Annotated in this window: 63 protein-coding genes, 1 tRNA gene and 1 riboswitch (2 of these 65 cut by a window edge); of the genes, 57 read left to right on the forward strand and 7 right to left on the reverse strand. The window is 40.3% G+C overall.

The genetic code is table 11. The features are described from left to right. The 42 genes from mmdA to Ga0466249_RS04410 all read left to right on the forward strand — a co-directional run. Positions 1–115: the end of a methylmalonyl-CoA decarboxylase subunit alpha gene (gene mmdA / locus Ga0466249_RS04205; RefSeq protein WP_215828175.1), read on the forward strand. 1415 nt of this gene lie to the left of the window's left edge; 115 of the gene's 1530 nt are visible here — the last part of the coding sequence; its start codon lies off the left edge, out of view; its stop codon occupies positions 113–115. Positions 116–238: 123 nt separating this feature from the next. Next, complete coding sequence (locus Ga0466249_RS04210) at positions 239–400, forward strand: hypothetical protein (RefSeq protein WP_215828176.1); 162 nt, start codon at positions 239–241, stop codon at positions 398–400. A 32-nt stretch (positions 401–432) separates the two neighbouring features. Beyond that, entirely contained in the window at positions 433–1563 is a 1131-nt protein-coding gene (locus tag Ga0466249_RS04215; protein ID WP_215828177.1) for a sodium ion-translocating decarboxylase subunit beta, read from the forward strand. 131 nt (positions 1564–1694) lie between these two features. Then, the gene (locus Ga0466249_RS04220; protein ID WP_215828178.1) at positions 1695–2297 is read left to right on the forward strand and encodes an LbetaH domain-containing protein; all 603 of its coding nucleotides are present in this window, start codon (positions 1695–1697) and stop codon (positions 2295–2297) included. A 35-nt stretch (positions 2298–2332) separates the two neighbouring features. Beyond that, positions 2333–2488, forward strand: coding sequence for a hypothetical protein (locus Ga0466249_RS04225; RefSeq protein ID WP_215828179.1), 156 nt, complete (start codon positions 2333–2335; stop codon positions 2486–2488). A 45-nt stretch (positions 2489–2533) separates the two neighbouring features. Beyond that, positions 2534–2863, forward strand: a complete 330-nt coding sequence (locus tag Ga0466249_RS04230) for an OadG family transporter subunit (RefSeq protein ID WP_215828180.1) — start codon at positions 2534–2536, stop codon at positions 2861–2863. A gap of 50 nt (positions 2864–2913) precedes the next feature. Then, positions 2914–3312 carry a biotin/lipoyl-containing protein gene (locus Ga0466249_RS04235; RefSeq protein ID WP_215828181.1) on the forward strand — a complete coding sequence of 133 codons (399 nt, stop codon included), beginning with the start codon at positions 2914–2916 and terminating at the stop codon, positions 3310–3312. Positions 3313–3748: 436 nt separating this feature from the next. After that, positions 3749–5164 carry a GntP family permease gene (locus tag Ga0466249_RS04240; protein ID WP_215828182.1) on the forward strand — a complete coding sequence of 472 codons (1416 nt, stop codon included), beginning with the start codon at positions 3749–3751 and terminating at the stop codon, positions 5162–5164. 221 nt (positions 5165–5385) lie between these two features. Continuing rightward, positions 5386–6858, forward strand: a complete 1473-nt coding sequence (locus Ga0466249_RS04245; protein WP_215828183.1) for an SLC13 family permease — start codon at positions 5386–5388, stop codon at positions 6856–6858. Between the two features lie 448 nt (positions 6859–7306). After that, positions 7307–8779, forward strand: a complete 1473-nt coding sequence (locus Ga0466249_RS04250) for an SLC13 family permease (RefSeq protein WP_215828184.1) — start codon at positions 7307–7309, stop codon at positions 8777–8779. A 285-nt stretch (positions 8780–9064) separates the two neighbouring features. Further along, positions 9065–9337, forward strand: coding sequence for a DUF4321 domain-containing protein (locus Ga0466249_RS04255; RefSeq protein ID WP_312889707.1), 273 nt, complete (start codon positions 9065–9067; stop codon positions 9335–9337). Between the two features lie 15 nt (positions 9338–9352). Continuing rightward, positions 9353–9964, forward strand: coding sequence for a Maf family protein (locus tag Ga0466249_RS04260; RefSeq protein WP_215828185.1), 612 nt, complete (start codon positions 9353–9355; stop codon positions 9962–9964). Continuing rightward, positions 9961–10656 (forward strand): RadC family protein, encoded by a 696-nt coding sequence (gene radC / locus Ga0466249_RS04265; protein WP_215828186.1) that lies wholly within the window; start codon positions 9961–9963, stop codon positions 10654–10656. The genes Ga0466249_RS04260 and radC overlap by 4 nt, the downstream gene beginning before the upstream one ends. 26 nt (positions 10657–10682) lie before the next feature. Then, positions 10683–11717: a rod shape-determining protein gene (locus tag Ga0466249_RS04270; RefSeq protein ID WP_215828187.1), complete on the forward strand. Its 1035-nt coding sequence runs from the start codon at positions 10683–10685 to the stop codon at positions 11715–11717. Positions 11718–11732: 15 nt separating this feature from the next. Further along, entirely contained in the window at positions 11733–12659 is a 927-nt protein-coding gene (mreC, locus tag Ga0466249_RS04275; RefSeq protein WP_215828188.1) for a rod shape-determining protein MreC, read from the forward strand. After that, entirely contained in the window at positions 12656–13150 is a 495-nt protein-coding gene (gene mreD, locus Ga0466249_RS04280) for a rod shape-determining protein MreD (protein ID WP_215828189.1), read from the forward strand. The genes mreC and mreD overlap by 4 nt, the downstream gene beginning before the upstream one ends. A gap of 47 nt (positions 13151–13197) precedes the next feature. Beyond that, a complete protein-coding gene (gene mrdA / locus Ga0466249_RS04285; protein WP_215828190.1) occupies positions 13198–14991 on the forward strand; it encodes a penicillin-binding protein 2 in 1794 nt (597 codons plus the stop codon). A 187-nt stretch (positions 14992–15178) separates the two neighbouring features. Beyond that, positions 15179–15838 (forward strand): septum site-determining protein MinC, encoded by a 660-nt coding sequence (gene minC / locus Ga0466249_RS04290; protein ID WP_215828191.1) that lies wholly within the window; start codon positions 15179–15181, stop codon positions 15836–15838. A gap of 15 nt (positions 15839–15853) precedes the next feature. Beyond that, the gene (gene minD, locus Ga0466249_RS04295; RefSeq protein ID WP_215828192.1) at positions 15854–16645 is read left to right on the forward strand and encodes a septum site-determining protein MinD; all 792 of its coding nucleotides are present in this window, start codon (positions 15854–15856) and stop codon (positions 16643–16645) included. Positions 16646–16657: 12 nt separating this feature from the next. Then, positions 16658–16936 carry a cell division topological specificity factor MinE gene (gene minE, locus Ga0466249_RS04300; protein WP_215828193.1) on the forward strand — a complete coding sequence of 93 codons (279 nt, stop codon included), beginning with the start codon at positions 16658–16660 and terminating at the stop codon, positions 16934–16936. A gap of 111 nt (positions 16937–17047) precedes the next feature. Continuing rightward, positions 17048–18154, forward strand: coding sequence for a rod shape-determining protein RodA (rodA, locus tag Ga0466249_RS04305; RefSeq protein WP_215828194.1), 1107 nt, complete (start codon positions 17048–17050; stop codon positions 18152–18154). Between the two features lie 102 nt (positions 18155–18256). After that, complete coding sequence (locus tag Ga0466249_RS04310; protein ID WP_215828195.1) at positions 18257–18985, forward strand: murein hydrolase activator EnvC family protein; 729 nt, start codon at positions 18257–18259, stop codon at positions 18983–18985. 17 nt (positions 18986–19002) lie between these two features. Then, a complete protein-coding gene (locus tag Ga0466249_RS04315) occupies positions 19003–19881 on the forward strand; it encodes a M50 family metallopeptidase (RefSeq protein ID WP_215828196.1) in 879 nt (292 codons plus the stop codon). A gap of 87 nt (positions 19882–19968) precedes the next feature. After that, on the forward strand, positions 19969–21822 hold the full coding sequence (locus Ga0466249_RS04320; RefSeq protein WP_215828197.1) for a TIGR03960 family B12-binding radical SAM protein: 1854 nt from the start codon (positions 19969–19971) through the stop codon (positions 21820–21822). After that, positions 21819–22514 (forward strand): TIGR03936 family radical SAM-associated protein, encoded by a 696-nt coding sequence (locus tag Ga0466249_RS27475; RefSeq protein WP_215828198.1) that lies wholly within the window; start codon positions 21819–21821, stop codon positions 22512–22514. The genes Ga0466249_RS04320 and Ga0466249_RS27475 overlap by 4 nt, the downstream gene beginning before the upstream one ends. A gap of 15 nt (positions 22515–22529) precedes the next feature. Further along, entirely contained in the window at positions 22530–23939 is a 1410-nt protein-coding gene (locus Ga0466249_RS04330) for an Rne/Rng family ribonuclease (protein ID WP_215828199.1), read from the forward strand. A gap of 153 nt (positions 23940–24092) precedes the next feature. After that, on the forward strand, positions 24093–24404 hold the full coding sequence (gene rplU, locus Ga0466249_RS04335) for a 50S ribosomal protein L21 (protein WP_215828200.1): 312 nt from the start codon (positions 24093–24095) through the stop codon (positions 24402–24404). Continuing rightward, entirely contained in the window at positions 24404–24721 is a 318-nt protein-coding gene (locus tag Ga0466249_RS04340; protein WP_215828201.1) for a ribosomal-processing cysteine protease Prp, read from the forward strand. Before rplU ends, Ga0466249_RS04340 begins: the two co-directional genes overlap by 1 nt. Positions 24722–24727: 6 nt before the next feature. Continuing rightward, a complete protein-coding gene (rpmA, locus tag Ga0466249_RS04345; RefSeq protein ID WP_215828202.1) occupies positions 24728–25018 on the forward strand; it encodes a 50S ribosomal protein L27 in 291 nt (96 codons plus the stop codon). Positions 25019–25136: 118 nt separating this feature from the next. After that, positions 25137–25364: a Spo0B domain-containing protein gene (locus Ga0466249_RS04350; protein WP_215828203.1), complete on the forward strand. Its 228-nt coding sequence runs from the start codon at positions 25137–25139 to the stop codon at positions 25362–25364. 93 nt (positions 25365–25457) lie between these two features. Next, entirely contained in the window at positions 25458–26729 is a 1272-nt protein-coding gene (obgE, locus tag Ga0466249_RS04355) for a GTPase ObgE (protein ID WP_215828204.1), read from the forward strand. A 10-nt stretch (positions 26730–26739) separates the two neighbouring features. Beyond that, positions 26740–27045: a YhbY family RNA-binding protein gene (locus tag Ga0466249_RS04360; protein WP_215828205.1), complete on the forward strand. Its 306-nt coding sequence runs from the start codon at positions 26740–26742 to the stop codon at positions 27043–27045. Positions 27046–27075: 30 nt separating this feature from the next. After that, positions 27076–28203, forward strand: a complete 1128-nt coding sequence (proB, locus tag Ga0466249_RS04365; protein ID WP_215828206.1) for a glutamate 5-kinase — start codon at positions 27076–27078, stop codon at positions 28201–28203. Positions 28204–28213: 10 nt separating this feature from the next. Next, positions 28214–29467, forward strand: a complete 1254-nt coding sequence (locus Ga0466249_RS04370) for a glutamate-5-semialdehyde dehydrogenase (protein ID WP_215828207.1) — start codon at positions 28214–28216, stop codon at positions 29465–29467. A gap of 110 nt (positions 29468–29577) precedes the next feature. Continuing rightward, positions 29578–31062 carry a glycosyl hydrolase family 18 protein gene (locus Ga0466249_RS04375; protein ID WP_215828208.1) on the forward strand — a complete coding sequence of 495 codons (1485 nt, stop codon included), beginning with the start codon at positions 29578–29580 and terminating at the stop codon, positions 31060–31062. Positions 31063–31174: 112 nt separating this feature from the next. After that, positions 31175–31318 (forward strand): hypothetical protein, encoded by a 144-nt coding sequence (locus tag Ga0466249_RS04380; RefSeq protein ID WP_215828209.1) that lies wholly within the window; start codon positions 31175–31177, stop codon positions 31316–31318. Between the two features lie 37 nt (positions 31319–31355). Beyond that, the gene (nadD, locus tag Ga0466249_RS04385) at positions 31356–31973 is read left to right on the forward strand and encodes a nicotinate-nucleotide adenylyltransferase (protein ID WP_215828210.1); all 618 of its coding nucleotides are present in this window, start codon (positions 31356–31358) and stop codon (positions 31971–31973) included. A 108-nt stretch (positions 31974–32081) separates the two neighbouring features. Further along, on the forward strand, positions 32082–32333 hold the full coding sequence (locus tag Ga0466249_RS04390; protein ID WP_215828211.1) for an RNA recognition motif domain-containing protein: 252 nt from the start codon (positions 32082–32084) through the stop codon (positions 32331–32333). 89 nt (positions 32334–32422) lie between these two features. Then, positions 32423–32995 carry a bis(5'-nucleosyl)-tetraphosphatase (symmetrical) YqeK gene (yqeK, locus tag Ga0466249_RS04395; protein ID WP_312889708.1) on the forward strand — a complete coding sequence of 191 codons (573 nt, stop codon included), beginning with the start codon at positions 32423–32425 and terminating at the stop codon, positions 32993–32995. 30 nt (positions 32996–33025) lie between these two features. After that, complete coding sequence (locus Ga0466249_RS04400) at positions 33026–34003, forward strand: LCP family protein (RefSeq protein WP_215828212.1); 978 nt, start codon at positions 33026–33028, stop codon at positions 34001–34003. 100 nt (positions 34004–34103) lie between these two features. Beyond that, a complete protein-coding gene (rsfS, locus tag Ga0466249_RS04405) occupies positions 34104–34454 on the forward strand; it encodes a ribosome silencing factor (RefSeq protein WP_215828213.1) in 351 nt (116 codons plus the stop codon). Beyond that, complete coding sequence (locus Ga0466249_RS04410) at positions 34426–35304, forward strand: CvfB family protein (RefSeq protein WP_215828214.1); 879 nt, start codon at positions 34426–34428, stop codon at positions 35302–35304. The genes rsfS and Ga0466249_RS04410 overlap by 29 nt, the downstream gene beginning before the upstream one ends. Before the next feature lie 99 nt (positions 35305–35403). On the opposite strand, the gene Ga0466249_RS04415 is transcribed toward Ga0466249_RS04410, so the two are convergent. Further along, a complete protein-coding gene (locus tag Ga0466249_RS04415) occupies positions 35404–35946 on the reverse strand; it encodes a folate family ECF transporter S component (protein ID WP_215828215.1) in 543 nt (180 codons plus the stop codon). 63 nt (positions 35947–36009) lie between these two features. Beyond that, positions 36010–36113, reverse strand: a riboswitch (THF riboswitch). A gap of 775 nt (positions 36114–36888) precedes the next feature. Here Ga0466249_RS04415 and Ga0466249_RS04420 point away from each other — a divergent pair. Both Ga0466249_RS04420 and Ga0466249_RS04425 read left to right on the forward strand, forming a co-directional pair. Beyond that, a complete protein-coding gene (locus Ga0466249_RS04420; protein WP_215828216.1) occupies positions 36889–37518 on the forward strand; it encodes an outer membrane beta-barrel protein in 630 nt (209 codons plus the stop codon). Between the two features lie 65 nt (positions 37519–37583). Then, entirely contained in the window at positions 37584–38081 is a 498-nt protein-coding gene (locus Ga0466249_RS04425; RefSeq protein WP_215828217.1) for a hypothetical protein, read from the forward strand. A gap of 635 nt (positions 38082–38716) precedes the next feature. Here Ga0466249_RS04425 and Ga0466249_RS04430 read toward each other — a convergent pair. Then, positions 38717–38878, reverse strand: a complete 162-nt coding sequence (locus Ga0466249_RS04430; protein WP_215828218.1) for a hypothetical protein — start codon at positions 38876–38878, stop codon at positions 38717–38719. Positions 38879–39050: 172 nt separating this feature from the next. After that, a complete protein-coding gene (locus Ga0466249_RS04435; protein ID WP_215828219.1) occupies positions 39051–39866 on the reverse strand; it encodes a methyl-accepting chemotaxis protein in 816 nt (271 codons plus the stop codon). Between the two features lie 821 nt (positions 39867–40687). On the opposite strand from Ga0466249_RS04435, the gene Ga0466249_RS04440 reads away from it, so the two are divergent. Then, entirely contained in the window at positions 40688–40966 is a 279-nt protein-coding gene (locus Ga0466249_RS04440; protein WP_215828220.1) for a hypothetical protein, read from the forward strand. A 218-nt stretch (positions 40967–41184) separates the two neighbouring features. On the opposite strand, the gene Ga0466249_RS04445 is transcribed toward Ga0466249_RS04440, so the two are convergent. Then, complete coding sequence (locus tag Ga0466249_RS04445; RefSeq protein ID WP_215828312.1) at positions 41185–42135, reverse strand: tripartite tricarboxylate transporter substrate binding protein; 951 nt, start codon at positions 42133–42135, stop codon at positions 41185–41187. A 334-nt stretch (positions 42136–42469) separates the two neighbouring features. On the opposite strand from Ga0466249_RS04445, the gene Ga0466249_RS04450 reads away from it, so the two are divergent. After that, positions 42470–42859, forward strand: coding sequence for a VOC family protein (locus Ga0466249_RS04450; protein WP_215828221.1), 390 nt, complete (start codon positions 42470–42472; stop codon positions 42857–42859). Positions 42860–43058: 199 nt separating this feature from the next. Here the strand turns inward: Ga0466249_RS04450 and Ga0466249_RS04455 are convergent. Continuing rightward, positions 43059–43134 (reverse strand) — tRNA-Ala (locus Ga0466249_RS04455). Between the two features lie 154 nt (positions 43135–43288). After that, on the reverse strand, positions 43289–44131 hold the full coding sequence (locus Ga0466249_RS04460) for a methyl-accepting chemotaxis protein (protein WP_215828222.1): 843 nt from the start codon (positions 44129–44131) through the stop codon (positions 43289–43291). A gap of 208 nt (positions 44132–44339) precedes the next feature. Between Ga0466249_RS04460 and Ga0466249_RS04465 the strand changes: the two genes are divergently transcribed. The 4 genes from Ga0466249_RS04465 (at position 44340) to Ga0466249_RS04480 (ending at position 49419) form a co-directional block, all read left to right on the forward strand. Next, positions 44340–45782, forward strand: coding sequence for a nicotinate phosphoribosyltransferase (locus tag Ga0466249_RS04465; protein WP_215828223.1), 1443 nt, complete (start codon positions 44340–44342; stop codon positions 45780–45782). 193 nt (positions 45783–45975) lie between these two features. Continuing rightward, a complete protein-coding gene (locus Ga0466249_RS04470) occupies positions 45976–47403 on the forward strand; it encodes an amino acid permease (RefSeq protein ID WP_246588436.1) in 1428 nt (475 codons plus the stop codon). A 76-nt stretch (positions 47404–47479) separates the two neighbouring features. After that, positions 47480–48712, forward strand: a complete 1233-nt coding sequence (locus Ga0466249_RS04475) for a 6-phosphofructokinase (RefSeq protein WP_215828224.1) — start codon at positions 47480–47482, stop codon at positions 48710–48712. A gap of 332 nt (positions 48713–49044) precedes the next feature. Beyond that, on the forward strand, positions 49045–49419 hold the full coding sequence (locus Ga0466249_RS04480; protein WP_215828225.1) for a desulfoferrodoxin: 375 nt from the start codon (positions 49045–49047) through the stop codon (positions 49417–49419). A gap of 250 nt (positions 49420–49669) precedes the next feature. Here the strand turns inward: Ga0466249_RS04480 and Ga0466249_RS04485 are convergent, their stop codons facing one another. Further along, a complete protein-coding gene (locus Ga0466249_RS04485) occupies positions 49670–50104 on the reverse strand; it encodes a DUF4366 domain-containing protein (protein WP_215828226.1) in 435 nt (144 codons plus the stop codon). 268 nt (positions 50105–50372) lie between these two features. On the opposite strand from Ga0466249_RS04485, the gene Ga0466249_RS04490 reads away from it, so the two are divergent. From Ga0466249_RS04490 to Ga0466249_RS04520, 7 genes are all read left to right on the forward strand, one after another. Then, a complete protein-coding gene (locus Ga0466249_RS04490; protein ID WP_215828227.1) occupies positions 50373–51710 on the forward strand; it encodes a putative DNA modification/repair radical SAM protein in 1338 nt (445 codons plus the stop codon). Further along, positions 51689–52531 (forward strand): TIGR03915 family putative DNA repair protein, encoded by an 843-nt coding sequence (locus tag Ga0466249_RS04495; RefSeq protein WP_215828228.1) that lies wholly within the window; start codon positions 51689–51691, stop codon positions 52529–52531. Before Ga0466249_RS04490 ends, Ga0466249_RS04495 begins: the two co-directional genes overlap by 22 nt. A gap of 144 nt (positions 52532–52675) precedes the next feature. Then, on the forward strand, positions 52676–52975 hold the full coding sequence (locus tag Ga0466249_RS04500; RefSeq protein ID WP_215828229.1) for a hypothetical protein: 300 nt from the start codon (positions 52676–52678) through the stop codon (positions 52973–52975). A gap of 284 nt (positions 52976–53259) precedes the next feature. Beyond that, on the forward strand, positions 53260–54918 hold the full coding sequence (locus Ga0466249_RS04505; protein WP_215828230.1) for a tetratricopeptide repeat protein: 1659 nt from the start codon (positions 53260–53262) through the stop codon (positions 54916–54918). 259 nt (positions 54919–55177) lie between these two features. Next, positions 55178–55897, forward strand: a complete 720-nt coding sequence (locus Ga0466249_RS04510; protein WP_215828231.1) for a DUF421 domain-containing protein — start codon at positions 55178–55180, stop codon at positions 55895–55897. A 194-nt stretch (positions 55898–56091) separates the two neighbouring features. Next, complete coding sequence (locus Ga0466249_RS04515; protein WP_246588437.1) at positions 56092–56493, forward strand: thioesterase family protein; 402 nt, start codon at positions 56092–56094, stop codon at positions 56491–56493. Between the two features lie 21 nt (positions 56494–56514). Continuing rightward, positions 56515–57093 carry the 5' portion of an aldo/keto reductase gene (locus Ga0466249_RS04520; RefSeq protein WP_215828233.1) on the forward strand. Its footprint extends 447 nt past the window's final position, so only the first 579 of its 1026 coding nucleotides appear in the window; the start codon lies at positions 56515–56517; its stop codon lies off the right edge, out of view.

The following is a 57093-nucleotide window of genomic DNA, read 5'->3' on the forward strand; positions in this document are numbered from 1 at the left end:
GGATATTGTTATCGAACCTAGCCAAACGCGGCCACAGGTTGTTAATGCCTTAAATATGCTGGCAACAAAGAGAGAATCTCGTCCTGCCAAAAAGCATGGCAATATTCCTTTATAAAAACCAGCTATCCATTTCCTGATAATAGCGAGCTTGACGAGACAACTTATGTTTGCCAGAGCCAAGCTCGTTGTTATATAATATACTGTATACCATTATTTTGAATAGAAAGGGGAATACTATATGATAATACCTGATACAGTAGAAGGATCGATTTTGCTTAGCGTCATCGATTTCATTCTCAGCTTTGTTATTATTTGGGGTATCGGACTTGTGCTTTACGCTTTTCCGCTCTTGAACAAATTAGGCGCAGTTGATGAGGACAAGCTAAAAGGCGGTCACTAAAATTTCTAGAAATATAGGAGGTATGTAGCTACATGTTTGAAGAAATAGGCTCATTATTAGTGGATATGCTTAATCAAACAGGTGTCGTGCATTTGTGGTACGGCAACGTGATTATGATGGCTGTTGGTGCAGTCATGATTTATTTAGCAATAGTTAAAAAATATGAACCCTTACTGTTAGTTGGTATCGGGTTTGCTTGTATCGTTTCCAATGCTCCTGGTGCTGGTCTGGCTGATCCTGGTGGATTGTTCTGGTATGCCTATCAAGGCGTAGCCCTCGTTATTCTCCCACCGCTCATTTTCCTTGGTGTTGGAGCCATGACGGACTTTGGTCCGATGATTTCCAATCCGAGCTTGGTTATTTTAGGTGCTGCAGCTCATTTAGGGATCTTTGTTGCTTTAATTGGCGCCAAAATGCTTGGCTTTACACTCGGTGAAGCCGGTGCAATCGGCATTATCGGCGGCGCAGACGGCCCAATGGCTATCTTTGTTACCATGAAGCTTGCTCCGCATTTGCTGCCGCAGATTTCTGTTGCTGCTTATTCGTATATGGCACTTATGCCTCTAATTCAACCACCGATTATGAAAGCTTTTACAACGAAGAAAGAACGTCAAATTATTATGGAACAGGTTCGTCCTGTGAGTCGCTTAGAGAAAATTGTTTTCCCGATGGTTATTGCAGTAATTGTGGACTTACTTCTTCCTGGTGTAGCACCGCTTATTACCATGCTGATGCTGGGCAATCTGTTCCGTGAATGCGGCGTTGTTGACCGTCTGGCTACAACGGCAGCCAATGACTTGATGAACATTATCGTCATTACTTTGACTGTTGCTATTGGTTCAACGATGAATGCCGATACCTTCCTGACGGTTAAGACGCTGGAAATTATCGTACTTGGTTTGATTGCTTTTGGTTTTGGTACCTTTTCCGGTATTATTGGCGGACGTGTTCTGTGCTGGGCGAGTGGCGGCAAGGTTAATCCGCTGGTGGGTTCCGCAGGTATCGCTTCCGTTCCAATCGCCGCCCGTGTTGCCCATGTTGTGGCACTCAAAGAAAATCCTTACAACTTCCTGATTATGCATGCAATGGGACCGAATCTTGCTGGTGTATTTGGTACAGCCATTTCCGGTGGTATTATGCTGGCACTGATTGGTGTAAAATAGTCATTTAAAGTGCATTTAATTGCTTGTACTACAGGGCGAGTGTGGCCTTGTAGTATAAGCTACCTTCTACTTGCGATAGTGTACAAAAGATTCTTTCATATGCTGAAACCAGTTGGATTGGAGAGACTATCATGATTGGAAAGTCGATTAGAACCCCTTGGTTTGCGGGAGCCGATGCTCCTGAAGTATCAGAAAAATCGTTTATTTCGACTACTGCAACGTTGATTGGAAAAGTGGTCATAAAGGATTATGTTCTTGTTAGTCCTGGAGCAAGTTTACGTGCTGATGAAGGCGGCGAGATCCATGTATGTCATAATGCCAATGTGCAAGATAATGTGATTATGCATGGATTAAAAGATAAGCGGGTAGAAATAGACGGAGAGGCTTATTCCATTTTTATCGGAGCCAATTCTTCTTGTGCTCACGCATCAATTATTCATGGACCTGCATCTGTTGGTGAAAATACTTTTATTGGGTTTACAGCTGTTGTTCATTCGTCGCAAATTGGTAATGACTGTTTTATTGGTCATGGAGCAAAGGTGATTGGGGTTACTATTCCAGATGGCAAATTTGTACCTCATGGGGCCATTATTACCACAGCTGCGGAGGTGGCGAAGTTAACGGAAGTTCCAGCTGACTTAAAAGGATTTAATGAAGAAGTTGTTGAAGTTAATACAGACCTTGCTAAGTGTTATCTTGAGGCGTACGGTCATATGTCACCAACTTTTCCATGAATTTTTAAAACCGGTACTTGATGGAGGTGATTGCATTGAATATGACCGCCTTTATCTCAGGCTTAATTGTTACATTGGGATACTATTTTTATACGACTCGCAAGGCGCGCAGAAAGTTTGACGAGGAGCAGTCGCGTAATCAAATAGTAAACGGCAGCCAGACTGTACAGAATCCAAGTAGCAAAGAGTAAAGTACTGAAAGAATCATTATGATATTTTGAAAGGGGGAATAACTCATGATGATGTGGTTTATTGTATTTTTAATTGCAGTTATTATCTTGTGCTACGTAGCCAAAGTTGCTCAAGAAGCAAAAGATGCAAAAGAAGAAAAAAATAAGCCGAGAGAGGCACAAGCAGCTGTTCAAACCAGTTCTGTTAGTGTGCCACAGCCTGTTGCTCATACGGCAACTCAAGACGATGACGAATTGATTGCTGTGATTAGTGCCGCTATTGCAGCTATTTCAGGATCTACGAGTGTTCAAATTCTTAGCATTCGTAATGGCGGAAAAAGTTGGACTATGACAGGTCGTCAAGAAGTTATGGGTTTATTTACAAATCAAATGTAAGAGGTTAATACTTAGCAAATTTGTTTCAAACATATTGAGGAGGATGTACAATGAAAAACTACTCTATTACTGTTAACGGAAAAACTTATGAAGTGGCTGTTGAAGAAAAAGGTGGTACTGCAGCTCCTAAAGCTGCTGCTCACACAACCGCAGCACCTGCACCAGCTCCAAAGGCAGCTCCGGCGGCACCAGCAGCAGCACCAGCTCCAAAGGCAGCTCCAGCTACTGGTGGTCCTGGTACCAAAGTTGCCGCTCCTATGCCTGGCAAAATCATTTCGCTAAAAGTGAGTGTGGGTGATAGTGTAAAAAATGGTCAGGAATTACTTGTCATGGAAGCCATGAAAATGCATAATCCAGTTTTGGCTAATGCCGATGGCGCTGTCAAAGAAATTCTTGTTAAAGCAGGCGATCCTGTTCAGGCAGGTACTGTACTTGTAGTCATTGGTTAATTTGTGATTTCCAGCCAGAAAGCCTTGTTATGGGCTTTCTGGCAATTTATAAAGATAAGCAAAGGGTTTTAGCTGCTTGTACCTTATCTTTCAACATTTATGCAGTATCGATCATCCATCATGTAGATTACATCAAAGTGTCAGAATATTGCCCTGATTCACTGATCTTTAAAATGCTGTTAGTCAGTTAAGACCACTATATCGTGTAAGCTTTTTTCTGGAGATGTGTCTGAATAAAGACTGTTGAGCCTTGTTTGAATTGTAGGCAATTCGTTTGTGCCCATCAATTTGTATAATGCTTGATCCATTCTGAATAAATTTGAATCATGAAAACAGAGCAGGAGAGGGAATAGCTTTCTTTCTGCAAAACAGAAAGGTTGTGACTATTAAAAATACGAAAAACTGAATAGGTTTTTCTCGAATATGGTGATTATTAATGGAACTCTTGATGATTGCATTAAGTCTTATTTTGTTAATTACACTTGCCTATCGTGGTTTCTCGGTTATTTTAATTGCTCCACTACTTGCTATGTTTGCAGCAGCTGTGAGTGATATGTCGACAATGCCTGTTTATGGTGAGTTGTTTATGACAAAAGCTGCTGAATTTATCAAATTGTATTACCCGATTTTTTTACTTGGTGCAGTTTTTGCCAGACTCATGGAACAAAGTGGTATGGTTGCATCACTTGCCAGTCTTGTGGCCAATAAACTTGGTAAAGAGCGGGCCATCTTAGCTGTTTTGATTGGCGGAGGTATCATGACATATGGTGGTATTAATGTTTTTGTTGGTGTCTTTGTCATGTATCCCGTTGCTGCTGTGTTATTCCGCGGTGCAGGTGTTCCAAAACGTTTGATGCCGGCGGCTCTTTGGATGGGAATTTTTACTTACGCCATGGTTGCTTTGCCTGGTACTCCCCAGATTCAAAACATTATTCCGGCAGCTTTCTTTGGTACATCAACGTGGGCAGCACCTGTTACAAGTATTTTAAGTGCAGTAGTTTATTTTGTGATTGCCTGGGGCTGGTTAACTTATCGTTATAAAAAGTTAAAAGCTCAGGGTGAAGGTTATGGTGACTATACGCTTAATGAGCCAGATCCTATTGATGTATCGTCGTTGCCTTCATGGAAGGTTTCCATTATACCCTTTCTCGTTGTTTTAGGATTGAATTTGTTTTTAAGCAATCCTTTTCAATGGGCCTGGGCCTATCATTGGCAAACAAGTTTGTTAGAGCCTTTAAAACATTTAAAATTGAGTTTGCTAAGTCCTTCTGTCGAAAAGGCGCAAGCCATTTGGTCCTTAGAAATTGCATTGGGCTTTGGTTCTGTTGCTGCTTTGATTTTTGGTCGCAAACGGCTTAAAATACAAGGCTTTGTTAAACAATTGAATGCTGGTGCTATGTCTTCATTAGCAGCGGTAATGAATACCGCTTCTGTTGTTGCTTTTGGTAGTGTTATTACGAGTCTGGCTAGTTTCCAAATCATCAAGGATTCCCTGCTTAACTTGCATATTGGTTCCGGTCCGCTCTTTTCGGAAGTCATTACCACAAATGTTATGATTGTTTTGTCTGGTTCTGCTTCTGGTGGTATGACCATTGCTTTGGGAATGTTAGGTAATGAATGGGCCAATTGGGCAGCACAAATTGGCATGTCGCCTGACATTTTACATCGTATTGTATGTTTAGCGTCAGCTGGATTAGATACTTTGCCTCATAATGGTGCTTTACTGACTTTAGTGGGTGTTTGTGGTCTTACTTACCGCGAGTCCTATGCCGATATTGCGGCTCTGACTGTTTTCAAAGTATTGGTGGCATTTGTCTTTATTGCTTGGTATAGTATCACTGGTATTGCATAACGTAAGGGAAGAATGGTTTGCGAGTTACTAAATGAAGTAATCAGATTATTTGAATTCGTAATAATTTAAATAATATTTGTGTTTATGTGTTTAATGGTTGCTAAATTAATATCGGTAGAGAGTGAATGATGTTGTAAGTCCATAATTGAGTGATGCGAGATGTGAAGTAAATTATCGTACGATAGCTAATTAAATCCCATTTTATTAAGGAGGGTTTCATTTTGGCAGATAAAAAATCATCCGCACCAGGAAAAATTCTTTGGATAATTATTGGTTTGGTTATTATGCTTGGTTTGGCGTTCGCTCCGGCAATTCCGGGTCTGTCTACGGCGGGTCAGCGAGTATTAGCTGTATTATTGTTTGCCGTCATCATGTGGGTATCGGAAGCGGTATCTTATCCGGTGAGCGCGATTGCGATTATTGGATTTTTGATTATGTTTGTAGGATTTGCACCAGTCAAGGGTAATGAAGGAGCGCTGCTTGGAACAGGGAAAGCAATTCCGCTGGCCCTGAGTGGATTTATCAATTCTGGCTGGGTTCTTGTTGCAGCCGGACTCTTCATGGCAGCTTGTATTCTCCATACTGGTCTTGAAAAGCGAATTGCTCTTACCATTATTAATATGGTCGGTACCAAGACCAATAATATTTTTGCCGGTATGATTATGGTAACTCTTGTTCTTACCTTTCTAATTCCCTCAATTACTGCCCGCTCTGCAACGTTAACACCAATTGCTATGGGATTAATTGCGGCTTTTAATGTTGACAAGAGAAGTGTATTTGCCCGTCAACTACTTATTTGTGTCGCGATTATTACCTCGATATCTGGGATTGGTGTATTATCAGGGGGAGCACCGAATCCGGTTGCCGCAGCTTTTGTTGCTAATTCCCTGAAGACAACGATTTCCTGGGGACAATGGTTTTTATATTCTGAACCATTCTGCCTCGTTTTTTCTCTCGCTTTCTATTTTATCATTACACGCGTGAATAAATTCGAGTTTGATGAAGTTCCTGGTGGTAAGGCGGCTTTGTCTAAGGCATTACATGACCTTGGTTCAATGAGTGACAAAGAGAAAAAAATCTCCGTTATTTTTGTTTTTACGATTTTAGGCTGGGCTACGGAGTCCTTTCATCATGTTGATGCAAATACGGTTGCTATTTTCTCAGTACTGTTCATGTTAGCTCCGTATACTGGTATTGCAACTTTCAAAGATGTTGTAAATAAGGTCGACTGGGGTACCATCCTGCTGTTTGGCGCTGGTATTTCGTTAGGTGAAATGTTGCTTTCTTCGGGCGCAGCTGTGTGGCTAGCAAAAGTTTCATTAGGCGCTCTCGGTGTCGGTAATATGCCGTTGTCGCTGATGATTATTGTTATTACTGCCTGCATTCTGATTTTGCGGTTGGCTTTTGCCAGCATTACGGCAGCAACTGCGGCGGTTGTGCCAACTGTTGTTGGTTTCTTACTCAGTCTCAATAATCCGAGTTTGCCGATGGTTGGTATGACAATGCTGTCAACCTATGCTGTGTACTATGCTTTCTTTTTGCCGGTAAATTCACCGCAGGCTATGATTGCTTATGCTACCGATACTTTTGAAACGAAAGATATGATTCGGATAGGTATCCCAACGACGATTGTGGGACTAATTATTTTCTTCGTGTTTGTATTTACTTACTGGCAATGGGTTGGAATGTTATAATTACGATCAGCCGACTGCCAGGGGTAGTCGGCTTTTTCAAGAGCTAAAGACGTAAGAAGTGAGTAGTAGGAAAAGGGAGGATGCATAATGAAGAACTGCTCCATCTTTGTAAGCGAAAGGCTTTTTGATGGAGGCGCAGCAATGAAAAGTTGTTCTGCAGTTATTGCTGCAGCAACTGCTCCGGTATCAGGTTACGAAGCAGTTGCTCCGTCCCCTGGAATCGTAGCTGTTGCTTCGGGTCTTAACTCTAACATGTAATTTGGCGCTTGCTCCATCAATGATCCACTTTTATCGGTTTACTTTGTCTAAATTATTAATCAGATTCTTAAAGAAAAATTATGGTTAAATTAGACGATATGTGTAGTAATTTTTAAATCATAAAGTGAGTCAATAAACTTAGAAAATAGTAGGCTTGATTGATTTGCTTATATTTGTAGGAGGGTTTATTATGGCAGATAAGAAAGCACCTGCACCAGGGAAAATTCTTTGGATAGTTATTGGTTTAGTTGTTATGTTGGGTTTGGCGTTTGCTCCGCCAATTGAAGGGCTGTCCACGGCAGGCCAGCGAGTACTGGCAGTTCTGTTATTTGCAGTTATTATGTGGGTGTCAGAAGCTGTATCTTATCCAGTGAGTGCTATTGCGATTATTGGTTTTCTTATTGTATTTTTGGGATTTGCACCTGTAAAGGGTACTGAGGGTGCTTTGCTTGGGACAGGCAAGGCTATTCCGATGGCTTTAAGTGGGTTTATTAATACTGGTTGGGTCCTAGTTGCTGCAGGTCTATTTATGGCGGCTTGTATTTTGCATACAGGGCTTGAAAAAAGGATTGCTCTAACAATTATTAAAATGGTCGGAACAAAAACAAATAATATTTTTGCTGGGATGATTCTTGTTACACTTGTTCTTACCTTTTTGATTCCTTCGATTACAGCTCGTTCAGCAACCTTAACTCCCATTGCCATGGGACTTATTGCTGCCTTTAAGGTAGATAAGAAGAGTCAGTTTGCTCGTCAACTTTTGGTTTGCATTGCTATTATTACATCTATTTCCGGTATTGGTGTTTTGACAGGTGGGGCACCAAATGCTGTGGCCAGTGGATTTATTGCGAAATCTTTAAATTCACCTGTATCATGGGGTCAATGGTTATTGTGGTCTGAACCTTATTGCTTAGTTATGTCTCTTGCTTTTTACTTTATTGTTACTAGAATGAACAAATTTGAATTTGATGAAGTACCTGGTGGTAAAGAAACGGTTCATAATGCTTTGGCAGAATTGGGTACCATGAGTCCTAAAGAGAAAAAAATCTCTGTTATTTTTGCTTTTACGATTTTAGCTTGGGCTACTGAGTCGTTTCATCATGTTGATGCCAATACGGTGGCCATCTTCTCCGTGTTATTGATGCTTGCTCCTTATTCAGGTGTGGCAACATTTAAGGATGTTGTGAATAAAGTCGACTGGGGCACCATTTTATTGTTCGGTGCAGGAATTTCGTTAGGTGAAACACTATTGTCATCAGGAGCGGCTATTTGGCTTGCGAAGAGCTCCCTCGGTGCTTTAGGTGTTGGCTCCATGTCGCTTTATATGATGATTGCTGTCATTACGGTGGGTATTTTGATTTTGCGCGTTGCTTTTGCGAGCATTACATCAGCCACAGCGGCCGTTGTACCGACAATTGTAGGCTTTTTGCTTAGTTTAAATAATCCCAGTCTTCCTATGGTTGGGATGACGATGTTATCCACCTATTGTGTATATTTTGCCTTCCTGCTGCCAGTGAATTCGCCACAGGCTATGATTCCTTATGCAACAGATACTTTCGAGACGAAGGACATGATCAAAGTGGGTATTCCAATGACGATTGTGGGCCTTGTCCTTTACTTCTTGTTTGTATTTACCTATTGGACTTGGACTGGCATGATTTAACTTTTGGACAAAGAAGCCGACTATCTTTTAGGTAGTCGGCTTTCATAATGGGAAAAACGGGCTCATTTGGGATGAATGAACCTGTTTTTTTTTTTGTTAAATTACTCTGGTTGAGCATGGACTATTGCATAAGTGACAAGAATCGGCTAAAATTACATAGAGAGCTTTTTTCTCCAGCAAAAGGATGTTTATGCTGCTGCAAAATCCTTGTATCTTGCAAGGATTTCTTTGTTTCTTTGTAGAAAAAGGTTGAAACACTAATCATTTTTATTGGAGGTAATTTTGGTGCGAGGCGGTCACAATCAGAATACTGGCATGTTCATTTTATTTTTAGTTACAGGTGCAATTATTGGTGGCATACTTGGTGAATTGATTGGTAGTTCTACCCTGCTTGTAGGCATAGCTCCTTATCTTGTAAAAACCTATCCAATTTTAGACGTACCGCCTATGACTCTTAATTTGTACGTTATCCGGTTTGTTGTAGGTTTTGCTTTTTATCCAAACCTTGTTAGTATATTAGGTATTGTGATTGCTGCATTATTATACCGAAGGTTCTAGGAGGTTTCTTTTTTCATGACACTTGTTTTAGCTTCGGCATCACCAAGGAGAAAAGCGTTATTAGAGCAGATCGGTGCTGATTTTGTCGTTCGCGTTAGCCAGGTAATTGAAGACAATGATCAGCAGCTTTTACCCCAAAAATTGGTTGTTTTACAAGCCAGGCAAAAGGCTGAAGCAGTGGCGCACGAATGGTTTAATGAATCTGCTGCCAACGCGAGGCAGGACGTAGTGATTGGTGCAGATACGATTGTTGTTGTTGATGGACAAGTTTATGGCAAACCTCGTGATGGTCAAGATGCTTTTCGTATGCTTACGAAATTGTCAGGGCGTTCGCATCAGGTTATTACAGGTGTTGCTGTTGTTAAACAATCTAAATCCAGTTGCCAAAAATGGACAAGTTTTACAGCGTCTGTTATGACGAATGTAACCTTTTGTCATTTAAGGCCTGAGACTATTCAGTCTTATATTGCAACAGGTGAACCTTTTGATAAAGCAGGAGCTTATGCTATTCAAGGCAAGGGAATTTTATTTGTAGAAAAGATTTCAGGAGATTACACCAACGTTGTTGGCCTGCCACTTACGACACTGGCGACTTTACTGACAAAGGTAGGCGTCAAGCTATTATGAGCACAGTTGAGCCCCCTATGCTGAAGGAAATGCCTGAGGAAGAACGTCCCAGGGAAAAGCTTCTTAGCAAAGGTGCGGAGGCGCTGAGCAATGTGGACTTACTCGCTATTATTCTCCACACGGGTGTGAAAAATGAATCAGTGATTCATTTGGCTGAGCGAGTGCTAAGCCAAACCAATGGCCTTGCTAGGCTAAGCACTCTATCAGCACCTGAACTCTGTAAAGTGAAGGGAATTGGAGTGGCCAAGGCCGTAACCATTATTGCTACTTTTGAATTGAGTCGGCGCTTAGCTGTTCTTAGTGAGCAGGAGCGGACCATTATTCATAGTCCACGCGATGCGGCTCTGCTTGTTATGCCGCATCTGAGGTATTTGACAAAGGAACATTTTCTTATTTTATTGTTGTCAACGAAAAACCATGTTTTAGCTCAGCCGACGATTTCGATTGGTAGTTTAAGTGCTGCCATTGTTCATCCACGGGAGGTATTTCGCGAGGCAATTAATTATAGTGCTGCCGGAGTTATTTTAGTTCATAATCATCCAAGTGGAGATCCTTTGCCAAGTCAGGAAGATATCAGTTTAACAAAAAAACTCGTTGAAGCAGGGAAGATGCTTGATATTACTGTCCTTGATCACGTGATTATCGGCGATGGAAAGTATGTTAGTTTTAAAGAAAAGGGCATAATAGAATAAGCGGTCAACGAAAGGAGTAATTATAGATGTCAAATTTTTTTGGTTCATTTTCCCGTGATATGGGAATCGATTTAGGTACGGCTAATACGCTCGTGCATTTAAAAGGAAAGGGGATTGTTCTTCGAGAACCATCGGTTGTAGCGATTCAGCGTGATACGGGGGAAGTGCTTGCCGTTGGTGAAGAAGCCAAACAAATGATTGGTCGTACGCCTGGTAATATCGTGGCCATTCGTCCCATGAAAGATGGCGTTATTGCTGATTTTGATGTGACACAATCGATGCTTAAATATTTTATTCGCAAATCTATGGACACAAAGTCGTTTATTCGTCCACGTGTTGTCGTCGGTGTGCCAAGTGGTGTGACTGAGGTTGAAAAGCGAGCGGTTATTGATGCAACTATTCAGGCTGGAGCAAGGGAAGCTTATTTAATTGAAGAACCAATGGCTGCTGCCATTGGTGCGGGGCTTCCTGTTCATGAGCCTACTGGCAATATGGTTGTGGATATTGGTGGGGGGACAACGGAAGTTGCCGTTATTTCGCTTGGGGGTATTGTTACAAGTCGTTCCATTCGTATCGGCGGTGATGAAATGGATGAATCGATTGTACAATATATTAAACGTACTTATAATTTGATGATTGGCGAGCGGACGGCAGAGGAAATTAAAATTGCTATTGGTGCAGCTATCTTATTGCCTAAGGATGAAGAATTAGAGATCCGCGGACGCGATTTAGTCAGTGGACTTCCGAAAACATTGGCGATTCGGGCCAGTGAAGTGCAGCATGCTTTAAGTGAGCCCGTATTTGGTATTATTGAAGCGGTCAAAGTAACACTGGAAAAAACGCCGCCTGAGCTTGCATCAGATATTATGGATCGCGGTATTGTTATGACGGGTGGCGGGGCACTTCTGCGAGGACTAGACAGCTTAATCAGTAAAGAAACAGGCATGCCTGTGCATATTGCGGAAGATGCTCTGTCTTGTGTAGCTAATGGAACAGGCAAGGCCCTCGAAAGCATCGATTTATTGAAACGTGTACTCATGACACCGAAAAGACTGGAATAGAAGGGAGCCGGCGCAGTGCGATTCTTAGGTAAAAAGACGGTCATTTTAGTTGTGGCTGTGTTCACTATCCTACTGCTTGCAGGTTCTTTTGCTCACGGAAAAATTCAATTTGCTTTTATTGATAGGGTAGTGACGACAATTCTTTCTCCTTTTGAATATGCTTTTTCCACGGTGGGGATGAGTCTCCGTCAGATCACGACGGCTACAGGCGAAATTTTCACAGTATATAGGGAAAATCAGGCTCTTAAGGCGGAAGTTGACAACTATCGTCAAAATAATCTTGATATGACTGAAATTATGGCAGAAAATGATCGGCTCAAAGTCATGCTTGATTATAAACAAGGGACAAGGCAGTTTGATTTTGTTACAGCCATGGTTGTAGCCCGTGATCCGGGAACTTGGACGAGTGTAATTATTATTAATAAGGGAACAAATGATGGTGTTACTAAAGATATGCCAGTTGTTACGCCAAAGGGATTAGTGGGTACTGTCATACAGTCTTATCCAACTACAGCAAAGATTCAACTTATTCTTGATCCGCGCAGTGCTGTCGGAGCGCTTAATCAACGCTCAGATTCCCGTGTTGCCGGGATTGTGGAAGGCAATGGAACGAATCATAATGCGCCCAGGCTTGTGAATCTTGCACGTGATGCTGATATTGTGCCAGGCGATACGGTTGTTACATCAGGTTTTGGTGGTATTTATCCGAAAGGTTTAGCTGTGGGTGAGGTTCTTGATGTAGTCAATGATGAGGGTGGTTTATTAAAATATGCTGTCTTGAAGCCTGCAGTAGATTTTGATAAACTAGAAGAAGTATTTGTTATTATTCATTCCCGTGAGCCTATTCCGACTTTACCACCTCAAGTAAAATCTGCCACTGATCAGAATACACCTAGTAAGCAAGCTGGAGGAACAGGCACCAAGGGGGTAACTGTGCCGTGAAAACAATCGTGTGGATTGTTGTTATTTGCTTATTGTATATTCTACAATGTGCGTTGATTCCGCTTGTGACACTCAATGGGATAAAACCCGATTTACTGCTTATTACAGTATTATCTACAGGACTATTAGTAGGCAAGGAAAAAGGTGTGGCTGTTGGCTTTTTTGCTGGGTTGTTAGCGGATTTAGCATCAGGTGGGGTGTTTGGTTCTCATACCTTGTCTAAAATGGCTATTGGCTATGGTGCTGGCATGTTAGAACGTAAGGTATTTAAAGAGAATATCTTATTGCCTCTTTTGGCTGTGATGGTAGCGACTGTTATTCATTCTGTGTTAATGACAGGGATACTTGTATTCTTAGGTTTTAGGGTTGAAATTATTTCGCTCGTTATGCATAATTTATTGCCACTCTTAGCCTATAATGTCATTGTGGCTGTTCCTATTCATCTCATTATTTATAAAATCAATTATGCGGAAATGTATCGCACGGAATAGGCAGGAATTTTCCCTGTCTATTTGTCCGTCATGAAAGGAGGGTTGTCATGCTAGTCAAACGCTCAAATTATCGATTGGACTTTTTATTTGTCGTTGTCGTGCTTGTATTTGTCGCTCTTATTAGTCGTTTGGCTTTTTTGCAAGTCATTCAGGGAAAAAACTATGAGCGTCTGGCAGATGGCAACCGGATTCGTCTTATTCCCATTATGGCACCACGTGGCAATTTCTATGATCGTAACGGTAATGCCATGATTGCCAATCGACCGGGTTTTACTGTTTCCATTATGCCCACTTCAGGTCCCCTGTCAGACGATGTGGTTCAGAAACTAGCGACGATTTTAAATATGAAAGTGGATGAGGTTCGCCAAAAGGTAAGTCAGCCTTCAGCTAATTTTGAACCCATTCGCGTGAAGAGTGATATTGGGCCCGATGTTGTCACTAAGATTGAAGAACGGCGCAGTGAATTGCCTGGAGTCATGATTGAAATTCAGCCTATTCGCAGTTATATTTATAATGAATTGGCAGCGCATATATTTGGCTATGTAAGTGAAATCAATGATACGGAATTAGAAGAAAAAAAAGCGGCTGGGTATAAATCCGGTGATATTATCGGGAAATTCGGTTTGGAAAAAGTATACGACAAAGAATTACGCGGCTCAGATGGCGGAAATCAGGTTGAAGTGGATGTAATGGGGCATCCTGTTCAGGTGCTTGGCAAAAAAGAACCGATTCCAGGGAATAATTTAGTATTAACCATTGACGCCAATATTCAAAAAGCTGCGGAAGATGCGATTGATAAGCAGCTCGCTTATTTACAGGCGCGGACACAGTTTCGTCGTGCCAAAGCAGCCAGCGCCATTGTCATGAATCCGAAGACAGGTGCAATTATAGCCATGGTATCGCGGCCGACATTTAATCCAAATTCTTTTAGTACAGGCATTTCTTCAAAAGACTGGAAGGTACTTAACGACAATCCTTATAATCCAATGGAAAATAAGTCTATTTCCGGGGAATATCCGCCAGGATCGACATTTAAAATTGTTACAGGTTCAGCGGCTTTAGAACTTGGCAAGGTGACACCAGAAGAGAAAATTTTAGATACAGGCAAGCATTGGATTATTCCTAAAACAAATGCCGATGGAGAAGCTTTAGGCTGGATTAATTTTAAAGAGGCTTTAACCAAGTCTGATAATGTATATTTTTATGAAATGGGCAATCGACTGGGAATTGATAATTTAGAGAAATATGCCAGAGCTTTTGGCTTAGGTGCTGTTACAGGTATCAATTTGCCAGGTGAAGCAGACGGTCTTGTAGCCAATCAAAGGTACAAGAAAAAAGTTTATGATGAAGATTGGTATTTAGCGGAAACTTTTGATGCGGCCATCGGCCAGGGCTTTCAGCTGGTTACACCGCTTCAGATTGCGCAATTGATGGAGCAGATTGCCAACGGCGGCCATCGTTACAGGCCGTATGTTGTGAGTCAGATTACGGACAATAATGGTGAAGTGCTAAAAAGTTTTGGACCAGAAGAAACAGGACATATTGATTTATCACCAGCTACGTTAAATTTGATTCGTGAGTCTTTGCGTGATGTTGCCAAAGAGGGAGGAACGGCTGGGCAAGTATTTGGTAATTTCCCTGTCCCTATTGCCGGTAAAACGGGTACAGCAGAAAATTCACATGGCGATGATCATAGTTGGTTTGTAGCCTATGGACCGTATGATGATCCGGATATTGTTGTTGTTGTACTCGTTGCTCAAGGCGGTTATGGTGCTTCAGCAGCTGTGCCAATCGCCGAGACTATTTTGCGTGCGGCCTTTAATCTTCCCAGTCAACCTTAAGTTTTAGCGTTAATGAAATTGTGAGTCTATATTACATTTGTGTGATATAGACTTTTTTTACAGGAATAATTATTCCTTAAAAAAAGCCTAATAACTCCTCTAATAGGGCAGGAAAATCTAGAAATAACGCGAACTTTTTTAAGTAGCATCAATTAAATGATAACAGGAGTAAATTAGGAGTATGCTCATGCGTGAGATGATTGTTTTTAAAGGTTATCGAGATGGCTTGGAACTTATTATTGATGAGTCGGCAGAATTTGGGGCGATATTATCGCAGCTTAAGAACAAACTAGATTCTGCGACAAATTTTTTTATGCAAGGTGCCATGGTGAAGATTCCTGCGGTCACCCATCTTTTTACTGACAGTCAGCAGCAGCAGATTTATCGCTTGTTGGCTGATTATGGTCTTACCTTAAAGGAAGAAGAGCCGGAAGTTCTGGAAAATCAGGCAAGTTCTCAAGATGTTGAGCTTGCTGAAGGGGCTATTTCATGCAGTGTAAATCAAGAAAACTATGAAACAAATGCATTTATTGTAAAAAGAACACTGCGTAATGGACAATGCGTAAAACATACAGGTGCTGTTGTTGTTCTTGGTGATGTCAATCCGGGTGCGGAAGTTGTTGCAGGCGGCGATATCATGATTTTTGGTGCTTGTCGGGGTGTCGTTCATGCTGGATCAGAAGGAAATGAGCAAGCAACAATTACTGCCAATCGACTTCAGGCCATGCAAATCCGTATTGCCGATATGATTGCCCGGTCACCTGATAGTCAAGTAACACCGCGTGACTGTGCCGAACGAGCAAGAATTGCCGATGGACAGGTTATTATTGAACCTGCGCACAAATAAGGGGGAGCACACTACATGGGGGAAGTTATTGTTATTACTTCTGGAAAAGGCGGCGTAGGAAAGACTACGACAACAGCTAATTTGGGAACGGGGTTTGCCTTGCTTGGTAAAAAAGTGGTGTTAGTTGATACCGATATTGGACTTCGTAATCTTGATGTTGTTATGGGGCTGGAAAATCGGATTGTCTATGATCTTGTGGATGTTACAGACGGAAACTGCCGTTTAAAGCAGGCGCTTATTCGCGATAAACGTTATGAAACGCTTTATCTCTTACCTGCTGCGCAAACGCGTGATAAAAATGCTGTCAGTCCTGACCAAATGAAACAACTATGTCAAGAACTTGCCGAAGAATTCGATTATGTGATTATTGATTGTCCAGCAGGTATTGAACAAGGGTTTAAGAATGCCATAGCAGGTGCCGATCAGGCCATTATTGTAACGACACCGGAAGTTTCTGCTGTTCGCGATGCTGATCGGATTATTGGACTATTAGAATCAGAGGGAAAGTGTCATCCTAAACTTGTCGTGAATCGTATTCGGCCACTCATGGTAAAAAAGGGCGATATGATGAATATTGACGACATCATTGAAATACTTGCTGTAGATCTTCTTGGCATTATTCCTGAAGATGAATTTATTGTTGTTTCAACGAATCGTGGGGAACCGGCTGTTACCAATCCTGCGTCGCTGGCAGGTATGGCTTACAAAAATATTGTCAGACGTCTGCTAGGCGAAAATGTTCCACTCATGATACTAGAAGTACATGAGGGCTTTTTTGAACGATTGAAAAAATTGTTTGGCGTTTAAGGAGGATGGCGAATGTTGGAATTACTGCAAAGAATGTTTGGAAAAAGTAAAATTTCATCCAAAGAAGTTGCGAAAGAACGTCTTCGCCTGGTACTTGTTCATGACAGGGCGAATGTTTCTCCGCAATTGATGGAAATACTAAAAGAGGATATGATTCGTGTTATTTCAAATTATATGGAAGTCAATGAACAAGAGATGGAAGTGAATTTTACGAAGACAAATTCTTCCGTTGCCCTTGTAGCAAATATTCCTGTCAATCATATGAAACGCAATCGCTTTAATCAAGACTAACGGAGTGTGCTAGAAAATTTACTAAAATTTTTTTCTTGATGATTCTAGACGAAGGCGGCAAATACGATTATAATAGATAAGGTTATATTCTACAATTAGGGGATGCCTATCATGCTGAATCAACGCCTACTCCGGAATTTAGATTATGTGTTGATTACAGTAACGATACTCTTACTGCTGATTAGTTTAGCCATTATTGGCAGTGCCACACATATTAATACACCAAGTGAGGAGCGCTATTGGTATGTTCAGCGACAGGGTATTTTTGCTGCAATTAATATTTTTATTGTTTTTATCATGTTGCATTTTGATTATAAGACGCTTGGGAGATGGGCTAATTTTCTTTATGGATTGAACATGGTTATGTTGCTTGCTGTCATGTTTATTGGTCAATCAGCCTTAGGTGCGCAACGATGGATTCAGCTCGGTCCGATTAATTTGCAGCCATCAGAGTTTTCAAAATTAATTATGATCATTTCATTGGCCCATATGCTTGATAAGCGGGCAGGACAACTTAATACGTACCGAGAAATTTTACCCATTTTTATTTATGTGGGAATTCCTTTTCTCCTTGTTTTAAAACAACCTGATTTGGGTACGGCTCTTGTATTTGGTGCCATTCTTTTAGGCATGATATTTATTGCTGGTGTCAGTGTCAAGCATTTGCTTACTCTCATGGGGGGGGCACTTGCACTTATGCCTGTTTTTTGGCTCTTCCTTAAAGATTATCAAAAGAAACGGCTTACTGTATTTCTCGACCCGAATGTTGATCCATTAGGTTCAGGCTATCATATTATTCAGTCGAAAATTGCCATCGGTTCAGGAATGCTTTTTGGAAAAGGGCTGTTTGGTGGAACGCAGAGTCAACTGAATTTCCTGCCTGAAAATCATACGGACTTTATCTTTGCTGTTATTGGTGAGGAACTCGGATTTATCGGTGCCGTCATTATTTTGTTATTGTATTTTATCTTGCTTTATCGGGGAATAAAAATTGCTGGAGTGGCTCGAGATAATTTTGGTGTTATTTTAGCCACCGGAATTACGTCCATGCTTACTTTTCATGTGCTTGTCAATGTGGGCATGACTGCTGGAATTATGCCAGTCACAGGTATTCCTTTACCCCTTATGAGCTATGGTGTCAGTTCTTTAACAACGAACATGGTGAGTATTGGTATTTTGCTGAATATTTATATGCGAAGACAAAAAATCTTGTTTTAAAAGATACACAACTTTTGGTTGTGTATTTTTTTATTTTATTATTAAAATAAGTCTTGCTGTCATATAGTAGTAGCGAACGTCGTCGACAGTGAGGTGAATTCAATGCTTCGGAAATTGAAAAAAATATTTTTTAAAGAATCATCACAACCTGATTATTGGTACTATCCTGATGAACCCATTGATTATGGTTGGCTCAAGCGGAGCCTGAGTGCTGCGCTGATTTTTGGCATTGTTTATTTTGCTAGTATTTCTGATACTTATGTGGGGGGAATGGTCGTTGATGGTGTACGCCAAGTCATGACGACAGAGACGGATGTAACTTTTTTTACTAATCAAATTTCGCCTTATTTACCACAAAGTGTAGCAGCTTTTGTTCCCAAACGACTGCCAGAGCTGGTTCATCCCGTCGATCCTTTTCAATACATGAGTAAACCTGTTGATGGGAAACTTGTTACGCGCTTTGGCGGCCAAGCTCAGCCTGCAGTAGCTTCCTCATTAGCCACAGATACATCGAATGTGCCGAGTAGCGCAGGGATTGCCATTGCGGCGCAGATAGGGAGTCCCGTGCGCGCGGCGGCTCAAGGAACGATTAAAGAAGTGAGTGCGAATGCTAATGGTCAAGTAGTGAAGATCACGCACAGCCAGGCTTTAGAAACGGTGTATATGGGTCTTACGGATTTGCTTGTAGCACCACAGGATAAGGTAACACAAGGACAGGTTATTGGCAGAGTTGCCAAAGGACCGCAGAATAATGGAATTTGTTATTTTGAAGTGCATGATCAAGGTCAGCCGATTGATCCCCTATTGCGCTTAAAAGACGCCTATCCATAAGAAAGGAAGGGATGGTCTTGCACGTTGGCAAAATATTTAGCATTCAACTTACCTTAAATATCTATTTCCTTGGGCTGCTGTTGTTATTTAGTTTGGCTGGCATGAGTGGTAAGGTTTTGCTAGTGTTTAGTGCTGTCCTGTGGCATGAAGGCGCCCATGCTTTGATGGCCCATTATTTGGGCTATCAAGTGAAGGAGATTGAATTATTGCCTTTTGGCGGTGTCGCGCGAATTGAACGATTTAGTGACGTTGCGGCAGGCAGTGAGATACTGATTGCCGCAGCTGGACCTCTAGCTAGTTTCGTGATGGCTGGAATGAGTTATTTTGCCTGGCTGAAAGGCGGCACAGTAGCAGAGGTGCTGTCTTTTTATTTTTGGATTCATATGACATTAGCCTTGTTTAATTTACTGCCCGCTTTGCCTCTTGATGGCGGACGTATTTTTCGAGCTGTTCTATCTCTCTTTATTGGTTATCGTGAGGCTACGCAGTTAGCAGCGCAATTAAGTAAAGTATTTTGTGTATTACTTCTTATGCTGATTGTTTATGAATATTTAAATGTGGGAACAATGAATGTAACCTTTCTCATTGCTGCCATTTTTTTGTATCATTCAGCAAAAGGTGAACTTGCTGCTAGCGGTTTTCGGTCCATGCGGCTGCTTGCTTTTAAAAAAGCTTATTTAAGTAAGCGAGGATTGCTGCCGACGCAGCATTTTATTGCGCGGCGGCAGCTTACCTTAAAAGAAGTTATTGCTGTTTTTCGCCCGGAACTTTATCATGTCGTGATTGTTGTTGATGATGAATTGCAGCCTTGTGGTACTTTAAGTGAGAGTGAAGTATGGCAGGGTATTCAACAACTGGGGATATACGCTTCCCTTGATAAATTGCTAAAATCTTGATGAGAGCCTGGTAGCGGCGAAGCAGGATTTATTTGTAAAACGTAGAAGAATAAAGATTACACTATTTGCGAAAATTCGGAGGTAACTATGATTCATCTAGATCCGGCTATACTTAGTCGTGTAATGAAGCCCGCTCGCTATACAGGTCACGAACTCAATAGCGTAATGAAACCCCATGAGACAGTTGCCGTGACCTTTGCTCTGGCATTTCCTGATGTCTATGAAGTGGGGATGTCTTACCTTGGTTATAAAATTCTCTACTCAATACTAAATAAACGTACGGATACAGCAGCTGAGCGAGTCTTCGCACCTTGGGTGGACATGGAGCAGGAAATGCGTCAAGCTAAGATTCCGCTGTTCAGTCATGAAACATTTACGCCACTCGCTGAATTTGATCTTGTGGGCTTTACTTTACAATATGAAATGAGTTATACCAATATATTAAATATGCTGGATCTTGGCGGTATTCCGCTTTTAACAAAAGATCGTAAACAAGGACAGCCTTTTGTTGTTGCTGGGGGACCTGGGGTTTATAATGTGGAGCCCCTAGCCGATTTTTTTGATTTTGTCATTGTTGGTGAAGGCGAAGAGATTATTGAAGAAATTGTTGATACCTATAAGTGCTGGAGAGAAGCTGGAGAGCAGGGAGGACGCAAGGAATTTCTACTTGCCGTAAGTAAGATCAGTGGTATTTATGTACCCTCTTTTTATGATGTGACCTATGAAACGAACGGCACCATTCACTCTGTATCGTCAAATGAACCGACAGCTCCCGCTATTGTACATAAGCGAATTGTAAAAGACTTAGAGTCTATTTCTTATCCCGTTAAACCGATTGTTCCTTATACGGAGATTGTTCATGACCGGATTATGCTGGAACTCTTCCGGGGCTGTACGCGCGGTTGTCGGTTTTGCCAAGCGGGTATTTTGTATCGCCCCGTGAGGGAGCGGACTGTTGATACGCTTGTAAAAATTGCTAGACAGCAAGTTGATGCTACTGGCTATAATGAAATTTCTTTAACGTCCTTAAGTTCAGCCGATTATTCTAAACTTCCGGAACTTATTGATCGTTTAACAGCGGAACTGAAGGATGATAGGGTCAGTGTTTCTCTGCCGTCTTTGCGTATTGACAGCTTTTCTATTGAGCTTGCCCAGAAGGTGCAGCAGGTCCGTAAAAGTGGCCTTACTTTTGCGCCTGAGGCTGGGACGCAACGGTTACGCGATGTTATTAACAAGGGCGTTACAGAAGAAAATTTAATCGAAGCTGTGGGGGCCGCTTTTCGTTCAGGTTGGACAAGCGTTAAGCTGTACTTTATGATTGGGTTGCCAACTGAAACGGATGAGGATATCGAGGGGATTGCCGACTTGGCCCAGCGTGTAGTGAAACTTTTCAGTGAGATTCGGGGACGACGTGGCGTGAAGGTGACTGTTAGTGTTTCATCTTTCGTGCCGAAGGCCCATACTGCTTTTCAGTGGTTTGGACAAGATTCTTTAGAAGAACTGGAACGCAAGCAGCACTATCTAAGGTCTTTAATTAAAGATAAAAGTATTGCCTATCACTATCATGATGCCAGAGTGAGTGTGCTTGAAGGGGTTTTCGCGCGGGGCGATCGAAGACTCGGCGAGGTTCTCCTCAAAGCTTGGCGTGCGGGTGCGAAATTTGACAGCTGGTCGGAGCATTTCCATTATGAGATTTGGCAGCAGGCGTTTATCGACTGTAAGATCGATCCGGCTTTTTATGCTCATCGCGACAGGGACCTTATGGAAGTCTTACCTTGGGAATATGTCAGTCCCGCTGTGACCAAAAAATATTTGGCAAAGGAATATAGAGAGGCCGTGGCTGGTGCCTTTACTAGTGATTGCCGCACAGACGTCTGCGGCGTTTGTGGCGTCTGCCAGCAGCTTAATGCAGCCGTCATTGATTGGAGTGACTCCCTATGAAGATTCGAATGAAGATTACGAAAGAAGAAGAAATTCGTTTTATTTCCCATCTGGATTATACACGTACTATAGAGCGAGCTGTTCGCCGGGCTAAATTATCTGCGGCTTATTCAGAGGGATTTAATCCGCATATGAAATTTTCCTTTGCTTCCGCCCTTGCTGTTGGTGTGACAAGTTCGGCTGAGTATATGGATTTAGAGCTTGCGACAGATACGGAACTTGCTACGATTATGAGGCAGTTGCGTCAGGCTTTTCCTGTTGGCATCACGGTGAAGGACTCCCAAGTGATGATAGGAACTGTTAAGGCTTTGATGGCTGTTGTGAATTTGGCTACTTATGAGATGACTTGGCTGATGAGTGACGGAATATCAGAAGCTGATCTTCAGCAGTCACTGGATTTATTTGACCAAGAGGCGATTGCTATCTATGTCAAGCAAACTCCGAAAGGCGTGCGCGAGATTGATATTAAGGAATTTGTTGCTGCACCGCCTGTTCTTCATGTCGAGGGGGATAAAATCTGCTTACAGCTTCAATTGCATATCAAGCCCACTGGCAGTGTGAAGCCGACAGATATGCTTGAACTATTGATACACAAGTACCAGTTGCCTGCTTTCGCACGTGCAGCGCTTATTGAGCGGACAGGATTATTTATTAGCAATAAGGGACGCTTGTTAACCCCACTAGAACTGTAGAGGAGGTGAGGGTCTGTGACAAAGCAAATTGTTGTCAATGTTGTACCAGAAGAAACACGAATGGCCCTCGTTGAGGATGGGGACATGATGGAAGCTGCTGTGGAACGGACGGCAGCGGGGCATTTAGTCGGTAATATTTATAAAGGTAAAGTTAAAAATGTGTTACCTGGTATGCAAGCAGCTTTTATTGATATTGGCCGTGATAGAAATGCCTTTTTATACATTGATGATGTTATTCATCTAACAGTCGGTCAGGATATGATGATTCAAATTTTAAAAGATGAAATTGGTACCAAAGGGCCGAGAGCCACAACGCGCTTATCTCTACCTGGTCGTTATGTTGTTCTAATGCCTACTTCTACTTATGTGGGCATTTCCCGCCGCATTGAAAATCCCGTGGAACGAGAACGACTGAAAAATCTAGCTGAAGAACTCAAACCCGCGGATATGGGCGTTATTGTTCGGACTGTAGCCGAAAATCAAAGCGAGGAAGTCCTTGCTAAAGATATCCTTTATCTCGTCAATCTCTGGCATTCCATTACAGTGCGGGCCAAAATATCCAAGTCGCCAACCTTGTTATACTGTGATGCCGATCTTGTCATTCGTTTGGTTCGCGATTTGCTTGCTGCCGATACAGATGAATTTATTGTAGATCAGCCCTTAGCCTATGATCGTGTTGTTGAACTTGTAAAATTTACATCGCCTGACCTTGTTGATCGCGTGAAGCTCTATGATAGAGCTGAAGATATTTTTGCCTTCTATGGCTTGGAGCAGGAATTAGACAAAATTGGCCAACGTAATATTGTTTTAAAATCAGGCGGTTATATTGTTATCGATAAAACGGAAGCTTTAACTGTCATTGATGTCAATACAGGAAAGTTTGTCGGTAAAACCAGTTTAGCTGATACAGTTCTTACAACTAATCTTGAGGCAGCTGAAGAAATTGCACGCCAACTGCGGCTCAGGGATATTGGTGGTATTATTATTATTGATTTTATTGATATGGATCGTCCCAGTGATCAACAAGCTGTGCTTTTAGCGCTCGAGGGATATTTAAAAAAAGACCGGACAAAAACCAATGTTTTAGGGCTTACGGCCTTAGGATTGGTAGAAATGACGCGAAAAAAAGCAAGGCAAAATCTCGAAATGACGCTCTATGCCGATTGTCCTTGTTGTCATGGCTGCGGGAGAATTCAGTCTCCTGAGACTGTGACTATACAGGTACATCGTGCATTACGAAAACTGGCGGGAGAGACTAAATTAAGTCATACGCTTAGAGTGCAGGTTCATCCCACGGTGGCAGAGATTTTAGGCGAAAAGGCGAGTCTAGCTCAGCTGGAAAAATACCTAGCAAGGGAAATTATTATTGAGGCCGTGTCGACAATGGATTTTGAAGCTTTCTCCATTTTGCATGAAAAAGATTAAATATTAGTTAACATTGACAAAGAAAAAGCCTTGTGTTAGAATTTAAATCTGTAGACGGCTGCTATTTAGTCGCTCTCCTAAACCGCTCGAAGAAGGTTTTAAATCCGCATGGTACCACATTCGGCGAGTTCGATTTCAAGGGAGGTGTATTTTATGTACGCAATTATCCAAACAGGTGGAAAGCAATATCGTGTAGCTGAAGGCGATGTCATTTCTGTTGAGAAATTAGAGATTGCTGATGGTGAAGCCGTTGTTTTTGATTCTGTCTTAACAGTTGTCAAAGAAGGCGAAGTTGTTATTGGCAAGCCTCTTGTTGCTGGCGCGAAAGTATCAGGCAAGGTTGTGGATCATGGCAAAGAAAAGAAGATTTTAGTCTTCAGATATAAAGCCAAATCCAATTATCGTCGTCGTCAGGGCCATCGTCAACCTTTTACAAAGGTTGTTATTGAAAAAATCGAAGCGTAATGATTACGATAGAAATTTTCTTTTTCGGTAAATATATTACTCGTATGCGAGTAACGGGTCATGCCGGAACAGCGCCTCATGGACAAGATATTGTATGTGCAGGTGTTTCGGCTTTAACTCAGTCGGCGGTTCTAGGGCTTGAGAGTCATTTAAATCGCGAATTGTCTCTTACAGTAGCGAACGGTAAGCTTGATTGTGCACTCGTTGAAGAACCTGATTCTTTATCTGAGGCCATTTTGTCCACTATGCTACTAGGACTCAGAGAAATTGCTAAGTTAAATCCAAAAAGTGTTCGCATTGAAGAGTGCAGGAGGTGAAAAAACATGTTTACTTTTGACTTACAGTTATTTGCTCATAAAAAAGGTGTCAGCAGTACCCGTAATGGTCGTGACAGTGCCGCTCAGCGCTTAGGTGTTAAGAGCCAGGCAGGTCAGCTTGTTACAGCTGGAAGCATTTTGGTTCGTCAAAGAGGTACGCATTTTTATCCTGGTAAAAATGTCGGTATTGGCAGCGATGATACGCTATTTGCTAAGATTGAAGGAAAAGTTGCTTTTGAACGCAAAGGCCGTGTAAACAGACAAATTAGTGTTTACAAGGTAGAAGAAGCAATGTAATACTTTAAAATGAGTGCCTGCGACTTGTATAGTTGCAGGCTATTTTTTTGTTTGTAACAGGAGTTTATTACTTTGGAAGCGAAAAAACCTATATTGACCTAAAGTAGGGGGCTAGGGTATGGAACAATCAACGCCTGACGTAATTTGTCCAGCGATTATTAGGATGCTTCGCGCTCAACGTCACGATTTTGTTAATCATATTCAAGTGGCTCATGCCTTACTTCAACTTGGTAAGGTGGATCAGGCTAAAGATTATCTAGAGAGTGTAGCTAAAAATACGGATATGGTGGCTGAAACTCTGCGTCTCCATGCTAAAGAAGGTGCTTGTCACCTCAAGGACGAGTGATAAAAAAGCATGATTTCGTAAATATTACATAAGTAGGCAAGCCTTAGGCATCTGCCATTGCGTCCTGAAAAGTGTAACAAAGGAGACTGATTTATGTTTATTGATAAAGCAAAAGTAGCTGTAGAAGCCGGTGATGGGGGGAATGGAATCGCTAGTTTTCGCCGGGAAAAATTCGTAGCTTCAGGCGGTCCAAACGGTGGTGATGGCGGTCGGGGTGGCAATATTGTTTTTATTGTTGATAACAATCTGAACACGCTCATTGATTTTCGCTATCGGCGTAAGTTTAAGGCCGCACGGGGGGATAATGGGCAAAAAAATAATATGTACGGTCGGAGCGCGGAAGATACCTTTGTGAAAGTGCCAAGCGGGACTTTAGTGAAGGATGAAGAAACAGGTCATGTTATTGCAGATCTGACAGAAGTAGGACAAACCGTGATTGTAGCGAAAGGCGGTCGTGGCGGTCGTGGCAATTCTCATTTTGTGAGCAGTACCCATCAAGCACCGACATTTTGCGAAAAAGGTGAGCCAGGTGAACATCGCAGTGTTATACTTGAACTAAAATTACTGGCTGATATTGGTTTAGTAGGATACCCGAGTGTTGGAAAGTCCAGCATCCTTGCCAGTGTGTCAGCAGCGAAACCGGAAATTGCAGCTTATCATTTTACCACACTTGTACCTGTACTGGGTGTAGTCAGTTTGAAGGAAGGCGCAAACTTCGTTTTGGCTGATATTCCGGGACTTATCGAAGGCGCTCATGAAGGCGCAGGGCTTGGTCACGAATTTTTACGACATGTAGAGAGAACAAAAGTACTTATTCATGTGTTGGATATTTCAGGGCAAGAAGGTCGTGATCCCATTGTTGACTTTCAGAAAATTAATGAAGAACTAAAGCTTTATAGTGAGAAACTAGCGCGGCGTCCGCAGCTCATTGCTGCGAATAAAATGGATTTGCCTGAAGCCCAGGAAAATATTGAGCGGGTTACAGCCTATTTAGAGAAGCAGGGACATGAGATTTTTCCTGTTTCCGCTGCAACAGGGGAAGGTTTGCAGCCTCTCCTTTGGCGTGCTTATCAGTTGCTTCAAGACTATGTTGAAGCAACTGATACAAGTAGTGAGACTGTTGTTTATCAAGCTAAGCCAGCAGATGAAATTACTATTTCCCGGACAGATGACGGAGCCTTTGTTGTATCAGGTAGGGATATTGAAAAACTTGTTGCCATGATTAATTTTGATAATGATGAAGGTTTGCGTAGATTCCAACTGACCTGGCGACGTTTGGGTCTTGATGAGCGTTTAAAGGAACGGGGTATTAAGGAAGGCAATACTGTTCGCATTAGCGATATGGAGTTTGAATATAAAGAGTAGGTGGAGAAGAATGTCAGAATTAATCCTATTAACAGGTAAACAAAAACGTCATTTACGATCCCTTGGTATGACGCTTGATGCAGTTGTGCAATTAGGCAAGGGAGGGCTTACGAAAGCCATTATTGACAGTGCCAATGATGTTGTGACTGCCCGCGAGTTAATTAAAGTAAAAGTGCTTACAAATAGTCCGATTGAGCCAAATGATGCTGTTTATGCCTTAGGGGAAGCCCTTCAAGCTAGTGTGGTACAGGTAATTGGTAGAAATGGTCTGCTTTATCGGCCAAATCCGGATAAACCTGTCATTACCTTGCCTTAACAAAAATAGGCGGTTTGGAGGAGAACTTCCATGTTAACGAGAGAAAATTTATCTTGTGCAAAGCGTATTGTTGTGAAACTCGGCACAAGTACACTTACACATGCGAATGGCAAATTAAATCTGCTTCGTATTGAAAAGTTAATCCGTGAATTATCAGATCTTCACAATCAAGGCAAAGAGATCATTCTTGTCACATCAGGAGCAGTAGGTGTGGGAATGGATCGGTTGGGACTTATGGAAAAGCCGAAAACCATTCCGGAAAAGCAGGCTGCTGCGGCTGTGGGACAGGGTATTTTAATGCATATTTATGAAAAGCTTTTTAGTGAATATGGACAAACGGTGGCGCAAGTACTCTTAACGCGGGCTGATTCAGTCAATCGCCAGCGGTATGCCAATTCCCGCAACAGTTTGTTAACTTTGTTGAAACTCGGCGTGATTCCTGTAATTAACGAAAATGATGCTGTTGCTGTAGATGAATTGAAGATCGGGGATAATGATACTTTATCAGCTACTGTGGCCGGACTCGTTGATGCCGATTTGCTAGTCATTTTGTCTGATGTGGAAGGGGTCTATACAGATAATCCGAGTAAGAATCCGGCTGCTAAGCTGATTGAGCTTATTACGGATATTACGCCGGAAATAGAATCTCTGTCAGGTGAACCAGGGTCGCTGCGCGGCACAGGCGGCATGTATACGAAGATTCAAGCTGGCAAGATTGCCATGAGCTCCGGTGTGGCCATGGTTATTGCCTTAAGTAGCCGTGAGGAAGTTTTGCGTCGTATTTTAAGCGGAGAAGCTGTGGGGACACTTTTTTTGTCTAAAGAAAATGCCCTTCATGTTCGGAAACGTTGGCTTGCGTTTGGTTCACGTCTGCATGGATCTGTTACGATTGACAAGGGCTGTGAACAAGCTTTGCTTGAAGATGGATCAAGTCTGCTTTCTGCAGGTATTACAGCTGTTGAAGGAGATTTTGAGCAGGGAAATACGATTCGCGTTTTTACAACGAACGAGCAAGAAATTGCTCGTGGTTTAGTCAACTACTCTGCAGCTGACGTAGAAAAAATTAAAGGCCGTCATACCGATGAAATTGCTGATATATTAGGAAATAAGCCTTATGATGAAATTATTCATCGTGACAATTTAGCTTTGCTTGTGTGAGGGGGACAATATGGATTATCGCAGTGAGTTAGAAACGAAAGGAAAACAAGCGAAGTTTGCGGCTCGCAAACTCGCTACTTATTCATCACAACAAAAAAATCAGGCCCTTCAGGTTATGGCGCAGGCTTTACTTGATAAGGAGGCCGTGATTCTTGTGGCCAACAGTCAAGATATTACGGCTGGTCGTGCCAAGGGATTGAGTGAGGCCCTTCTTGATCGCTTAATGCTGGATCATGACCGGATTGAAGCCATGGCTCGTGGGCTGATAGAGCTGGCTGCTCTGCCTGACCCCATTGGTGAGACCATTTCGGTTACACAGCGCCCCAATGGGCTGGAGATTCGCCAGGTGCGTGTACCACTTGGCGTCATTGCTATGATCTATGAAGCTCGGCCCAACGTGACTGTTGATGCTGCAGGGATCTGCCTAAAAACAGGTAATGCCGTTATTTTACGTGGCGGTTCTGAGGCTATCCATTCTAATCTAGCTATTGCTTCCGTTCTGAAGGCTGCTGCGCTTGAGGCAGGTCTGCCTGAAGGTACGATTGCTTTGATTGAAACAACAGACAGGGATGCTGTGCAGTTTCTGTTAAAAATGAATGATTATCTTGATGTTGTTATTCCAAGAGGCGGTGCCGGACTGATTCAGACAGTTGTAAAGAATAGTACGGTGCCTGTCATTGAAACAGGCATTGGTGTTTGTCATACCTTTATTGATGAAACAGCCGACTTAACGATGGCTGTGAAGATTGCTTTTAATGCAAAAGTTTCCCGTCCTGGTGTATGTAATGCCATGGAGACGTTACTTGTTCACGAAAAAATTGCCGATGTATTCTTGCCAGCTATGCTACAAAAGTATCATGATGCCAAGGTGGAATTACGCGGTTGTGACAAAACGCAGTGCTATTATGATTTTGTTAAAGCCGCAACAGAAGAAGACTGGTCAACGGAATATCATGACTATATTTTGTCTGTGAAGATTGTTCCATCCATTGATGCAGCGATTGAACATATTGCCTGCTATAGTACAGGTCATTCTGAAGCGATTGTGACGAAGGATTATTTTAATGCCCGTCGGTTTCAGCATGAAGTGGATGCGGCAGCTGTCTATGTCAATGCTTCCACGCGGTTTACGGATGGCGGCGAATTCGGCTTTGGCGCCGAAATCGGCATTAGTACGCAGAAGCTTCATGCTCGAGGCCCCATGGGACTCAAGGAGATGACAAGTACGAAATATCTGATTGATGGTGAAGGCCAAATCAGATAGAAAATTTTTATTGCAGGCAGTTTTTTGCAGCGATGCAAAGGTGTCTGCTTTTTATTATCATTGTCTAAATGATAATAAAAAAAATCAATGAAATGCGAGGACAATCATTAATGAAAAAAAAATGGTCTCTTGTATATGGCTTTATTCTACTGATTCTTGCCAGTGTTAGCAGCATTTCAGTTGCTTTAGCCGCAGCACCTGTTCATGATCCGAAACCTATTGTCATGAAAATCAACGATTCCTATGAGCCGACGGGGGATTTGGCTTATGTGAGTGCAACGCAAATACTTGTGCCTCTTTCGCTGCTAAAGCATTATTTTACTGCCAATGCCGCTTATTTGTCTGATGAAAATGTTATTACTTTTGCTGTAAAGCCCGAGCGATTCACTATCGGCGGTGCCGCTCAAAAACAAATAAAAGATCCTGTTCCTGTAAGTTTTCCTGCTATTTGTCTTAAAAATCAATACTATTTGGATATTGCCAATCTTGATAGCCTGCTTGGCGTGAATATCAGTTTCGATTATAGTGGTAACTTGATTTTACAGCTAAACAGTCCAGCTGTCGGTCCGCTTGTATTGCAGAGTGCAACAGTAAAGGGGATGCCAAAGGAAAAAATCAATTTAGTTTGGGATGTAAAAACAAGTACCCAAAAGTTATCAAATGAACTTCCGCCCAAGGGCCTTAATGTATTGGCGCCGACCTGGTTTGCTGTTACGCAGTCTAATGGACTGATTGTTAATAAAGCAGATAAAGATTACGTCGATTTGGCTCACAGTAAAGGGTATAAAGTCTGGGCCCTTATCACAAATAGTTTTGACCCTGATTTAACGCATGAACTTTTGCAAAATGAAGTCGCGCAGGATCAGGTACTCAATCAATTGTTGTTTTATGCCAGCTACTATGAGCTGGATGGAATTAATCTTGACTTTGAAAATATTTATGAAAGCGATAAAATGGCCTTTACTCATTTTGTCGAAAAAATTTCCCCTCCCTTAGGGCGGCAAAATCTTGTCGTATCGCTCGATGTTACGGTTCCGGCAAATGTTCCCAATTGGTCTAAATGCTATGACAGGGTGAATCTCAGCAAAGCTGTTGATTATGTCATGGTCATGACTTATGATGAGCATTGGGCGAAAAGCCCTGTGAGTGGTTCTGTTGCTTCTTATGGCTGGGTGAAAGAAGGAATTGAAAATACGCTCCTTTCTATTCCCAAAGAGAAGCTATTATTAGGCTTGCCCTTTTATACGCGAGAATGGATAGAAAGAAGCGACGAAACGGGACGGTTCATTGTACGTTCTCGGACGTTGTCCATGGAAAATGAAGAAAAAATTATTCAGGACTATCACCTTACGCCGCAGTGGCTTGAAAAAGAGGGGCAATATTATACGGAGTACCAACAAGACGGCAATCGCCATCGGATTTGGTTAGAGGAAGACCGTTCGATTGGACTTAAAGCTGATCTTGTAGACCAGTATCAATTGGCTGGAGTTGCTTCTTGGCGCAAAGGGTTTGAAAAGAACTCCATCTGGAATGTTTTAAATAATAAACTTCATAGTAAACAAGCGAATGATAAAAACTCGGTTGCCGAGTCTTAAGTGAGATGCTGGCTTTGGCTAGGAATATTTCTGGAGTTTTTTATGAAGCTATTGTATGATAAAGAGGAATAAGCAAAAAATAAAGTGGATTATGTAATATGTGAGGCAAAAAATGGGCTATGTAAGAGCACTCCTGAACTATGTGAAAGAAGGCAAGGGGCGGTGGGATGCCTTGGATTATTTAAAAACCGTTGGCATCATGATGATTTGCATGGTGTGTTTTCGGCTGATCCTTTTCATGGTACCTTTTCGGTAGACGGGGGCTTTTGGCTGATAATAAGGAGAAAAATGACATGAATACCGAAAAAAGAAGATTAGGTATTATGGGTGGAACCTTTGATCCTATTCACATTGGTCATTTAGTGACTGCAGAAGCTGTTCGTAATGAGTTTCAACTTGAAAAAGTTATTTTTATACCAGCAGGGAATCCTCCTCATAAACAAGAGAGTCATGTTACAGAGGCTTGGCATCGTTATGTTATGACCGTGATGGCCACTTATTCAAATCCCTTTTTTACTGTATCGCCTATGGAATTAGAACGTAGCGGGCCCTCTTATACCATTGATACGGCTCGGGACTTAATAAAGGAGTACGGAAATCAAACCGAACTGTATTTTATCGTTGGTGCCGATACAGTGGGTGAATTGCATACGTGGCACGACATTCATGACTTGCTGAAACTATGTCAGTTTGTTGCGGCAACAAGACCTGGTTCGCTCTGTTCCATTGATGAAGTCTTTCATTACTTTGGTGCCAGTGACCGTCGTCACATTCATCGTTTGGCAACACCGGAACTTGAAATATCCTCAACAGATATTCGTGAGAAAGTCCGTTTAGGTAGAGCCATTAAATACATTGTACCTGAAAGCGTTGAAATGTATATTCGAAAGGAAGGTTTGTATTGTAACTAAGGCGTAATGAGGGACAGCCAAATAAAGGCAAGCATGAATATGACAGAAAGCGTAAATAATGTGGATGCAAGGATTTTTTACTCTTTGAGAAAGAGAGGTGATTCTCTTATGGCTACCACACTTTACGTTGGAAACTTGCCATGGTCCGCAACAGAAGATTCTTTAATAAATGCTTTTGGTTCGCATGGCCAAGTTATATCCGGTCGTATTATTACGGATAAAGAAACAGGTCGATCACGGGGCTTTGGATTTGTAGAAGTAGAAGATCAAGATGTAGATGCTATGGTTTCGGCAATGAATGGCGCCGATATGGAAGGTAGACAAATTGTTGTCAATGAAGCCAAACCCCGACAAAGCTAAAGCCTACAGCCTCCTTAATTAAGGGGGCTTTCGTTTTTTATGGAGGATATTTCAGAAAACTAGCGAATTTAGCACAAGAGGTGACTAGCGTGATTATTCGTGACTATGTATCGATATTACAACAACGTTTATCGTCCAAACGCTTTCAACATTCCATGGGTGTGAAGGATACCGCAGTAGCTCTTGCTAAGCGTTATGGTGCAAATATTCATCAGGCCGAGGTAGCTGGATTACTCCATGATTATGCCCGGGAAATCCCTACTAATCTCCTATTGCAAAAATGTGAAGCTTTTGGTATAGTGATGAGTATTGCTGACAGATGTGATCCCATTATATTGCATGCACCTCTTGCTGCGACCTTAGTCAAGGCGGAGCTTGCAGTAGATGACAAGGCAATATGTCAGGCTATTGCTTTACATACGACGGGGGGCATGGGGATGTCTTTATTAGATAAGATTATTTATGTAGCAGACTGTATTGAACCCCATCGTCACTATCCTGGTGTGGACAAGCTGCGTGAAGTAGCTCAAGAGGATATGGATCTTGCGCTGCTCACTGCTTTTGATCATTCCATTGTATATTTAGTTGAAAAAAGATCTTGGATTCATCCCAATACTATTGCAGGTCGAAATCAAATCCTGCAAGATATGAACAATGAATAAGTATTGATGACGTAGAGAGGGGAGAAGAAGATGTCTACTTCGCAGAAAAGCCGTTCCCGTTATAAAATTCGCTGGTCTCGTGTTTTTGTTGTCGTCCCTCTGGCTATTTTGATCGTTTCTGCAGCAGTGGGTTCTGCTTATTATGCTATTAGTAAATTTATGGCGGCTCCAGTCACTGCAGTTGCCAATGAGACATCGCAAAGTAAGTCTTCTCATAAGGATTCTGATAAAAAGATTAATATCTTATTAATGGGATTAGATGATGGTGATTTTGACGAACCCAATTCCCCGAGCCGCTCGGACACGATGATTGTAGCAAGTATTGATCCAGGCGAAGGAACGGTGAATTTATTATCTATTCCTCGAGATACGCGAGTAAATATTCCTGGTTATAAAGGACTAGATAAGATTAATAATGCTTACTTTTTTGGCGGTTCTGCTTTGGCTGTCCGTACAGTAGAGGATTTTTTAAATATTCCTATTCAATATTATATGACAATTAAATGGCAAGGATTTATTAAAGTTGTCGATATTTTAGGTGGCGTTGATTTATATGTGGAACATAATATGGCTTATGAAGACCCCTACGCCGATCTAGTTATTAATCTTCATAAAGGTTATCAACATCTTGATGGTTATCAGTCTGGTGAATATGTGCGCTTTCGCCATGATGAACTAGGGGATATTGGGCGTGTTCAGCGTCAGCAAATATTTTTAAAGGCTCTGTCTGATCAATTTTTACAATTGGGTACGATTGTAAAAATTCCTTACCTGATTTCAGCCTTCAATGAAAATATTGCTACAAATATGCCTGCTTTCACTTTTGTCCGTGTGGCAAATACGTTACGTGGCATTAAGGCAGGCACACTCAGCGTAGATATGTTACCGGGAAATTTTGCAACAATCAAGAATATTAGCTACTGGGAGCCTGATAAAGAACAGATACAACAAGTAGTGGAAAAGATGCTTACGACAAAATCAGCTGTTGTAAGTCAAAATTCAAATTGAGTTTCGCTGCCAAAGCCTACAGCAAACGCTGTAGGCTTTTTTGGAATAAGCCTTTAAAAAGTCACAGATACTAATTTATGAAAACACGAGGAGGAAAAATATGACCGAAACAACTTTAAATTTACCCCAGCGGATTGCTGCTGCCGCTAGCGATAAGAAAGCCCGTGATATTGTCATTTTAAATTTAACAGGTATTTCTACTGTGGCAGATGAGTTTATTATTTGTAGTGCTGCTTCTTCTACGCAAGTAAAGGCAATCGCGGATCACATTGAAGACAAATTAGTCGAACAGGGATATGCGCCATTACGTAAAGAGGGAGGGCGCGAGGGACGCTGGATTTTGTTAGATTATGGTGATACTGTCGCTCATGTCTTTGTGGAAGAAGAACGCGCTTTTTATAATCTTGAAAGGCTATGGGGCGATGCGCCGAGTGAGAACTATGACGCATAAGCCAGGTGATGTAGTGACGCTTAAGGTGGCCCGGATGAATGAGATGGGCGCTTTCTTAGATGCTGGTACAGGGAATACGTCAGAGGATATTCTGTTACATAAGGTGCAACAGACAGAAAATCTGGTTGTTGGTGATGAGGTTAAGGTATTTTTATATCGTGATCCCAAGGGGCGGCTCACTGCCAGCATGAAACTTCCTCAAATGAAAGAAGGTCAAGTGGCAAGAGTCAAGGTGATTAATACAACGAAGGATGGCGCTTTTGTTGATATTGGTGCTGAACGTGGTATCTTTATGCCTTTTGCTGGCATGAGGGGTAAAATCAAGGTTGATGATACAGTTTGGGTCAAACTATACCGTGATAAATCTGATCGCCTTGCTGTGACGATGGAAGTGGAAGATGAGTTGCGTCGTGCGTCACAACCTGCTGAAGTTGCTAAGATTGGTGATACTGTAACAGGCAGTCTCTATAATTATGGTGAAAATGGCGCTTTTCTCTTTACGTCGGAGCGCTATATTGCTTTTTTACATGAAAATGAAATGATCGGCAGGCCTCATGTTGGCGATGAAATTACGGCCCGTATTACCTATGTTCGTGATGATGGGCGGATTAATGTCTCGATGCGTCCCCAAAAAGAAAAGGCTATGGAGGGCGATTCCGATAGAATTCTTGCTTTTCTTATTGAACGAGATGGCAAAATGCCTTATAGTGACACAACCTCCCCGGAAATTATCAAGGCCAAATTTGGTCTAAGTAAAGCTGCTTTTAAGCGTGCATTGGGACGGCTAATTAAGTTAGGCAAAATTGAAGAAAAAGAGGGTTGGACCTTTTTAAAAGAGGAAAAAAGCTAACGCCAGTAAACAAATCAAAATTGAATTTTACAATATAAAAAGCCAGGAAATATGGTATAAACCGTATTTCCTGGCTTTTTATATTATTTTATATTGCGATTATTTATGTATAGCATTGATTATTTTATGTCTCAGTAAGGAGTGATAGACAATATAGATCGTAATGATCTGAATGGGGAGTAAAATAGAACATTTAATCAATCTACCTGCAAAAAAAACTTGGGCAGCCTTGTGATAAAGAATAGATAACCAGAGAGTATTTAAGATTAAATTAATAAAGATAAATATTACAGTATTTGCCATGATAATCCTTTGTAGGGATACTTTTTTATGATAGAAAAAATATCCGTAAATAATGCCTGAAAGGTAGGCACTTAAGGTGAAACCAGGAAAATACAATCCGGAGGAAAAAATGATACAGCCAAGAATGTCGGCAATGGCGGCAATTGTCCCTCCAAGCATTGGACCAAATAACGCACAAAATAATGCAATAGGCAAATAGCCAAAGCTAATTCGTATAAATGGGGTCTGGACAGCCAACATATGGGTAAAAATGATGTTTAAGGAAATAAACATAGCTGAAAAAACAATCGTAGTGGTACTAAAGGGTTGTAGAAAATAATGCTTTGTAAAAAATTTCATAAGGACACCTCCATATGATTGTAAAATGTAAATTGCTACATATAGAGGAGTCCTCTTCTATGTAGCAGCGGGATGCAATGTTTGTACCGCAAACTAGTGTAGTAGTTTTTCGTTCAGTGACAACTCCCCGTTCACATGACACTTCACGCACAAACATTTACTCTGCTATGAGTAAAAAGAGTTTACTCTCATTTATTGTAAAGCATTAAGGGGTTAAACGGCAATCACCGGGACGAAAGGTCGTTTGGTTTCTAATAAATTTAACTTGTTCTTGCAACATAAGGCGGCTGTTTTCAAAGGTATACTAGATTCGAAATAAAAATACGCTGTGCGGCGGTGAATTATGCAAGAATGAACAAGCGGTCTTTTTATTTTTCTAAAAAGTGCCTTTAAATTTAATATTACAATAATAATCATTCTCATTTACAAATGAATATCGTTGATATATAATAAAGCCAGACAAAGAATCTTATCGAGAAATTTAGTTTGAAAGGTATGATTACAATGGATAACTTATATTACCATGAAGGATATCGTGGTTTATCCCATAAAGAAGTAAGCAGCAAAAGAATATCGATGAACGAGACTCTTTTGATCAGTGGCATTTCTTTATTCATGGCAGCTATTTCAGGAGTCTTGGTATGGTATGGAGCCGCTCATGGGATTTATGTAGACATATTGTCATTAAATTAAGGTTTAAGTGCAATTTAAATAGTATCTTTTGAAGAATTTAACCCATATTTCAGCATTATTGCTGGGAATGGGTTTTTTTATTTATGTAGTTTGTTTTACATCTAGGCTGGAAAATAATAACGGCGTTTATTTTTTTATTCTAAAAAAATTCAAAAACTAATCAATTATACTCTTCTTGTACCCAGCGAACTAGTCAACAAATAAAGTCTAATTATTTTTCAAACTCAAAATTTTAGAGGAGGAATTATCGTGAAAAAAGCTATTGTTGCAACTGCTATTTCGTTGGCTTTTGCCAGCACTGCTTTTGCAGCCGCTCCCGCAATGAATTTAGAATCAGGACAGGTACAGCTCGGCTATTCGTACGAGAACTTGCAAACTACTCTTAATGGGCTTGGCGATCTAGGAACTTATCATGGCAATGGCTATCACTTAGACTATGGTTTAAGTAACAAGCTTGTTCTTACTGGTTCTTATCTCAACTCAGATTCGAAGAGCTTTAACGTTAACATTCCAGGTGTTTATACTGGCTCTCTTAACAATGTTGGTTTTAACTCCACTGAACTAGGCCTTCAGTATAAATTAAGTGATAATATTGCACTTTCAGCAGGCAGTCTTAAATCGGAATTTAATGCAAATGGTTCTTCTAATTCTTCAAGCGAAATGTTCGGTGGTATTGCCTACAAACAAAATATTAGCAATAATATTGATGGCTACGCATCCTATATTAAATCAACGAATGTGACGGACTGGAAAGCTGGGGTGACCTATAATCTTAATAAGAACACATCGTTTGATGTAGGCTATCATGATTATGAAAACAATGGAGCAAGTAACTATTCTGCCAAGGGAATGAGCTTGGGTTTAAACCATAAGTTTTAGTTAAATAAGAAATTACGGGTGTTTTTTTCGCGTATTATATTTCAAATCGAGAAGAAGGTAAAAAAGTGAAAAGGTTAATGAAAAATGTGACTCTTTCTTTATTGAGTACCGCTATGGGGATAGCGATACTCGCAGCTCCGCTTGCATCAACGGTGTATGCAGCAGATACCGTTACAATGAATAATTCCGAATGGGATCAACAGCGTAATACGGACCAACGACATGATAGAAACAATGATAGAGATGATCAAGATCATTATCATTATAAGCACCATTATCATCGGCTGGGTAAATCAGACTTCGCTCGATATCATATGGAAATATATCGAGATTGGCAAAGTAGAAATCAAATAGATACAAGTATTGAAAATCCCGTAGATGTAGTTATGGCAGTAGCTGATGTACTAGGGTTCGATACGAATTACGACACATTTAACTTGATCAGTCAAAATGATATACAGGCTGTAGTCCGAGTCATTCATAATGGCAACGCTTACAATATTACTGTAGATCATCCATCCGATTCATCTTGGATTGTTACCTCTATGATTCCCGTACAATAATTTACTCTTTAAACAAGGAAGTCCATCTCTTGGCGATGATGCCAAGGATGGACTTTGTTGTTTGAATTTTATCGCAGTGATAGCTATCAAGTATTTACTATTAAAATTGGAATTTGCCAACAGCTGCCTCGGTTGTTTTGGTGGAATTATATCCATAGAATTATTAGCAGTAAGCCGAATATATTATGAATTAAGGATGGAAGCTATGTTGATTTTGATTTGTTTGTCGATGGCCATCCTATACGACATAGAGAAATATATATAGCAAATAGTGGTTGGCACCCAGATGGTCATCATTTTAGATTAGATAGATTTTAGTTTTTGGGATTCTCTATAAAAACAAAAGGTATATCAAAGGGTTTTGGCCTTTTGATGTACCTTCTTTATTTTGGACCAGAAAATTTGTCATGAAAAGCCGGAGTTCTATTCCCCACAAATTTTGAACTCCGGTCTAAGAAAAGGAGCTACGTGGCCTCCTTAACTGTTATATTATTACGCGAAAACTTACCGTAGTATACATGGAAGGTCCGAATCAAATACAAAATAACTCTGGCTATTCAGTGGTTGTGGCAATAAAATCGTGATCGGATATTCGATGATAAAAATATTATGCTGCTAGTATGAAAGAGGACTTTCTAAAGACGGTCCTTAGGGGATTGGACTTCGATTAATTGTACATCACTTTGGTAGGTAAGGGGACGGGTACTTGAGACATCAAAATAAGCGTCAACAAAAGTTTTTGCACTGACTGTATCACCCGTATCAATTCCATCAATATAAACTCGGTACGTTGGCATATAAATTCACCTCTACGTTAGTGTTTGATTTAATGTAATTCATTATGCGGAGAATTATTCGATAACGACCTAATTCACTGAATCGTTTCGGGCGGATTAAGTGGGGTGATTCGCTCAGGAACAATCGTAGTGGAATTCCTGAGTGAACTTGAAGAAGCAGTGCTGCTAGAAATTATACAATTTCGGCAATTCTTTCCACATTGGTCGCTGAAGCAGCAAGCTGCTCCATAGCAGCGGCAATTTGTTCTGCTGCCGCTGCTTGTCGCTCACCTAACTGGGCTGTTTGTGAAATAGTCTGCACAATTCCAGAGGAGTCAATTTGAATAGACGACAATATAGTTTTAATGTCTTTTACTGATTTAGCGCTATTATCCGCCATTTTACGTATTTCTTCGGCTACGACTGCGAATCCTCGCCCATGTTCTCCGGCACGGGCCGCTTCGATGGCTGCATTTAAGCCAAGTAAATTAGAATTTGCGGCGACATCACTAACGAATTGCAGTATCTCGTCAGTTTTTCTAATTTTTGAAACAACGTTCTCTCCAGCTATTTTTAAGGTGTCTAAATCTTGGGCTAGCTGTGTAGCGGTAGCTGCTAATTCTTCCGTTGTTGCAGTAATTTCTTCTGTAGTCGAGGCTATTGTTTGGGATGCTTCATGTAATGTTTGTTGGGTTTCTAGACTGGTTCCTGTTGCGATTGCTCCAACTACTATTCCATCTTCCCAAATAGGTGTGGCAATGGCTTTGATTGTAACTCCGTATAGTTCTTTTTTGAGGGTTGTATGTACCTCCTTCTGCGTATTCAAACATTGATTCAGCGATCCGCCGTTAGCCGTTTTATTTCCTTCTCTAACTCCCATATCAAAGGTTTTCGCCGGCAGAAATTTAACAATTATTCCTTCGATATCGCAGATCATAATACAGCAATCAAGTGGCATTAGAGGATGATATTTAATAGCTGAGTCAATAATATTTTGAAATTCCCTCATTTTGTGTTCTCCTTTTTATATAGGTGATTTTCAACTATTTTCGACGATCTTCGACATATTCCTTTTTGCTTTTGGCTAGAAATTATTACTATTTTATTAAAATGTTTGACTGTTCTATTATGCAAATGAAGAAGTCGGATAGTAGTACACATATTTAAGAGGCTTCTTTAGATTCACAAAGATACCAAACAAAAGGAGTTCGACTATTATTTAGTTCTTGATGCCGGGGGATGAGCATTTTTTTGCTTGCTTTCTATTTGGTTTTGGTTTTTGATTTGTCATAATTTGGTCACATTTATATGTTATTTTATAAATGTAACTTTTTCATAATTCAACTTCAGATTAAATTCTGCCATGTCAAATACAAATATATAGATTTGAAAGTTTTACTATATTTTGTATTATGAATAAATCTGGTTGAATTATGAAAATTTCTCAATAAATTAATCTGGTCAACTTATGGCCGTTAAAATATCATACAACGTTTCTCCGTTTGCTCTCTCGTATCTCAAACATCTGCACGTACGTCAAGTACTTCTGAATCTATTGAACCATCGGATATTTTCTTTTTCGCTAAGGGGTAATTCCTGTTTATATTATTCATTGATTATGAGAAATGTGATATGTAAAGTAAGTGAGGAAAAAGGCCCTCTATTGGTTACGGTTGAGGGTTTAAGGGGAATACTTTTAACTGGAATTTCCGTAAACCTCACTCGTTTGAGTGGGGCTCAAGTGGAGTCAACTATGTTAATTATAGATTGTTAAAATGACACTCTCATGTAATTCTAGACATATAATGGTGCAGAAGAGGGGGGGGAGCTATGACTAAAGTTCTGAATTCTAGGGAGCTTGACCGAGCCCTTCGTGAAGATGGAAAACCTGTTGTAGCTTCTGAAAAGACCTCTGAATCAATCTTTAGGTTACTTTTATTTACACTGTTAATGTCAGCAATATCGAGTATATTAGCAATAGCTATAGCAATAATGAATCGGCAAGCAGCTAAAGCTGATGATAAGAAAAAGGAACAAGCAGAAAAAAATATAAAAAAGGAATTACAAGAATTACATGAGGAGATAGTTGCGTTAAAAAAGTCGACTTAGCATATTATAAGACTTGTAAATCGTTGTCGTATTATATTGTCCGCGAAAGCATTATTGTCAGGGATACCAGTCTGGGTACAAAAGGAATCTCGTGGACCAATTTTGGGCTGCCACTGTTAATAAGATCTAGGAAAAGAATATATTGCAATTGTAGCAGGGCGGTTGAGTACATAAATAAGCCTTCACTTCAGTTTGAAGTGAAGGCTTATTTGTTAGTTCTATTGTTTTTGAGCTTTGATTAAGTCTACAATGCCAGTCTCTTGAACGGATTTGGTTAATTCTTGACTGTCGTTTAGCCAGTGTGCTTGTGACTCTTCGGGACCTAAATATTCATATTGAAGACCTATATTTTCAAGTCCTTTTTTGAATTCGGGGTCGGAGATCATATTTTCAAGACTTTTAGATAGTTTAGCTTTTATTTCAACAGGCAAGTCCTTAGGAGCTGCTATTGCCCACCAATTACTGAATACTATATTTAATCCTTGTTCTTTAAATGTTGGTACATTTGCAAATACCGGATCGGTTAGTCGTTGATCAGTTGCTGTTGCCAGCACTCTTATAGTACCGCTTTTAACATATTCTTTGGCTAATGACGGACCAATGATGGCAATCTGAACATGTCCACCTAATAAAGCTGTTACTGCATCTGCTCCACCTAAAAAAGGAACTTGTTCAATCTTAATGCCAGCGGATTGAGCAAAAGCTTGACCCGCAATATGATTCAAGGAACCAATTCCGACATGACTAAATTTTAATTTTCCAGGATTTTGTTTAGCGTATTGTATTAATTCATTCATATTTCGCCACGGTTGATTGGCTTGGATTGCCAATAACATTGGTATAGATGTTATTTGAGCCAGTGGATCTAGTGATGTTTTATAATTATATTTGGTAGAACCATAAAGAGGATTTAAAAGTAATTCACCACTTGCCATGCCGATAGTATAGCCATCAGGATCGGATTTGGTTAGCTCATTCCAACCTAGTGTACCTGTTCCACCCGGCTTATTAATAACAGTCAATGTTTGACCCAGATATTTCAACGATGATTTTTCAAGCATGCGAGCTAAGATATCGCCAGTACCTCCAATACTATAAGGTACAATTACAGTAATAGGCTTATTCGGATATGTTTCAATCTTAGGCGTGATAACCGTTAAACTTTGCATGCTTGTACATCCTCCAATCATTATTGAAATAAGTAATAAACAGACTAATAACAAAAAAGGGTTTTTTCGCATATAACCACCTCCTTATTTCCAAAATACTACATTTAACAGGAAATTCCTGCAATTAAATGTAAATAACTATACAATATTGCATATTTATGGTAACCGTTGAATAGTAAGCAGACGAAGCGCCTACTCTGGCCGCAATGGCTGGGGTCGGCGCTGTTTTAGATATTCTTTTTACAGTTGTAGTTGTATCATATATTCCAAATGACTACAAATTTTTGTACAAAAAGGTATACTAAGCATAAGAAAATACTTGGAGGCGGTTAATTTGAAAATAGATCATATAGCTATATATACGAATAAACTAGAGGAAATGAAAAATTTTTATACGGCATTTTTTAATGGTAAGTCAAATAATAAGTATATTAATGCCATGAAAGGTTTTGAATCTTATTTTATCACTTTCAAATCTGGTGCAAGACTGGAAATAATGTGCCAACAGGGAGTTGAGGATAATAAAAGCGATTGTAACAAACAATGTATAGGGTTAATACATATGGCCTTTTCGGTCGGGAGCAAAGAAAGGGTAAATGAATTAACCACAAAACTACAAAATAGTGGACTTAAAATAATAAGCGATCCACGTACAACTGGGGATGGTTATTATGAGAGTTGTATCTTGGATCCAGATGGCAACATTATAGAAATAACGGTATAATTTTCTTTTAAAACATGAACAAAATGAGCAAACCCGGTCTGAATAGCAAGATTTAAACAAATTTAAAATAACCCGATGAATAAAATAGGTTTATATGCAATTAGCTTTTTAGCACTGTAAAATTAAATGTGTTAGAAAATGTGTTAGAAACAACAAAAAAGACCTTGAAGCGAAATGCTTCAAAGCCTTGATTTTCCTATGGTGGAGATAAGCAGGATCGAACTGCTGACCTCTTGAATGCCATTCAAGCGCTCTCCCAGCTGAACTATACCCCCAAGATAAGTTGAGAGGCGATGCTCTCAACGAAAATTATTATACCGTATTATCATAAATCATGTCAATATAATTCTGCAATTTTTTGTTTTCTTTTGTAGCCAGAATTAAAACAGCTGGTAGTAGAAAACTATTGAGGTAATATTGCTATTATAATTACTTGGATTGAAAGAGGCTGTCTGCAACATTGGAAAGTTCTGTTGAAATATGTGCGAGGATTTGACTTGCGGCAGTAATCTCTTGAAGATGTTGTGTCTGATTTGCAATATTACGCTCGGAATTTTCAAATTTCTTTGAAAAAGACCCGATGATTACTTGAATTTGCTGTAATGATTCAGTAATGATACTTACCGACTCTGAGCTTTCGACTGCCAGTTTCCTAATCTCTTGGGCCACAACGCCGAATCCTCGACCTGCTTCGCCAACACGAGCGGCTTCAATGGCAGCATTCAGGCCTAGAAGGTTTGTTTGTGAGGCAACTCCTTTAATAAAATTTACAATTTCGTCCATTCGTTTCGTCGCTTCGGATAAATTTTTATTGAGTTCACCAAGCTCATTGCTTGTGGTGGCTAGTTTATTTGCATCCGCTGAAAGTTCTTCTAAGTTAGCACTCATTTCTTTTGATGAAACGGCTAGTTGATGTGCACTTGATGAGACACGTTCATGCGTTGTTATTGTTTGAGTCGTTGTTATGCAGCCAATTACTTTTTCTTGATTAAATATGGGATAAGCACAAGCAATGTAAGGAATGCCATAGGCTGAGTTTTCTTTTGTAACGATACGAAAAATTTTTTTACCTGTACTTAGTGCATCTAAGCTTACTTTTCCCTTGACTTCATCGCCCACTTTGTTGCCAAGATCAAGTTTTTTTGCTGGCATATAGGCAATATATTTTTTTCCTTCTATTACTGAAATGCCGATATCTTCTGCTATGACATCATTAAAATAGGGAGCAATTTTCGCAAAATCACTTAGTAATGTTTGATTTTTATCTTCCATTTTTATGCCTCCCGTTTTTTTCTATTATTCATTTTCTAGCTGGAAAGGTACGACTCCTGCTAGTTGTATTATTTACTGGAATGGTGGGAGGTGATTTCGGACAATTAAAATTAAATTGGTAACAGGATAGATTGGGTACAACAACGAATTGTATACTTCGTCTGTACTATGTAATGATGATTGAATGATTCTTTCAGGGGGTATGATGATGGAAAATCTGACATTATTAACTGATCTCTATCAGCTTACAATGATGCAGGGGTACTATTTTGCAGGAAAGTCAAAGCAAACAGCTGTATTTGACCGTTTTTATCGAAAAAATCCATATAATGGTGGATATACAGTCTTTGCCGGTTTGGCGCATGTCATTGACTATCTCAAAAATCTGTCTTTTTCAGCCGATGATATTGATTATCTGCGTTCATTAGGCATATTTAAAGAAGAGTTCCTTATTTATTTATCCACTCTTCATTTTACGGGTGACATTTGGTCTGTTCCTGAAGGCAGTGTTGTTTTTCCAGGCGAACTACTTGTGCGTGTGAAGGCCAACTTTATGGAAGCACAATTGATTGAAACGGCATTGTCCATGTTTTTAAATCATGAAAGCTTGATTTGTACTAAAGCTAGCCGGATTCGAACAGTAGCGCCCAATGACAATTTAATGGAATTTGGTTTGCGTCGCGCTCATGGTTCTGCTGCTGGCATTTATGGTGCCAGGGCTACGATTATTGGCGGATTCGATGCCACCTCTAACGTTATTGCTGGTAAAATGTTTGATATTCCTGTTGCCGGAACGATGGCTCACAGTTGGGTTATGAGCTTTTCTTCAGAGCTAGAAGCTTTTCGCGAATATGCCAAACAATATCCAAGCAATGCTATCTTATTAGTAGATACATATAATACACTGCGTAGCGGCCTGCCCCATGCCATTTCCGTATTTAAAGAACTTATGAGTGAAGGCGTTCAGTTTGGCAAGTACGGTATTCGTTTTGATAGTGGTGATTTAGCTTATTTATCGAAAGAATCGAGAAAAATGCTCGATCAAGCGGGTCTGAAAGAGGCAATTATTAGTGCATCTAATGATTTGGATGAAAATATTATTCTTGATCTCAAGATGCAAGGTGCTAAAATTACTTCATGGGGCGTAGGAACAAAACTGATTACGTCTGCCGGTAGCTCAGCTTTAGGCGGGGTGTACAAGTTGTCTGCTGAATGTGATGGTGATAAGGTTATACCGAAGATCAAGGTCTCTGATAATGCGGAAAAAATCACGAATCCGGGGATTAAGAAGCTTTTCCGCGTGTATCAAGAAGGCAGAATCAAAGCTGATTTGATTACATTGGAAGACGAAATCTTCAGCAGTAATGACGATTTAGTTTTGGCAGATGAAACACATCGTTGGAAGAAAACAGTTTTGCGAAAAGGTTCTTATACAATCAGAGAAATGCTTGTGCCTATTTTTGAACAAGGGAAAATGGTGTATGAAGAGCCTTCGCTGACAGCGATTAAGACTTATGCACAATCAGAGATGGCTACCTTGTGGGATGAATTCAGGCGGCTTACCAATCCTGATCAGATGAAAGTGGATTTAAGTGATAAATTGGCGAGTCTGAAAAAAGAATTGTTGCATGAAATTAGAAACGAAGGCTAGAAGTGTCAGGCGTATAGGGATCGACTTAAACCAAAAGAGTGGCGTGCTAAAAGCACATCACTTTTTTGGTTTTTTATGTCCATGAAGGAAAGATTACTTGCAAGATTCTGCATTTTAATATAGAGTGTTAATAGGTATGTAAGCTCAGGTAAATATTACGGGGCTATTTAGTTATAAGAGTGGGGGCTTTTATTTGGAATCCAAGGTCAATACGGAGGAGCTTTGTCCTGAAAGGGCTGGGTTAAAGCGAGGCATGAAATCACGGCATATGATGATGATTTCAGTCGGGGGAACCATTGGTACGGGATTATTTGTTGCTTCAGGGCAGACAATTAGCCAAGCTGGGCCAATCGGTGCTATACTCGCCTATTTAACGGGCGGCTTTATTATGTACATTGTTTTATTATGTTTGGCTGAATTAACAGTAGCCATGCCTGTAGCGGGATCTTTTCAGAGTTATGCCACTCGGTTTATTTCGCCTAGTGTAGGTTTTATGACAGGCTGGCTGTATTGGATTAACTGGGCCATTTGTATTGCAACTGACTTTACGGCGGCAGGGATTATTATGCATAATTGGTTTCCTCAGGTAAGTATTTGGATATGGTGCGCTTTATTTGCCGTTATTTTAACCTTATTAAATATCATTTCTGTTCGCGCCTTTGGTGAAGCGGAATTTTGGTTCGCAGGCATTAAAGTAGCTACAATTATCTGTTTTATTATTGCTGGAGCAGGTTTGATATTTGGTTTTACGGGGCATGAGGGGGCTATTGGTCTGTCTAATTTTATCGGTACAGAGGGAGCTTTTCCTAATGGATTTAAGGCTGTTTTTTTAACAATGATTGCTGTTGTGTATTCCTTTCAAGGTGCTGAACTTGTTGGAATTGCGGCAGGTGAATGTGAAGAGCCCGGAAAAAATGTTCCACGAGTCATTCGTGGTGTCATTGTTCGTATTATCTTATTCTATGTTGTGGCTATGTTTGTTTTGACAGGGACTATTCCTTGGCAAGAGGCGGGGGTTTTAGAAAGTCCTTTTTCTCATGTTTTTGGTCGTATTGGGATTCCTATGGCGCAAAATATTATGAATTTTGTTGTTATTACTTCGGCACTTTCGGCAGGAAGTTCGGCTTTGTATGCTTGTTCGCGCTTGCTATGGTCCATGGCAAAAGACGGATTGGCTCCGAGATGGCTGGGTAAGTTAAATAAGAACGGTGTCCCTTATTGCGGCATCTTGCTTACTCTTGCTCTCGCCTGTATTTCTCTTTTAACAAGTGTTTATGCGGCTGATACAGTTTATTTGTGGCTCATGTCTAGTACGGGATTGACAGGCTGCCTCATCTGGATCATTATTGCTTGGTGTCAATTGAATTTCCGTAAAAGTTTTTTGAGTCTTGGTGGAAAGTTGAGTGAATTGACCTTTCGTACGCCTTTATATCCTTTGGTGCCTTATTTAGCCATTGTTCTCAATGTCATCGTTATTGTCAGTCTCTATTTTGATGAATCACAGCGTATTGTGTTGTATTCAAGTATTCCAATCATTGGGTTTATTTATTTATATTATGTGTTTGTGATGGATAAAAAACAGGTAGAGCAATCCATTATGGCTCCTCTTCATAAAATATAAAAGATTATTTAGCATTAGTGGTTTATTCTTTTGCACGTCATGATGAAATATTTTTTGTAAAAGCGGAGGCTTTATATTGAATAAGATCAACGGAAATTGTTTAATTGCTCAATCAGGAGGGCCGACAAGTGTTATTAATGCATCGACCTATGGGATTATAAAGAAATTTTTGTCATTGGAAAGTGAATTTACTGTTTATGCAGGAGTCCATGGTATTCAGGGGGTTTTGGATAAAAAGCTGATTGATGTGCGAAATTTGGCTGAGGCGACGCTTGCGTCTCTGAAGAACATGCCTGCGGCGGCTTTTGGTTCATGTCGGTATAAAATGAAAGATATTCAAGAGGATGAAGCTGATTACAAGAATTTAATCGATATTTTTAAAGAGTTTAATATTCGGTACTTTTTGTATATTGGCGGAAATGATTCAATGGATGCTGCTGATAAAATCAGTCGGTATGCTGAAATCTGCGGGTACGACGTGAAGGTTCTTGGCGTGCCCAAGACCATTGATAATGATTTAGTTGAAACAGATCATTGTCCGGGATTTGGCAGCACTGCTAAATATGTTTCGAACGTTGGGATTGAGTTATGGGCGGATATTAACGCCTACAAGAAAGAATCGATTATGGTTATGGAAGTCATGGGGAGAGATGCCGGTTGGATTGCCGCATCAACAGGCATTATAAAAAGGGCCATCCCAGGACTGAATCAGCTCATTTATTTACCGGAAGTCCCTTTTTGCGCAGATAAGTTTTTGGCAGATATTAAACAGGCTATTCAAAACAATAACAAATTACTTGTTGTTACATCAGAAGGGTTAAAAAGCGACGATGGACAGTATATTAATATTGAAAGTAATTGTTACAACAGCGATGCCTTTGGTCATGCACAACTGGGGGGAATCGGAAGATATCTGCAGCAATGTATCAAGAAAAATGTGACTAAAAATGTAAAGCTTACTGAAGTAGGTGTGATTCAACGCTGTGCCATGCATTGTGTATCGAAGACAGACCTCGAAGAAGCGGAAATGGTGGGACGAGCTGCCCTTCACTACGCTCTTGAGGGGTATACGGGTTATATGATTGCACTCGTGAGGGCCAAGGATAAGTCGTATCATTGTACGACGAAACTTGCCAAACTAGACAGTGTATGTAACAAAGTAAAAAATGTTCCCCTGAATTGGTTGGGACAGCAAAATAGTGTTACGCAGGAAATGGTTGACTATATTCAGCCGCTTATTGTAGGAGAAGTCGGTCGTTTTAGTGAAAGTGGCTTAATTCAGTATCCAAATCTGAGTTTTTTTCGATAAATTTGGCAGCTCTATTCCTTAATGGGGGTGTGGCGTCTTACTTAAACCAAGACCTGCGGCCTCATATGAAGAACTTCTTACTAAGCAAGGGTTTGGAGATGAAATAAAACACGCTCTGATTAGCAGTGAGCTAAATCGGAGCGTGTTTTATTTTGTGTAACAATTAGATGATTTTATGAATATCGCTGTTTACTTTGGAGAGTAGATAATGCCGATAAATTGTTTTAAATATTAATTAATAAAATATATTATTTTATAAAGAGTGTTAAAAATCTTAATTCTATGGTATGATAAGACAAATAAATAAATTTACATTTTAGGAGGCTGGAAAAATGGCTGAAATGGTTTTTTATCGTTGTGAACTTTGTGGTAATATTGTTGCTGTAATGAAAAATGGTGGAGGTAAGCTGGTTTGTTGTGGACAGCCCATGATAAAACTTGACCCTAACACAACGGATGCTGCGCAGGAAAAGCATGTTCCAGTTGTTGTCCAGGAAGCCGAAAAAATTAAGGTCTCTGTAGGTTCTGTAGCTCATCCGATGGTCGCTGAACATTTTATTGAATGGATCGCAGTCGTTACTGAAGAAAAAGTAGAATTAATTTATTTGAAACCAGGTATGGAACCAAAAGCTAGATTCTTGGGTCAAAATAAGGCCGTTGTTTATGCATATTGCAATCTTCATGGTTTGTGGAAAACCGAGATTTAGGTTCAGCATCTAGCTGAAAGTCTTAGGGCGTACTAAATAAAGGGGAATTGAAAATATTAAACAAAAAGTGGTATAATAGCTTTTTAATTGCTATTTATACCACTTTTTGCTTATTTTTAAGATAGCCCCCTTTATTTTTAAATCATGTGTGGGCTGGAATATAGCTTGCTTACACTTTGAAATCAAAATTATTTTTTATGCGGGATATTTTGGGTGAGGAAGTCGTTGATTTTTTTTTCAACAGGATTCGTTACCTCTTTTGTTTAGGTTTGTACTTAAATTTGAAGTAATAAAATATGATTAAAGTCACACTAACAACTAAAACGAAAATGAAATAGGCCCCCATTCCCATGCCTGTTGCTTGTGGTTTTCCGTCAGTGGGCGGAGCCGCTGTTTCAGATGATGTATTTATATGCGTGCTCTCACTGTTTTGTTGAGAAGATTTTTCGGTAGTGACGGACTGATTTTTAGTAGTTGCTGTTGAAGTGGGGTTGGTGTTTGTTGCCTGTTGAGATTGCATAGCAGGCTGTGTAGAAGGTTCTGCATGAGTTATCGGCGCTTTTGAATTTTGAGTAGTCCCTTGTTGTTCGCTTGGCGTATCCGACGTAGCAGGAACTAAACTCAGTGGCGCAAGATGAGTAGGTGGTGTGGGTGGAATGGGACGTGTCGGTGGTGTTAGACTCATGACGGTTCAAGTACCTTTCTTATTGTTTTTTCATTAAATTATTCTATTCTATTTTACAGGAAAATTTGGGGTCTGAATAGAAGATTTAGCTTTGGTAATAGAATTTAGATGAAAAGTACTAAATAAATAGGATAAAGGATTGACTAACATAGCGGAGTAAACGCCCTACAGATCAGGTTTGTAGGGTTTCGTTTTGCTTAAAATTACTTTGCCTCTTTTCAAGAACGTGTGTTCTGTAATATAATGAAGGCATAAGGAGCTGGTTTACGTGGATATTTTTGACAAGCTGAAAATTTTGACTGATGCAGCAAAATATGACGTGGCATGTACTTCCAGCGGTGTGAATAGAAAGGCTGGCAGCGGCAAAATTGGCAGTGCGGCAGCCTGGGGTATTTGTCACAGCTTCGCAGCGGATGGGCGGTGTATTTCACTGTTAAAGGTGCTAATGACCAATGTTTGTGCCTATGACTGTAAATACTGTGTGAATCGCTTGTCAAACGATACACCGCGGACTTCTTTTACGCCACGCGAACTAGCCGAGTTAACCATTAATTTTTATCGGCGAAATTATATTGAAGGTCTTTTCCTGAGTTCCGGCGTATTGAAAAATCCTGACTATACTTGTGAGCAAATGATTGAGGCGCTGCGTATTTTGCGGGAGGAATATCATTTTTCCGGATATATTCACGCTAAGGCCATTCCTGGAGCGGATAGCGCGCTGATCGCTCGCTTGGGGATGTTAGCAGACCGTATGAGTGTGAATATTGAACTTCCCTCTCAGAAAAGTTTGCAGCTCTTAGCACCGGATAAATCGAAGCATTCCATTTTGGCACCCATGGGATATATTCAAAATCGCATAAAAGAAAATTCTACCGATCTAATCAAGTATCGGCATGCTCCCAAATTCGCTCCGGCTGGGCAGAGCACTCAGATGATTGTAGGTGCGACACCTGACACGGATTTTCAAATTTTGAATTTAACGGAAGGTCTTTATAAGAAATACAAGCTCAAGCGTGTTTTCTTTTCGGCCTATATGCCTGTGACGCAAGATGCCTTGCTGCCTACACTCAATACAAAGCCACCACTTCTGCGTGAGCATCGGCTTTATCAGGCTGATTGGCTGCTACGGTTTTATGGATTTACAGCCAATGAACTTTTAGATCAACATAATCAAAGTTTTAATCCTTACATCGATCCAAAATGCAATTGGGCACTGAATCATATGGAGGTTTTCCCCATCGATGTAAACCGCGCCTCCTATCATGATCTGTTACGGGTGCCTGGTATTGGCGTAACCAGTGCAAAACGGATTGTAATTGCCCGTCGCACAGCGACTCTTCGCTTGGAAGGTCTTAAGAAGCTCGGCGTGGTTTTGAAGCGGGCCCAGTATTTTATTACTTGTGGGGGGGGAATCGCCGCTGCCTTGAAAGTGAAACCAAGTACAGTACTGAGATCATTCATGTCTGATAAGACGCTGGCTTTGTATCACCAGAATTTTCCTGCTCAGACAGCGGCTGAACAGCTTTCTCTTTTCGATTCACCTCGAGAAATGCTATCGCCATTCATAGAGGGGGATAGACAAAAATGCTTAACAAGTCCAATCTGATTTATCGTTATGATGGAAGTTTTGACGGACTACTGTGCTGTGTGTTCGAAAGCTATGAGCAAAAAGAAATTCCCAGCGATATTTTTCGGCCCGATGCATTTCAGACTTCGCTGTTGCCTGTGAAAGAAATTACGACTGATTCTGAGAAGGCGAGTCGAGTTTTGGTTTCTATTCCCCAAAAAATCGGCGACTCAGCATTGGATTTTGTGCGGCGTGCTTTTTTAACCTGTCTTGATCAAAAGGAATTGTACATTTTGCTCTTCTTGCGTAAGGGCTATCGTTATGGCACGTCCGTGATGAGCATGTTAACAGATGACGTAGTAGATAGGCTCTTTAAAGCGGTTAAACATTTGGGAAAAGAAAGCGAACTGCTAAGAGGTTTTCTGCGTTTTTCTATTTTTAATAATATCCTTGTAGCTGAGATCGAGCCTAAAAATGTTGTACTTCCCTTGTTGACCAAGCATTTCTGCGAACGATATCCAGAGGAGCGCTTTTTAATCTATGATAAGACGCATTTTATGGCCTTGGTATATCAGCCGCATCAATCGGCTGTAATTCCTATTGATGATCTTGAGCTGCCTGAGCCCGATGAAGAGGAGCAATCCTTTCGTGAACTATGGCGGCTGTTCTACGATACGATTGAAGTAAAGGGCCGTCACAATCCAAAGTGTCGGATGAGCCATATGCCAAAGCGTTACTGGAAGTATTTAACGGAGTTTGGCTATACAACAAAACATTCTATAGCCGCAAAAAGGAAATTGTCCTCAACATTGAAGTTGGGGCAAAACACTATGATCGATAAGGTATTTGGTAATGATTAAATGTTAGTGGAGAGTGATTTTGATAGATTCCTTACATTTTTTAACGATTTTCTAATAATATATATGTATATTAGTCATAGCAGGGTGTAACCAATTCTCCAATTGGATTTACACAAAAGTAAATAAGATGGAGAGGGATCAGTCATGACTAATAACTTGATAGATTTTTCTAAGGCTGCAGCTAATAAGAAAGTTGCTATAGACCTTGAGGCAGCAAAAAAGTTTTTTATTGGTCAGGTATTGCCTTATGTAGGTGAAGCCAGTTTGCAAAGAATTATTCAAGCAAATGTTTCTGGAGATCCGCATCTGATACAACTTGAAATGATGAGAATGTTTGTTGAATCAGAATTAATGAAACCAACCGATCCAGATCCAAATAGATTAAGGATATTTTTTGACGATTCAGCCACGGCTAAGATAAAACCAGAAGTTTCAAAGAAATAATTCTTTTTAAAGCTTTTTAAGTTGTAGATTCTGTTGGTTTTGAATCAGTAATGCATAATGGAATTTTAGTTACTTTGATTGCTGTATACTGATTTTCAAATTTATGTAAGCTGGCATCGCTTTTTATAGGATGTCCGCTTTATTTTTTTATCTGAATGTTTTTGAATAATAATTTTATGATATGATAAAGTTATGCGACTATTTATGATATTGAAGGTGAGAATCTTATTTAGCGTGTCTGAATCAAAAGAAAGTAATCAATCGGATGATTGTGGGGGATGTATGTGGATGCAAAAATGTATTTAGATAAAGGCTATGAATTAATGAATAACGGAGCTCTACAACAAGCGGCAGACGCTTTTTGTAGAGCTATTGAAATAAATTCCCAATATGCCGAGGCTTATAATGGTTTGGGAGTGGTAAAAGTTGGGGAGAAGTTGGTGGATGTAGCAGAGTCTGCATTTCGTAAAGCTATTATTTTGAAACCTGATTTTTTTGAGGCGTATAATAATTTAGGTACCGTTTTAATAAATTGTAACCGACTTACTGAAGCTGAGATTTGCTTAAGGCAAGCAATTCAATTGAATCCACAATATCCCGAGGCTTACGGTAATCTGGGAGTGGTTTTAATGGGAATAAAGCAATTGGCCGAAGCTGAAAGCTGTCTTAAACGTGCAATTGAGTTGAAAAGTGATTTAATAGAGGCCTATGCAACACTCGGTTTGGTATTAAGAGATACTAACTGCTATGAAGCGGAGGAATATCTTCGTCGAGCCATTGAACTGAATCCAAAATATCCAGAGAGTTACAATAATTTGGGGTTGGTTTTAAAATATAGTTTTCGTCTTGATGAAGCAGAGGCTTGTTATCGCCGAGCAATTGAGCTGCAACCTGAATATTTGAATGCTCGGGTAAATTTGGGCATTCTTTTGAAAGATACCTATCGGCTGGACGAAGCGAAGGCATGTTTTTGCCAAGTGATTGAACAGTATCCAAATTCTGTTGAAGCTAGTTTTGCCTTAGGAATTTTAGACTTGCTTCAGGGAAAGTATGGTGCTGAGTGGTGGGAAAAATATGAATTGAGACGGAAAGTGTTCGGCTATTGGCAGCCGGAAATTCGCTATTGGCAAGGTGAAAACTTAGCAGGCTGTAGAATCTTGCTATATTATGAGCAAGGATTTGGTGATACGATTCAATTTATCAGGTATGCGAAAAAGGTTGCAGAACTGGCATCTGAAACAACTGTATTGATTCAGAAACCTTTGCAACAGTTGATGATAAATTCGCAAAAAACGGTTGTTATTTCTACTGATGAAAAGATACACGAGGAAAGATATGACTTTACCTGCTCGTTGCTTAGCCTTCCTTTTGTATTTAAGACGACGCAGGAGACAATTCCCAAGAAGATTCCATATATACAGCCGGAACACGAGGTTGTAATAAAATGGTCCAAAATACTTGGGAAAAGAGGTATTGGCAAGAGATTAAGAGTTGGTGTTGTGTGGGCGGGTAATCCTAATCACAAAAACGATTGTAATCGTTCCATAGCTTTTGAAACGTTCAGACAGTTATTTGATATTACTGAAGTAGAATGGGTTAGTTTACAAGTGGGGAAACGGGCCGGAAATTTGAAAGATACATTATATAGCGTTATTGATTTATCTTCTCGACTAATTGATTTTTCCGAAACAGCAGGTGTGATTAGTAATCTTGATTTGATCATATCAGTTGATTCGGCTGTAGCTCATTTGGCAGGAGCAATGGGAAAAGAAACATGGCTACTTTTACCATTTGCTCCGGATTGGCGCTGGCAATTAGAACGTGAAGACAGTGATTGGTATCCGACGATACGAATACTTCGTCAGCAGAAATATGGCGATTGGCAGGGGGTTTTAAGAAGAGTTAAGGAGCTGGTACATATAAAACAAGCGGCAGCCAGATAGTCAGTACGGATAGTTCATGATTCCATTCACCCCTATGGTCTGGTTCAACATAATTAGTATAGGTGGTGTGTGAAATGTGGGAATGGGATGCTCAAGTTATATATATGTATAGAAGGACGCGCGTAACTAGCGCGTTTTTTGTTTGGATTTTTATTAATTATAAATTTTGGGATGAATGAAGGCTGATCTTTATGCACAAGAATAATAAAGTCAGCAAAAAAAATCAAATTTGGATGGAGAAGAGTGGAGGAATTTATCAATGGACATTATTATAGAAAATGTCTATCGGACGTTTATTGCTTTAGGGGCTTTAATGGTTGTGACAAAAGTCATGGGAAGAAGATCCATTGCCCAACTTACGCTATATGATTATGTAATCGGGCTTATTCTTGGTAACATCGGCGCCGCGTTTGCAGTGGGAAAATCAGTATCTATAGCAGAGGGGCTAGTGAGTTTAACAGCTGCAACTGTTTGGGTATTAGTTGTTAATTTTTTTACACAAAGGAGTCTATCAGCAAGAAAATTTGTCGATTCCGAACCCATTATGGTTATTTACCAAGGCCGCATTTTGGAAGAAAATTTGCAAAAGAAATTTTACAACATAAATGATCTCTTGCGGGCATTGCGTGAGCAAAGTATTTTTGATCCCTCTAATGTCGAGGTAGCAGTCATTGAAACAGATGGACAGATAAGCGTAATGGAGAATAAGGAAATAGATAAGTCGGAAAAATCCGAGACTATGTGCGATACGTTACCTGACATTTACAGTGGCTTGATTGGGCGAGAGCTTATTATTGATGGCAAGGTAATTGATTCTGCCTTGTCTAAAAGCGGGATGACACTTGAATGGCTTAAAAGCAGTCTGGCGCATCAAAATGCGAAGCTTGAAGATGTGACTTTGGCAATGATAACACCCGACGGAAAACTATATATCGATAAAAAAAATGATAAAGCACCCAAAATTGAAGGCGAAAAATGAGATAACTTGTTCAGACGATAAATTAGGAGGAAAACGTAAAGATTTAAGATAAAAGGGTTGTATGTTGCATCCGTGCATAATGGGTGATAAAATGACATCAATTCTTAAAATAAATCGATGAGTTTTGTAAAAAGGATAATCTATATCAATTCACGTATTTGTATCTCTAAATAATAGAAAAGGGGGAGATGTTTATGGATTCTAATTTGAAAATTGGCATGAAAGCCGAAAAAACGGAAAAAGTTACTGAAAACAATACAGCTATTAAATATGGCAGTGGGGGAGTGGCTGTTTATGCGACTCCAGCCATGATCGGATTGATGGAGGCAACTTCCTTAGCAGTTGTTGATTCCTACTTGCCTCAAGGAATGGCTACAGTAGGTATTGATTTAAAAATCAAGCATCTTGCAGCCACTCCTGTAGGCATGACGATTAAAGTGGTTGCTGAGCTTATCCAATTGGATGGAAGGCGTCTTATTTTTCATGTCACTGCATTTGATGACAGAGAGAAAATTGGCGAAGGGACACATGAACGTTTCATTATTACGAAGGAAAAATTTTTACAAAAAGCAGAAGCAAAAAAGGATATGGCATAAATGAGATGAGGGAGAATGAAGATGGATAAAATTCAATTGGGTCGCACAAAATTAATGGTGAGTAGAAGTGGCTTTGGCGCTTTACCTATACAGCGGATTTCTTTTGATGAAACGAAAGCGATACTAAGAACGGCTTATGAAAATGGAATAAACTTTTTTGATACTGCAAGAGGATATACAGATAGTGAAGAAAAAATCGGTTATTCTCTTTCGGAAGTAAGAAATCATATTATCCTTGCTACCAAGAGCCCGGCGAAGAATAAAAAAACATTATTTGAACATTTAGAAACGAGTCTCAAAAATTTAAAAACCGATTATATCGATATTTATCAATTACATAATCCGAAGGAACTTCCAGATCCAGAGGATTCAGAAGGTCTTTATGCCGGTTTAATCGAGGCTAAGAAAAAAGGAATGATTCGCTTTATTGGTCTTACAAATCATAATATAAAAAATGCCATGCAGGCAGCCGCATCTAACTTGTACGACACGATTCAATTTCCTTTGAATTCTCTTTCAACTGATGAAGATTTAAAATTAATTGCTGAGTGTAAAAAAAATGGGATTGGTGTGATAGCCATGAAAGCCTTATCAGGTGGC

Origin of the sequence: Pelorhabdus rhamnosifermentans, assembly GCF_018835585.1 — a bacterium.
Taxonomy (GTDB): domain Bacteria; phylum Bacillota; class Negativicutes; order UMGS1260; family UMGS1260; genus Pelorhabdus; species Pelorhabdus rhamnosifermentans.

What these genes read in the sequence shown, in the direction of transcription:
- Ga0466249_RS04210 (WP_215828176.1), top strand. Translation starts at nt 239, where the DNA reads ATGATAATACCTGATACAGTAGAAGGATCGATTTTGCTTAGCGTCATC.
- Ga0466249_RS04215 (WP_215828177.1), top strand. Translation starts at nt 433, where the DNA reads ATGTTTGAAGAAATAGGCTCATTATTAGTGGATATGCTTAATCAAACA.
- Ga0466249_RS04220 (WP_215828178.1), top strand. Translation starts at nt 1,695, where the DNA reads ATGATTGGAAAGTCGATTAGAACCCCTTGGTTTGCGGGAGCCGATGCT.
- Ga0466249_RS04230 (WP_215828180.1), top strand. Translation starts at nt 2,534, where the DNA reads ATGATGATGTGGTTTATTGTATTTTTAATTGCAGTTATTATCTTGTGC.
- Ga0466249_RS04235 (WP_215828181.1), top strand. Translation starts at nt 2,914, where the DNA reads ATGAAAAACTACTCTATTACTGTTAACGGAAAAACTTATGAAGTGGCT.
- Ga0466249_RS04240 (WP_215828182.1), top strand. Translation starts at nt 3,749, where the DNA reads ATGGAACTCTTGATGATTGCATTAAGTCTTATTTTGTTAATTACACTT.
- Ga0466249_RS04250 (WP_215828184.1), top strand. Translation starts at nt 7,307, where the DNA reads ATGGCAGATAAGAAAGCACCTGCACCAGGGAAAATTCTTTGGATAGTT.
- Ga0466249_RS04260 (WP_215828185.1), top strand. Translation starts at nt 9,353, where the DNA reads ATGACACTTGTTTTAGCTTCGGCATCACCAAGGAGAAAAGCGTTATTA.
- radC (WP_215828186.1), top strand. Translation starts at nt 9,961, where the DNA reads ATGAGCACAGTTGAGCCCCCTATGCTGAAGGAAATGCCTGAGGAAGAA.
- Ga0466249_RS04270 (WP_215828187.1), top strand. Translation starts at nt 10,683, where the DNA reads ATGTCAAATTTTTTTGGTTCATTTTCCCGTGATATGGGAATCGATTTA.
- mrdA (WP_215828190.1), top strand. Translation starts at nt 13,198, where the DNA reads ATGCTAGTCAAACGCTCAAATTATCGATTGGACTTTTTATTTGTCGTT.
- minC (WP_215828191.1), top strand. Translation starts at nt 15,179, where the DNA reads ATGCGTGAGATGATTGTTTTTAAAGGTTATCGAGATGGCTTGGAACTT.
- minD (WP_215828192.1), top strand. Translation starts at nt 15,854, where the DNA reads ATGGGGGAAGTTATTGTTATTACTTCTGGAAAAGGCGGCGTAGGAAAG.
- minE (WP_215828193.1), top strand. Translation starts at nt 16,658, where the DNA reads ATGTTGGAATTACTGCAAAGAATGTTTGGAAAAAGTAAAATTTCATCC.
- rodA (WP_215828194.1), top strand. Translation starts at nt 17,048, where the DNA reads ATGCTGAATCAACGCCTACTCCGGAATTTAGATTATGTGTTGATTACA.
- Ga0466249_RS04310 (WP_215828195.1), top strand. Translation starts at nt 18,257, where the DNA reads ATGCTTCGGAAATTGAAAAAAATATTTTTTAAAGAATCATCACAACCT.
- Ga0466249_RS04320 (WP_215828197.1), top strand. Translation starts at nt 19,969, where the DNA reads ATGATTCATCTAGATCCGGCTATACTTAGTCGTGTAATGAAGCCCGCT.
- Ga0466249_RS27475 (WP_215828198.1), top strand. Translation starts at nt 21,819, where the DNA reads ATGAAGATTCGAATGAAGATTACGAAAGAAGAAGAAATTCGTTTTATT.
- rplU (WP_215828200.1), top strand. Translation starts at nt 24,093, where the DNA reads ATGTACGCAATTATCCAAACAGGTGGAAAGCAATATCGTGTAGCTGAA.
- Ga0466249_RS04340 (WP_215828201.1), top strand. Translation starts at nt 24,404, where the DNA reads ATGATTACGATAGAAATTTTCTTTTTCGGTAAATATATTACTCGTATG.
- rpmA (WP_215828202.1), top strand. Translation starts at nt 24,728, where the DNA reads ATGTTTACTTTTGACTTACAGTTATTTGCTCATAAAAAAGGTGTCAGC.
- Ga0466249_RS04350 (WP_215828203.1), top strand. Translation starts at nt 25,137, where the DNA reads ATGGAACAATCAACGCCTGACGTAATTTGTCCAGCGATTATTAGGATG.
- obgE (WP_215828204.1), top strand. Translation starts at nt 25,458, where the DNA reads ATGTTTATTGATAAAGCAAAAGTAGCTGTAGAAGCCGGTGATGGGGGG.
- Ga0466249_RS04360 (WP_215828205.1), top strand. Translation starts at nt 26,740, where the DNA reads ATGTCAGAATTAATCCTATTAACAGGTAAACAAAAACGTCATTTACGA.
- proB (WP_215828206.1), top strand. Translation starts at nt 27,076, where the DNA reads ATGTTAACGAGAGAAAATTTATCTTGTGCAAAGCGTATTGTTGTGAAA.
- Ga0466249_RS04370 (WP_215828207.1), top strand. Translation starts at nt 28,214, where the DNA reads ATGGATTATCGCAGTGAGTTAGAAACGAAAGGAAAACAAGCGAAGTTT.
- Ga0466249_RS04375 (WP_215828208.1), top strand. Translation starts at nt 29,578, where the DNA reads ATGAAAAAAAAATGGTCTCTTGTATATGGCTTTATTCTACTGATTCTT.
- Ga0466249_RS04380 (WP_215828209.1), top strand. Translation starts at nt 31,175, where the DNA reads ATGGGCTATGTAAGAGCACTCCTGAACTATGTGAAAGAAGGCAAGGGG.
- nadD (WP_215828210.1), top strand. Translation starts at nt 31,356, where the DNA reads ATGAATACCGAAAAAAGAAGATTAGGTATTATGGGTGGAACCTTTGAT.
- Ga0466249_RS04390 (WP_215828211.1), top strand. Translation starts at nt 32,082, where the DNA reads ATGGCTACCACACTTTACGTTGGAAACTTGCCATGGTCCGCAACAGAA.
- Ga0466249_RS04400 (WP_215828212.1), top strand. Translation starts at nt 33,026, where the DNA reads ATGTCTACTTCGCAGAAAAGCCGTTCCCGTTATAAAATTCGCTGGTCT.
- rsfS (WP_215828213.1), top strand. Translation starts at nt 34,104, where the DNA reads ATGACCGAAACAACTTTAAATTTACCCCAGCGGATTGCTGCTGCCGCT.
- Ga0466249_RS04410 (WP_215828214.1), top strand. Translation starts at nt 34,426, where the DNA reads ATGCGCCGAGTGAGAACTATGACGCATAAGCCAGGTGATGTAGTGACG.
- Ga0466249_RS04415 (WP_215828215.1), bottom strand. Translation starts at nt 35,946, where the DNA reads ATGAAATTTTTTACAAAGCATTATTTTCTACAACCCTTTAGTACCACT.
- Ga0466249_RS04430 (WP_215828218.1), bottom strand. Translation starts at nt 38,878, where the DNA reads ATGCCAACGTACCGAGTTTATATTGATGGAATTGATACGGGTGATACA.
- Ga0466249_RS04435 (WP_215828219.1), bottom strand. Translation starts at nt 39,866, where the DNA reads ATGAGGGAATTTCAAAATATTATTGACTCAGCTATTAAATATCATCCT.
- Ga0466249_RS04440 (WP_215828220.1), top strand. Translation starts at nt 40,688, where the DNA reads ATGACTAAAGTTCTGAATTCTAGGGAGCTTGACCGAGCCCTTCGTGAA.
- Ga0466249_RS04445 (WP_215828312.1), bottom strand. Translation starts at nt 42,135, where the DNA reads ATGCAAAGTTTAACGGTTATCACGCCTAAGATTGAAACATATCCGAAT.
- Ga0466249_RS04460 (WP_215828222.1), bottom strand. Translation starts at nt 44,131, where the DNA reads ATGGAAGATAAAAATCAAACATTACTAAGTGATTTTGCGAAAATTGCT.
- Ga0466249_RS04465 (WP_215828223.1), top strand. Translation starts at nt 44,340, where the DNA reads ATGGAAAATCTGACATTATTAACTGATCTCTATCAGCTTACAATGATG.
- Ga0466249_RS04480 (WP_215828225.1), top strand. Translation starts at nt 49,045, where the DNA reads ATGGCTGAAATGGTTTTTTATCGTTGTGAACTTTGTGGTAATATTGTT.
- Ga0466249_RS04485 (WP_215828226.1), bottom strand. Translation starts at nt 50,104, where the DNA reads ATGAGTCTAACACCACCGACACGTCCCATTCCACCCACACCACCTACT.
- Ga0466249_RS04495 (WP_215828228.1), top strand. Translation starts at nt 51,689, where the DNA reads ATGCTTAACAAGTCCAATCTGATTTATCGTTATGATGGAAGTTTTGAC.
- Ga0466249_RS04500 (WP_215828229.1), top strand. Translation starts at nt 52,676, where the DNA reads ATGACTAATAACTTGATAGATTTTTCTAAGGCTGCAGCTAATAAGAAA.
- Ga0466249_RS04510 (WP_215828231.1), top strand. Translation starts at nt 55,178, where the DNA reads ATGGACATTATTATAGAAAATGTCTATCGGACGTTTATTGCTTTAGGG.
- Ga0466249_RS04515 (WP_246588437.1), top strand. Translation starts at nt 56,092, where the DNA reads ATGGATTCTAATTTGAAAATTGGCATGAAAGCCGAAAAAACGGAAAAA.